The sequence below is a fragment of the Klebsiella sp. V115_8 genome, from assembly GCF_029967715.1.
In the GTDB taxonomy this organism is placed as follows: Bacteria; Pseudomonadota; Gammaproteobacteria; order Enterobacterales; family Enterobacteriaceae; genus Klebsiella; species Klebsiella quasipneumoniae.
In genome coordinates, this window is the sequence record NZ_JASCAR010000025.1 from 1 (window position 1) to 56926 (window position 56926).

The window sequence follows — 56926 nt, forward strand, 5'->3', positions numbered from 1 at the left end:
GGTCGTTAGCTCAGTTGGTAGAGCAGTTGACTTTTAATCAATTGGTCGCAGGTTCGAATCCTGCACGACCCACCAATGTAAAAAGGCGCCCTAAAGGCGCCTTTTTGCTATGCGCGGAACTCAACGATTCGACAAAATTGTCGGGAACAATTTTGAACAACGCGGCGGCGTTGGCCCGCAGGGCGAGTCTCAGGATGAGACGAGTGTCTCTGCAGCAGGTTCGGGTCGAACGCAGTGAGACAACGGAGCCGCTTGCGGCGACGGCCCGAAGGGCGAGGCGAAGCCGAGTCATCCTGCACGACCCACCAATGTAAAAAGGCGCCCTAAAGGCGCCTTTTTGCTATGCGCGGAACGCACGCTCTGGCCACGAGCCTCCCCGTGGCGATAAACCGCTATCAACGCTGATACAGCGGATCTTCAACCCTGGCGGCGGTGAGATTCTCCCCTTCTTCTCGCACGATTTCCCATAACGCCTGAGCGGCGGTCGACAGCGAGCGATTTTTCCGGCATGCCAGCATCAGCTGCCGCTCCATTATCGGAGTGAGTCGCTTCACCGCCAGATGGCTTCCCTGCGGTAACGGCAGCGCCAGCGCCGGCAGTACGCTGATGCCAATTCCCGACTCCACCATCGGAAACAGCGTTGCCGGATGGCCAATCTCCTGCACAATGTTTGCCCGGACAGCCAGCCTGCTGAGAGCCGCATCAATCAGCGGACGGCTGCCGGAGGCATAGTCCTGCAGGATCAGTCTCTCATTCTGTAGCGCCTGCCATGGCACTTCAGTCAGGCTGGCAAAAGGATGATCCTCCCGGCAGAGCAGCAAAAAAGGTTCCGCAAGGACCACTTCACATTGCAGGTCCGCCGCCGGGCTAGGGTCAATCACAATGCCGAAATCCACTTCCCCCTGGCGAATACTCTCCAGCACCCACTGCTGGGGCCGGTCGTGCAGCACGAAATCGATATCAGGATAGCGACGATTGCTGTGGGCAATACACTGGGGAATAAGGTGGGCGGAAATCGTCTGACTGGCGGCAACCTTGACGGTGCCGCTCAGCTGCTGGCCTACCCGACCGGCATCGCGCAGCGTCACCGCCAGCTCATCGAGCAAACGCTCCAGCCTGCCTGCCAGCTGCTGACCCGCCTCGGTGAGGACCACCTCCCGGGTGGTACGGTCGAGGAGACGGACCCCGGTCTGATGCTCCAGCTCCTTGACGCTGTGGCTGACGGCCGACTGGCTTAAGCCAATCATCTCCCCCGCCCGGCTAAAGCTCCTGGCGCGGGCGACGGTAACAAATACTTTTAACTGACGCAGAGAGTAATTCATCTTTTTTATTCATGAATAGATGCAATAAATCAATTTTATTTCTCAAATCAAAAAAAGCACAATAACGCATCTCTTTTCAGGAGCGTTTATGAAACTTTTCCGCATTCTCGATCCGTTTACGGCAACCCTGGTCACCGTTGTCCTGTTGGCCTCATTCTTCCCGGCCCGTGGCGCTTTCGTCCCCTTCTTTGAACATCTGACCACCGCCGCCATCGCCCTGCTGTTCTTTATGCACGGCGCCAAACTCTCCCGTGAGGCAATTATCGCCGGCGGCAGCCACTGGCGTTTGCATCTGTGGGTGATGTGCAGCACCTTTATTCTCTTCCCGGTGCTGGGGGTCCTGTTTGCCTGGTGGGCGCCGGTGAAGGTCGATCCGATGCTCTACAGCGGCTTTATTTATTTGTGCATTCTGCCGGCCACCGTGCAATCCGCCATCGCCTTCACCTCGCTGGCCGGAGGCAACGTCGCGGCGGCGGTCTGCTCAGCCTCGGCCTCCAGCCTGTTGGGCATCTTTGTTTCACCGCTGCTGGTGGGTGCCCTGATGAACCTTCATGGCGCAGGCGGTAGCCTCGAGCAGGTCGGAAAGATCATGCTGCAGCTGCTGTTGCCTTTCGTGCTCGGCCATTTATCGCGGCCGTGGATCGGCAACTGGGTGGCGAAGCATAAGAAGTGGATTGGTAAGACCGACCAGACCTCGATTCTGCTGGTGGTTTACTCCGCCTTTAGCGAGGCGGTGGTGAACGGCATCTGGCATAAAGTGGGTCTGGGATCGCTGCTGTTTATCGTGGTGGTCAGCCTGGTGCTGCTGGCCATCGTCATCGCAGTCAATGTATTCGTCGCCCGCCGCTGCGGCTTTAACAAAGCCGATGAAATTACCATCGTCTTCTGCGGTTCGAAAAAGAGCCTGGCCAACGGCATCCCAATGGCCAATATTCTCTTTCCGACCTCCATCCTCGGCATCATGGTGCTGCCGCTGATGATCTTCCATCAAATCCAGCTGATGGTCTGCGCGGTGCTGGCGCGGCGCTATAAACAGCAAACCGATGCGCGTCTCGCTCAGGAAAAGGCCAACGCCGCCAAAGCTTAACGCGCTTTCTTCAGGGGCTGGACCAGATCGCTCAGCCCCTCGCTTTTAATCAGCAGGGTCAGCGCCATCAGCTCGCCGAGATGGCCGGCAGGGAATTGATCCTTGCGCGCGAACCACAATAAATACTCCTCCGGGACATCGATTAAACGACGCCCCTTGTATTTACCGAACGGCATCTCAGTATTGGCGATCTCCACCAGCTGCGCTTTATCCACGTTATTCTCCCAACAGACGCATCATTTCGGCTTCGTCAATCACCTCGATGCCGAGCTCCTGCGCTTTCGCCAGCTTAGAACCCGCCGCTTCGCCAGCAATCACCAGATCGGTCTTCTTCGATACGCTGCCCGCCACCTTCGCCCCCAGCGCCACCAGACGCGCTTTGGCGTCATCCCGCGACAGCTGACTGAGGCTGCCGGTCAGGACGACGGTTTTGCCTGCAAACGGGCTGTCAATCTCTTCCGCCTTCACCACCACCGGCGCCGGCCAGTGAACCCCTTCCGTCAGCAGCTGCGCGATGACATCGCGGTTGCTCTCTTCGGCAAAGAAGTTGAAGGTATGGGTGGCGACCACAATGCCGACATCAGGGACCTTCTGCAGCTCCTCAATGGAAGCCTGCTCCAGGGCCTCGAGGGTGCCGAAATGCGCCGCCAGGCCCGCCGCCGTCGCTTCTCCTACCTCGCGAATGCCTAAGGCGTAGAGGAAACGCGCAAAGGTTGTCTCTTTGGCTTTCTCGAGAGCGTTGACCACGTTTTGCGCGGACTTCGGCCCCATCCGATCCAGCCCGGTCAGTTTCCCTGCGGTCAGCTGGAACAGATCCGCCGGGGTATGGACGTACTCTTTCTCCACCAGCTGGTCGATGATCTTGTCGCCCATGCCGTCAACGTCCAGCGCGCGACGGGAGACAAAGTGCTTGAGCGACTCTTTACGCTGCGCGCCGCAGATAAGGCCGCCGGTACAGCGGGCTACCGCCTCGCCTTCCACTCGCTCAACGTCGGACTGACAGACCGGGCAGTGGGTCGGGAATTCAACATCCCGGGCATCTGCCGGGCGTTCGGAAAGCACCACGTTGACCACCTGAGGGATCACGTCGCCTGCCCGGCGAATCACCACCTTGTCGCCGATTTTCAAGCCTAAGCGTTCGATCTCATCGGCATTATGCAACGTGGCATTACTCACCAGCACGCCGGCGACATGGACCGGCTCCAGGCGCGCCACCGGCGTAATCGCCCCGGTGCGGCCCACCTGGAACTCCACGTCCCGGACGAAAGTCATCTGCTCCTGGGCGGGGAACTTAAAGGCCACGGCCCAGCGCGGCGCGCGGGCCACGAAACCTAACTGCTCCTGCAGCGCCAGCGAATCGACTTTGATCACCACGCCATCAATGTCAAAGCCCAGATGGGGACGATCTTCCTCGACTTTACGATAGTAAGTGAGCACTTCCTCGGGGGTATGACATAGGGTGACGCGATCGCTCACCGATAATCCCCATGCTTTAAACTGCTGTAAACGGGCCGAGTGGCTGGCCGGCAGCTCACCGCCCTCCAGCACCCCAACGCCGTAGCAGAAGAAAGTAAGCGGTCGCTTCGCGGTGATGCGCGGATCCAGCTGGCGCAACGAGCCCGCCGCCGCATTGCGCGGGTTAGCAAACACTTTTCCGCCGGTGCGTCGAGCTTCTTCATTGATTTTTTCGAACCCGGCCTGCGGGAGGAACACTTCCCCGCGCACTTCCAGGCGTGCGGGAATATTATCGCCATGCAGCCTGAGCGGGATGGTGCGAATGGTTCGCACGTTAGAGGTAATATCCTCGCCGGTGGTGCCGTCGCCGCGGGTCGCCGCCTGCACCAGCACGCCGTTTTCGTAGAGAATGCTCACCGCGAGGCCGTCGAGCTTCAGCTCGCAGCAGTAGATGAGAGGGTCAGTGCTTTTCAGGCGATCCTGCACCCGCTTGTTGAAGGCCAGAAAGCTCTCTTCGTCAAACACGTTGTCCAGCGACAGCATCGGCACTTCATGGCGGATCTGGCTGAAGGCGGTCAGCGGCGCCGCCCCCACGCGCTGAGTCGGTGAATCCGGGGTAATCAGCTCCGGATGCTGTCTCTCCAGCTCGCGCAGCTCGCGCATCAGCCGGTCATACTCCGCATCGGGCACTTCCGGTGCGTCCATAACGTGGTACAGGTATTCATGATGGCGAAGCGTGGTTCGCAGTTCAGTCAGTTGTTGTTCGATCGGTTCCATATCACACCATCAATGATAAAAAACCCCCGACAGGCGGGGGTTGAGAAGGAGTTGAGATAACGCGCGACGTCAGGCGTTCGCGTCTTTCACTTCGCGAATACGATCCTGGTATTCACGCAGTTTTTGCGGCGTCATCATGCGACGCTGATCGTCAAGCACCACGCCGCCCACTTCATCGGCGATATACTGCGCAGACTGCAGCATCAGCTTGAAGTTCTGCAGTTCATCACCGTAGGAAGGGACTTGCATAAAGATAGTCACCCCAGGGGTCATCATATCCGCCATGCTGTCCGGATTGAAGGTCCCCGGCTTCACCATGTTGGCCAGGCTGAACAGTACCGGGCCGCTGCCGTCCGGGCTCAGATGGCGGTGGAAAATATTCATTTCACCAAACTTGAACCCGGCCTGCTGGATGCTATTGATAAGCACCTCGCCGTTAAGCTGCGCGCCATGGTGCGCGGCAACGTTCATCACGATGACCGTCTCTTTACGCTCTTTCGGCTGGGGCGCTGCAGGCTGCTGCTGCTCTGTCGGCTGCGGTTCAGCAACCGCGGGCTGCGGCGCGGCAACAGGCTGGGACGCAGGCTGCTGCGGAGCGGCCGGCTGCGGCTGGGCGACGGTCGGGGTCACCGGCTGCGGCGCGACAGGCTGTTGCACAGCAGGTTGCGGCTGGTGTTGCGGCTGCGCGGGCGGCTGCGCGGGTTGCGGCTGTTGCCAGCCAGGCTGCGGAGCCGCATGCGGCGCAGACGGTTGTCCCTGCGGTTGTGCCGGGGCCTGGCGCGGCGGCGCCTGACGAACCGGTTCCTCAGGACGCACAGGCTGCTGCATCTGGCGCTCGTAAGGCGGCTGGTACTGGTGCTGCGGCGCCTGACGAGGGGCTTCATGCTCCCCATGCGCGCCGTGCGGAGCGTGAGTCACCGGATGAACGCGGACTTCACCTACGCCTTCAACATTATCATCAAAGTCGTCGTTTTCCGACTCATCGTCGCGCGACTTCATACGTTTCAGTGGGCGATCGCGAAACATCGAAGAACGTTCTTTACGGCTGGTCCAGAAACCATGTACCAGTAAAGCGATTATGGCGATCGCGCCAACAATGATTAATATCAGACGCAAATCCTGCATCATTATATTCTCTGTTGTTCTAACACCTTGCCACCACGGCAAACATTTACTCACTAAGAGTATTTGCCGATTACCTCAAGTGCAAGTGCGTCGGTCGCTTTCACCACATAAAGATGAACTAAATCGTGCTTTTTGCTGTTTTTTCGAACATTTCCTAACTGGTTATTGTCTGACGACCCGATAAAATAAGCGAGCATTCACACTGGATGTTCAAAAAGGAGCAATGCCTGGCTATGGTTTCATCATCCGCACCGACCCCGCGTAGCGGCGTATACTACTTTTCGCAGGGCTGGAAACTCATCAGGCTGCCGGGCATACGTCGTTATGTCTTCCTGCCTTTACTGGTTAACGTGCTGCTGATGGGCGGTGCTTTCTGGTGGCTGTTTACCCGTCTCGACAGCTGGATCCCTTCGCTGATGAGCCATGTGCCTGACTGGCTGCAATGGCTAAATTACCTGCTGTGGCCGGTGGTGGTGCTGTCGATCCTGCTGGTGTTTGGCTATTTCTTTTCTACTATTGCCAACTGGATTGCCGCCCCGTTCAGCGGCCTGCTGGCGGAACAGCTGGAAGCGCGTCTGACTGGCGCCACCCCGCCGGACGTCGGCGTCTTTGGCATCATGAAGGATATTCCGCGCATCATGAAGCGTGAGTGGCAGAAGCTGGCCTGGTACCTGCCCCGCGCCATCGTGCTGTTGCTGCTCTACTTTATACCCGGCGTTGGCCAGACGGTGGCCCCGGTACTCTGGTTCCTGTTCAGCGCATGGATGCTGGCGATTCAATACTGCGATTACCCCTTCGATAACCACAAGGTCCCCTTCAGGACCATGCGCGAAGCGCTGCGCAGCCGCAAGGTGATGAATATGCAGTTTGGCGCGCTCACCAGCCTGTTCACCATGATCCCGGTGTTAAACCTGGTGATCCTCCCGGTGGCTATCTGCGGCGCCACCGCCATGTGGGTCGATTGCTATCGCGACAGACACGCCAGCTGGAAGTAACAGCAGCACCTCCCCTGGAGCGGCGAGAGCCGCTCCTTATATCTCACTTATTCCTTCTTGATCATCATTATTTCCCTTCCGCATATAGATATGCTAAATCCTTACTTCCGCATATTCTTTAAGCGGGTATGCTGATGCCGTACCCCCAAATTTCATACAGTTAAGGACGGGCCATGAGTAAGATTTTTGAAGACAACTCCCTGACTATCGGTCATACGCCGCTGGTACGACTGAACCGCATTGGTAACGGCCGTATCCTGGCAAAGGTAGAATCTCGTAACCCGAGCTTTAGCGTAAAATGCCGTATCGGCGCCAATATGATCTGGGATGCTGAAAAGCGCGGCGTGCTGAAACCTGGCGTGGAACTGGTCGAACCGACCAGCGGCAACACCGGTATCGCCCTCGCCTACGTGGCGGCGGCTCGCGGCTACAAGCTAACGCTAACCATGCCGGAAACCATGAGCATCGAGCGTCGTAAGCTTCTGAAAGCGCTGGGCGCCAACCTGGTGCTGACCGAAGGCGCCAAAGGCATGAAAGGCGCCATTCAGAAAGCGGAAGAGATTGTCGCCAGCAACCCGGAAAAATTCCTGTTGCTGCAGCAGTTCAGCAACCCGGCTAACCCGGAAATCCACGAAAAGACCACCGGTCCGGAAATCTGGGAAGACACCGACGGTCAGGTGGATGTCTTCATCTCCGGCGTAGGTACCGGCGGTACGCTGACCGGCGTCAGCCGCTACATTAAAAACACCAAGGGCAAAAAAGATCTGTTCACTGTCGCGGTTGAACCGACCGATTCGCCGGTTATCTCCCAGGCGCTGGCGGGTGAAGAGCTCAAGCCGGGCCCGCACAAAATTCAGGGCATCGGCGCCGGCTTCATTCCTGGTAACCTGGATCTGAAGCTGGTGGACAAAGTGATCGGCATTACCAATGATGAAGCGATCTCCACGGCACGCCGCCTGATGGAAGAAGAAGGCATCCTCGCGGGTATCTCTTCCGGGGCCGCCGTTGCCGCGGCGCTGAAGCTGCAGGAAGATGAAGCCTTTACCAATAAGAATATTGTGGTTATCCTGCCTTCCTCGGGTGAGCGTTATTTAAGCACCGCGCTGTTTGCCGATCTCTTCACCGAGAAAGAACTGCAACAGTAGTGCCAGCTTGTAAATAATGTGTAAAAAAGCACCTTTTCAGGTGCTTTTTTGTGGCATACGTCAAAGTTTTACCCCTCCTGGCATTGATTCACCTCGTAGGGTCTGGTATTTAACCAGCACATTTATTTTGATGCGCGAAATTATTCAGAAGAGGATTTCCGCCAGCTGAATCGATTTTATGATTTGGTTCAAGTCTTCCTTTCGCGGCATAATGTTTAATGACGTGCTAGACGTCAATGGCCCGCAGGTCTTCGCAGCGCCAGGCGCTGCCGACGCCAAGGCCGGAAACGTAACGCCGGCGCTAACAATACAGGCTAAAGTCGAGTCGTTAGACTAGACTTTAGGTCCACAACACTAAACCTATAAGTTGGGGAAATATAATGTTCCAGCAAGAAGTTACCATTACCGCTCCGAACGGTCTGCACACCCGCCCTGCTGCTCAGTTTGTTAAAGAAGCTAAAGGCTTCACTTCTGAGATCACTGTAACCTCCAACGGCAAAAGCGCCAGCGCCAAAAGCCTGTTCAAACTGCAGACTCTGGGCCTGACCCAGGGCACCGTAGTAACCCTCTCCGCGGAAGGCGAAGATGAACAGAAAGCGGTTGAGCATCTGGTTAAACTGATGGCTGAACTCGAGTAAGTTCACGGGTTCTTTTTCATATCAGTCACAAGTAAGGTAGGGTTATGATTTCAGGCATTTTAGCATCCCCGGGTATCGCCTTCGGCAAAGCACTGCTGCTGAAGGAAGATGAAATTGTCATCGACCGGAAGAAAATTTCTGCCGATAAGGTTGATCAGGAAGTCGAACGTTTCCTGAGCGGCCGCGCCAAGGCCTCCGCCCAGCTGGAGGTCATCAAAACCAAAGCTGGTGAAACTTTCGGTGAAGAAAAAGAAGCCATCTTCGAAGGGCATATTATGCTGCTGGAAGATGAGGAGCTTGAGCAGGAAATCATAGCCCTGATTAAAGATAAGCATATGACTGCCGACGCGGCAGCCAATGAGGTTATCGACGGTCAGGCCACTGCCCTGGAAGAGCTGGACGATGAATACCTGAAAGAACGTGCGGCTGACGTACGTGATATCGGTAAGCGCCTGCTGCGCAACATCCTTGGTCTGGCCATCATCGATCTGAGCGCGATTCAGGATGAAGTCATTCTCGTCGCCGCCGATCTGACCCCGTCAGAAACCGCACAGCTGAACCTGAAAAAAGTGCTGGGTTTCATCACCGACGCGGGCGGCCGTACCTCCCACACCTCCATCATGGCGCGTTCCCTCGAACTGCCGGCCATCGTGGGCACCGGCAGCATCACGGCGCAGGTGAAAAACGGCGACTATCTGATTCTCGACGCGGTGAACAACCAGGTTCTGATCAACCCGTCTAACGAGCAAATTGAAGCGCTGCGTAATCTGCAGGCTCAGGTTGCGGAAGAAAAAGCCGAACTGGCGAAACTGAAAGATCTGCCGGCGATTACTCTCGACGGCCATCAGGTTGAAGTGTGCGCCAACATCGGTACCGTTCGCGACGTCGAAGGTGCTGAGCGCAACGGCGCCGAAGGCGTAGGCCTGTATCGTACTGAATTCCTGTTCATGGATCGCGACGCGCTGCCAACCGAAGAAGAGCAGTTTGCGGCTTATAAAGCGGTGGCTGAAGCCTGTGGCTCTCAGGCCGTTATCGTGCGTACCATGGACATCGGCGGCGACAAAGAGCTGCCGTACATGAACTTCCCGAAAGAAGAGAACCCGTTCCTCGGCTGGCGTGCTGTGCGTATCGCGATGGATCGTAAAGAGATCCTCCGCGATCAGGTTCGCGCCATCCTGCGTGCCTCCGCTTTCGGTAAGCTGCGCATTATGTTCCCGATGATCATCTCTGTTGAAGAAGTGCGTGCGCTGAAGAAAGAGATCGAAATCTACAAACAGGAACTGCGTGACGAAGGTAAAGCATTTGACGAATCCATTGAGATCGGCGTGATGGTGGAAACACCGGCTGCGGCGACCATTGCTCGTCATCTGGCCAAAGAAGTTGATTTCTTTAGTATCGGCACCAATGATTTAACGCAATATACTCTGGCAGTTGACCGTGGTAATGATATGATTTCACATCTTTACCAGCCGATGTCACCGTCTGTACTGAATCTGATTAAGCAAGTTATTGATGCTTCTCACGCTGAAGGTAAATGGACTGGCATGTGCGGTGAGCTTGCGGGCGATGAACGTGCTACACTTCTGTTGCTGGGTATGGGGCTGGACGAATTCTCTATGAGCGCCATTTCCATCCCGCGCATCAAGAAGATTATTCGTAACACGAACTTCGAAGATGCGAAAGTATTAGCAGAGCAGGCTCTTGCTCAACCGACAACGGACGAGTTAATGACGCTGGTTAACAAGTTCATTGAAGAAAAAACAATCTGCTAATCCACGAGATGCGCGGCCCAAATTACTGCTTAGGAGAAGATCATGGGTTTGTTTGATAAATTGAAATCTCTGGTTTCTGATGACAAGAAAGACACCGGAACTATTGAGATTGTTGCTCCCCTCTCCGGTGAGATCGTTAACATTGAAGACGTGCCGGATGTGGTTTTTGCGGAAAAAATTGTGGGCGATGGGATTGCCATCAAACCGACCGGCAACAAAATGGTCGCGCCGGTAGACGGTACCATTGGTAAAATTTTCGAAACCAACCATGCGTTCTCTATTGAATCTGATAGCGGCATCGAGCTGTTCGTTCACTTCGGTATTGATACCGTTGAACTGAAAGGCGAAGGCTTCAAGCGTATCGCTGAAGAAGGCCAGCGCGTGAAAGTCGGCGACCCGGTTATCGAATTCGATCTGCCGCTGCTGGAAGAGAAAGCCAAGTCGACCCTGACTCCGGTGGTTATCTCCAACATGGACGAGATCAAAGAGCTGATCAAACTGTCCGGTAGCGTGACCGTGGGTGAAACCCCGGTAATCCGCATCAAGAAGTAATATCTGCTGCATAAAAATGGCGCCTTTCGGCGCCATTTTTTTATATCGCGTGGGTCACCGGCTGATAGCATTTTTCGCGGGATAAGATACGCAATCCTTCCGGAGTGCTCTCCAGAATTCGCCGCTCGCTGTCAGAGACCAGCAGTTCACACTGATATCCACCGGCCAGGCCGAACAGCGACCGCGCCACGCAGGCATCCTCCAGCGCCGCCTCCCCTGAAGTATCAAAATGACCAACAATGCGTCCCTGCTGACGGATCACTAACCGATAGCTTTTCATCTCTGTTTCTCCAGCGGCGGCAGGATCAGTTCGTCACATCCCTGCGCGGCTGTCCAGTTCATCACCTCCAGCACGCGCTGGGCGGCTGCCTCCGTCGCAGCCCCCAGCGCCAGGCCGGAAAGCAACCCGCTCACCAGCTCGGCGCAGAACAGATCGCCGGTACCCTTTAAATCCGTCTCCACCCGCGGGTGAACCACCACCTCCACCGCATCGGCCGTCACCACCAGCACATTGATCGTCGAATCAGCCTCTCCCGGCGCGCTGGTGATCACCACCCATTTGAGGCTGTCCGACAGCAGGCTACGCGCCGCGGCGACCGCCTCCGGCTGATTGCGACAGCGCTGGCCGCTCAGCGTCTCCAGCTCAAACAGATTAGGGGTGATCCCTTGCGCCAGCGGCAGCAGGTGCTGACGATAGGCGTCCGGGATCTCGGCCTTGACGTAGATGCCGCTGTCGACATCGCCAATCACCGGATCCACCAGAATACAGAGATCGGGATGGCGGTCGCGGACCCGCGTCAGCCACTGCGCCAGACGTTCAATTTGCACGGCGTTGCCCATATAACCGGTGGTCACCGCACGCAGTTCGCGCAACGCGTCACGCTCCTCCAGCGCCTGCAGGTACCCGACAAACCACTCCTCCGGGATAATGCCGCCATAGAACGTCTCATAATGGGGCGTATTGCTGAACAGCACCGTCGGCACCGCCAGCACGCGCAGACCGTGCTGTTTAATCGCCGGTACCGCGATGCTGTTCCCGACGCTGCCGTAGACTACCTGCGACTGCACGGCGACGATATCGACTTCCGACGCCCGGCTTTTGTCGTGAAAGAGCACTGATTGTATGTCATCTTGCTGGCCCATCTTTTCTCCCCCCGCTGGACAGCGGGTCACGCACTGATTATGATTCGTCCTATGCTAAATTTCATTTTGTCATAGGTCAATAATGTTTGCCGGAAAAACCGCCAGCGATATCTTCGATCATATCCGCCATCTGGTGCAGAGCGGTGGCTTGCAGCCCGGAGAGGTTCTGCCGCCGGTCCGCGAGCTCGCCAGCCAGCTTTCGGTGAATCGCAATACCGTCGCCGCCGCCTATAAACGGCTGGTCACCTCCGGGCTGGCCGTCAGCCAGGGACGGAACGGCACAGCTATCAAAGCACGGGATCCGCTGCCGGCGCTGGAAGGCGGTGACCCCACGACGCCGCTGAACGATCTTTCCAGCGGCAATCCGGACCCCGCCAGGCTGCCTGATTTACCACGCTATCTGGGCCAAATTGCCCGCACGCCCCGCCTGTATGGCGATGCCCCCATCGAGCCGCGGCTAGGAGAATGGGCTGAGGCATGGTTTGCCAGGGAGATAACCGTTCCCTTTGCCCTGAATCTCGCCAGCGGGGCGATTGACGCGCTGGAGCGTCTGCTGTGCGCCTTGCTGCTCCCCGGCGACGGCGTGGTGGTTGAAGATCCCTGTTTTCTCAGCAGCATCAATATGGTGCGTTACGCTGGCTTTACCCCCTGCCCGGTGGCGGTGGATGCCGAGGGGATGGATCCAGACGGGCTGGAGGAGGCGTTACGCAACGGCGCGCGGGCGGTGATCTTGACCCCGCGCGCGCACAATCCTACCGGCTGTAGCCTGACGGAAACCCGGGCGCATGCCCTGCGGGAGGTGCTGGCCCGCTATCCGCAGGTACTGGCGATCGTCGATGACCATTTTGCCCTGCTGTCGGCCACGCCCTGGTTTTCTCCTCTGCCAGCGAGCACCCAATGCTGGGCGGTGGTGCGTTCGATGTCAAAAACCCTCGGGCCAGACCTGCGGCTGGCTTTTATCGCCAGCGATGTCGACACCTCCTCCGCGCTGCGCCTGCGGCTTAACGCCGGCAGCCAGTGGGTCAGCCATCTGCTGCAGGATCTGACGCTGGCCTGTCTCACCGATAAGGCGTTTATCGCCTCGATGACGGAGACCCGCCGTCACTATCGGCAACAGAATGAGAAACTGGCGGCAGCGCTGGCCCGGCACGGCGACAGTCATGCTGCGCCTGGCGATGGCCTCAATTTCTGGCTGCCGCTGCCAACGGCGAGCCAACCCTACGCCTTACGCCTGGCCCGCGCCGGCTGGCTGGTCCGCGAGGGGGAGGTGTTTGGCATCCGTACGCCCTCCCACGGGCTACGCCTGTCGCTGGGTCGCCTGAGCGATGCTGAAATTGCCCGCCTGGCGGCCGATATAGCCCAGGTGTTAGACGCCCCCTGACGCAGGCAGTGCGCCGAACGCATCGGGGAGGGATGGCAGCTGTCGACAAATTACTGAAAAATTAAACGAAAACAGGCGTAGTCTTACCTGCATGACCGGAACGTCGAGACGGATACAACGCTCTCGGTGGCTGACAAATCGCTCACAATAAGGAGCACCAGAGATGCATCACATTGACCTGACGCTAAAAACAGTCATTGAGGCCTGCGACCGCGCTATCTCGCAGGAAGATTACGATACCCTGATGGGCTATTACGCGGAAGACGCCGCGCTGGTCGTCAAACCGGGCATGGTGGTCAGAGGGAAAGAGAATATCCGCAAAGCGTTTATCGCCATTGCCGACTATTTCCAGCACCGGCTGATCGTGACTCAGGGGAAAATGGAGGTCATCGAGGGCGGCGGCAATGCGCTGGTGATTATGGAGACCCGGCTGGATATCCCGACGGCACAGGGGATAACACAGGTTACGCGACGCGCAACCTATGTCTTTCAGAAGCAGGGCGAGCGCTGGCTGTGCACCGTCGATAACTCCTACGGCACCGACCTGCTCGATGATTAAATACCCGCTCCCTGGCTAAAGTGTTCCTCGCCGAACACGCCGGTGGAGAGGTAGCGATCGCCGCGATCGCAGACGATCGCCACCACCACCGCGCCTGGGTTTTCGCGAGCGATACGTAACGCCCCGGCTACCGCGCCGCCAGAGCTGACGCCGCAGAAAATGCCTTCCTGTACCGCCAGCTGACGCATGGTGTTCTCGGCATCCTGCTGATGAATATCCAGCACCGCATCCACCAGCGAAGCGTTAAAGATCCCCGGCATATACTCTGCCGGCCAGCGGCGTATCCCGGGAATACTGCTGCCCTCCTCCGGCTGCAGGCCGACAATGGTCACCGGTTTACTCTGTTCGCGCAGAAAACGTGACACGCCGGTAATGGTGCCGGTGGTCCCCATACTGGAGACAAAGTGGGTGATACGCCCCGCGGTCTGCTGCCAGATTTCCGGCCCGGTGGTAGTGTAGTGGGCGTAGGGGTTGTCCGGGTTGTTGAACTGATCGAGCAGTTTGCCCTCCCCGCGCTGAGCCATCTCCAGGGCCAGGTCGCGGGCCCCCTCCATCCCCTGCTCTTTGGTGACCAGGATCAGCTCGGCGCCATAGGCGCGCATCGCGGCCCGGCGCTCCTGGCTCATGTTGTCGGGCATCAGCAGCTTCATCCGGTAGCCTTTCAGCGCGGCGATCATCGCCAGCGCGATACCGGTGTTGCCGCTGGTCGCTTCAATTAGCACGTCGCCGGGCTGAATTTCGCCCCGCTTTTCCGCTTCAACGATCATCGACAGCGCAGCGCGATCTTTCACCGAACCGGCTGGATTATTGCCTTCAAGTTTGACCCAGATTTCGCTGCCATTGTCCGGCCCCAGACGCTGAAGCCTGACCAGAGGGGTGTTGCCGATGGTGTGTTCGAGTGTATTCACGATTTTTACTCAATAAAAAAGCCGGGCGGCGCTTCGCTTACCCGGCCTACCAGACGCGTGATAATTCCAGACCGGGTAAGCACAGCGTCACCCGGCAAAAGCACATGGATTTAAGCTATCAGGCCGACTGCGCCAGAGCAAGCTCGCCGCGCGGCTCGATACGCTCGGTACCGTTGTACAGGCGCGCGTTTTGCAGCCCGACGAACAGCCGTTCGCCGCGGGACGGCGCCTCATCGCCCGTTAACACCACGCTCAGCGGTTCGTCATACCACCCCAGAGGCTGGACGACTAATTGGGTGTAGTGACCTTTCGGGCTGGCCTCCAGGACCTGCACCGGCAGCGGCGAATCCAGGCTGGTTCGGCGGCTGATGTCCACTTCCCACGGACGCAGGAACAGATCCACCGGCCCCTGGTATGCCGGGGTATAGCCTAACGGCCAGCGGTGAGCGCCAACGTGGAACTGTCCGCCGCGGATAACCCCCTGCAGGCGATTCACTTCCCCCATGAACTCCAGCACGAAGCGGGTCGACGGCTCACGCCACACGCGTTCAGGCGCATCGGCCTGTTCGATGTTGCCCTGGCTCATCACCACCACCCGGTCGGCAACTTCCATCGCCTCTTCCTGATCGTGGGTGACGAACACGCTGGTAAATTTCAGCTCTTCATGCAGCTGACGCAGCCAGCGGCGCAGCTCTTTACGCACCTGCGCATCCAGCGCGCCGAAAGGTTCATCCAGCAGCAGAATTTGCGGCTCTACCGCCAGGGCGCGCGCCAGCGCCACGCGCTGTTTCTGACCACCGGACAGCTGCGCCGGATAGCGATCCGCCAGGTGAGCCAGTTGCACCATCTCCAGCAGTTTGGTCACTTTGGCTTTAATCGCCGCGGCGTTGGGTCGTTCGCGGCGCGGCAGCACGGTCAGGCCAAAGGCGATGTTATCGAACACGGTCATATGGCGGAACAGCGCATAGTGCTGGAAGACGAAGCCCACTTTACGGTCGCGGGCGTGCATCCGGCTGACGTCGGTACCGTGGAAGCGGATATGACCGCTGGTCTGATGCTCCAGCCCGGCGATAATCCGCAGCAGGGTCGTTTTCCCGGAGCCGGAAGGCCCCAGCAGCGCAACCATTTGTCCGGAAGGGATATCCAGCGAGATATCATTCAGCACCTGGGTGCGACCAAACGATTTCTTAATATTGGCAATCTCAATGCTCATGATTTCCCTCCTGTTGCGCGCGTTTTTCCTGATTGGCCAGACGCCATTGCAACATACTCTTTAAAAACAGGGTCAGAATAGCCATTAACGTCAGCAGGGCCGCGGCGGTAAACGAGCCGACGGTGTTGTAATCCTGCTCCAGTAATTCAATTTGCAGCGGCAGCGACAGCGTTTCTCCGCGGATCGAACCGGAGACCACCGATACCGCGCCGAATTCGCCGATGGCGCGGGCGTTGGTCAACACCACGCCGTACAGCAGCGCCCAGCGAATATTGGGCAGCGTCACCCGGCGGAACATCTGCCAGCCGGAAGCGCCCAGCAAGACCGCCGCCTCATCTTCATGACTGCCCTGACTCATCATCACCGGCACCAGCTCACGCACCACAAACGGACAGGTGACAAAGATCGTCGCCAGCACCATGCCCGGCCAGGCGAACATGATTTGCAGGTTATGCGCATCAAGCCAGCCGCCCAGCGGACCGTTAGAGCCGTAGAACAGCAGATAAACCAGACCGGCTACCACCGGCGAGACAGCGAACGGGATATCCAGCATCGTCAATAGCAGCTGGCGTCCCGGGAACGTAAAGCGCGTGACCAGCCAGGCCAGCAAGGTCCCAAACACCAGGTTCACCGGCACGGTAATCAAGGCGATCATCACCGTCAGCCAGATGGCGTGGAGCATGTCCGGATTGGCCAGGTTTTCCAGCACCGGCATTAACCCTTTGCTGAAGGCCTGGATAAAGATGTAAAGCATCGGCACCACGAGGATGAAGGCGGAGACCAGCATCCCGACGCCAATCAGAAACCATTTTCCCCAGTTGATGCGGGGCGCGTCGTAGCGTTTCAATTGAGTAACTTCCGCCATTAGTGACCTACCACGCGTCGACCAAAGCGACTCTGCAGGGTATTGATGGAAAACAGCAGCAGCAGTGAGGCGGCCAGGATCACCGAGGCGATGGCGCTCGCCGCCGGATAGTCAAACTCCTGCAGTCGAATAAAGATCATCAGCGACGTCACTTCCGTCTTCCACGCGATGTTGCCGGCGATAAAAATCACCGCGCCAAATTCGCCGAGGCTGCGGGTAAACGACAGGGCAATGCCCGCCAGCAGCGCTGGCGACAGCTCCGGCAGCACCACCTTGCGGAAGCTCTGCCAGCGCGTAGCGCCCAGCGTTTCCGCTGCTTCTTCATATTCCGGTCCCAGCTCTTCCAGCACCGGCTGCACGGTACGTACCACGAAGGGGATGCTGGTGAACGCCATCGCCACGGCGATACCGAGCCAGGTATAGGTCACTTTAATATCGAACTTCGCCAGCCATTCCCCGTAAATGCCGTTAACCGAAAACAGCGAAGCCAGGGTCAGGCCGGCCACCGCCGTCGGCAGCGCAAACGGCAGATCCATTAAGGCATCCAGCAGCGTGCGGCCCGGAAAACGATAGCGGGTAAGGATCCACGCCATCAGCAGGCCGAAGACGCCGTTAAAAATCGAGGCCACGAACGCCGACAGCAGCGTCACCTTATAGGCCGCCACCACCTGCGGGTTGGTGATCACATCCCAGTACTGCGCCCAGCTCATCTGCGCCAGCTGCATCACCAGCGCGCTGAGCGGTAATAACAAAATCAGACAGACAAACAGCAGGCTGGTGCCGAGGCTCAGGGTAAAGCCCGGCAGCACGCGCTTGGACGACACAGCAAACATTACTTACGCCCCGCCGCCAGCAGTTTGTCCAGTTCGCCGCCGCTGGCGAAGTGGGTTTTCATCACCTCAGGCCAGGATCCAAACTTTTCCTCCACGCGGAACAGTTCGGTCTGCGGGAATTTATCCTTCAGCGAATCCATCACTTTCGGGTTGTTTACCCGATAGTAGTAGTCGGTAATGATGGTCTGCGCCTGCGGACTGTAGAGCCAGTTCAGGTAGGCCTTCGCCGCCTTTTCCGTGCCGTTGGCTTTGACGTTTTTATCCACCCAGGCCACCGGGAACTCCGCCAGAATGTTGGTTTTCGGGATCACCACTTCAAATCCCTGCGCCTCATACTGCTTGCGAATATTGTTCACTTCCGACTCGAAGCTGATCAGCACATCGCCCAGGCCGCGCTCGGCGAAGGTGGTGGTCGCCCCGCGTCCGCCGGTGTCGAAGACTTCGACGTTCTTCAGGAACTGGGTCATAAACTGTTCGGTTTTGGCTTTATCGCCGCCGTCGGCTTTATCCGCCGCGCCCCAGGCCGCCAGGTAGGTATACCGCGCGTTGCCCGAGGTTTTCGGGTTCGGGAAGATCAGCTTAACGTCAGAGCGGACCAGGTCATTCCAGTCATGAATGTTTTTCGGGTTGCCTTTGCGCACCAGGAAGCCCATCGTCGAATAGAACGGCGAGCTGTTGTTCGGCAGGCGGCTTTGCCAGTCGGCCGGGATCAGGTTGCCTTTGTCATGCAGGATCTGCACGTCCGTCACCTGGTTGTAGGTCACCACGTCCGCCTTCAGGCCCTGCAGGATCGCCAGCGCCTGCTTGGACGAGCCAGCATGCGACTGCTTGATGGTCAGCTTGTCCCCGCCATTGTCCTTCGCCCACTGCTGCTCAAAAGGCGGGTTAAGGGCGGCAAACAGCTCGCGGGAGACATCATAGGAGCTGTTCAGCAGCTCCGTCGCCTGCGCCTGCGCCACCAGCAGCATGGAAGCCGCCAGCGCCAGATATCCTTTTTTCAGTGATTTAACGGCCATTGCGCACCCTTATCAAAAATGATCATTTACTGATGATCATCATATTTATAACGGGTGCGAAAGGAGTAACGGTTTTATATACCGTTTGGCGATTTGGAAGTCGAAAAGGGAATAAGCACCTGGCAAAGCTTAGCTGAAAGCGGCTGGCAAATAAGGTGATGAAATCGGACGAGGGGCGAACAGCGTGGCACACTTTGTTAATGGAAAACAGCACAAATGACGCCCGGCAGTTGCGCCGCCACCTGACGCCGCAGGAGCGCCGCCTGTGGCACCAGCTGCGCGATCGCCGTTTTGCCAGCTACAAGTTTCGCCGCCAGCATCCCGCTGGACCCTATATTCAAGATTTTGCCTGGTGATTGAGCTCGCCGGCGGCCAGCATGACAGCCGGACTGAATACGATGCCCGGCGCACAACATGGCTTAAGCAGCAGGGCTGGACCGTTTTACGCTTCTGGAATAACAAGTATGACCGGAACGAAACCGGCGTGCTGCAGGTGATCCTGCGCACGCTCGAGGAACTCTCCCCCTCACCCCGGCGCTCTCCCTCAGGGAGAGGGTTAGGGTGAGGGGAAAGCATTACAGCGCCTGAATACGCTCCAGGGACGGCGCGAAGTAATAGCCGCCGGTCACCGGTTTGGTGAAGCGCAGCATCGCGTCGCGTTTGCCGTCGGTATCGCCGAACATGCTCAGCAGCTGCTGCTCGATGTTGTACAGACGCGCGCAGTAGGCGCAAAAATAGAGGCCATGGGTACCGCTGGCGGTGCCATACGGCAGGCTCTGGCGGACGATTTTCAGCCCTTTGCCATCTTCTTTTAAGTCAACGCGGCTCAGGTGAGACGTGACCGGACGTGCGTCGCCATCGATCTCTTCGTTGGCATTCTTGGTGCGGCCAATCATCATCTCCTGATCCGGCACGCTCATGCGGTTCAGCTGTTTGAGATTATGCTCCCAGCGCTGGACGAATACGTAGCTGCCGCCCGCGTCCACGCCGTCTTTGATCACCGCCACTTCACGACGGGTTTCTTCCCCCGCCGGGTTTTCGGTGCCGTCGACGAAGCCGCTGAGGTCACGCTCTTCCACCCAGCGGAAGCCGTGGATCTCTTCTTTCACCTCGATAGCGTCGCCAAAGGCGGCCAGCGCGGCCTGCGCCACCGAGAAGTTCACTTCATGGCGGGCGGATAAAATATGAATCAGCAGGTCATACTGGGTGGATGGCGCCAGCCCTTTGCCGTAGACCGGAAAATCTTTTAACTCCTCCGCCCCTTCGCCGCCGCTCAGCTGACGCCAGACGGTATTGCCGAACGCCACCACCGCACCGAGTTTAGCGTCGGGGAATTTAGCCTGGAAGGTGGCCACGTTATCGACAAAATTTTTGCTCGCTTCGCGCAGGGCGTTAACGTCCCCTTTGATATTGGCTTCAATCCAAATCGCCGCGCGGCAATGTTCCGGCAAAATGCCGCTCTGAACCTGAGACATCGCTCCTCCTGAAATGATGCAACTACAACGCTGTCGCGTTGCTAACGCGCCATTGTAACCGTTTTTCAGGGCCATCGTGTCTCTTCAGATCAATTTAGCGACGCCAGATAATTTTGCTGACCTTCCAGTTTTTCAGCGTATCGTCGGAGGGCATCAGCTCGTCCGGGCCGCTCCAGTGACCGGTGAAGGCGTAACTGATATGCTGGCTCCCCTCGGCCTGACACTCGACGACCACGCCATTGTCATTGCTGCCTTTCTGGCAGTTGCCGAAGGCTTTGCTGTACAGGTCGCTGAACGGTGTGCCGATTTTCACGCCGCTGGCGGTTTTGATTTCGGCATCGCGGACGTCAATCCGGCTGATGGCGCCGTTGTCGCCATTGATGGTCAGCGCCACGCTGTTGTCTTTCAGCGCTTCAAAGTAGTGGACGATATTCCCCTTATCGGTCTTCATTCCGCTGCGCAAACGGTAGTCGCTCCCCAGCGCATCGCTAATGGCCTGTTCGTTGAGCGGCGTGGACGCCGTCAGTTTCCCCACCCCCTGCTCGGTCACCTCGGTGGAAGAACCAAACCAGTTCCACGGATAGGCCGCCGACCAGTTGACCGCGCTCATCGTTGAGCAGCCGGTCAGCGCCAGCGGAAGCGCGCAGAGCATTACACGTAGCGATTTCATATCACAATCCTTTCTGAGTCATTCAACGCATGTTGGAGTTCACGATCGGCAAAAAGTGCCATTAAAAGGTGGTCTGGCGAAAACAGGCGCCGAGGCGACGGCTGGTCGCCAGCCACCACAGGGCATAACCATCCGCCGCCAGCAGTCCGATGGTCAGCGAGGAGGGAGATTCGCCGCTCAGCCATAGCATCGGCTGCCACAGCAACAGCAGCACTTGCGATAACACCAACAGCCAGCGCATCGCCCGCCAAAGGCGCGGTAGGCGCTGACGATAGCCGCTAAGCAGAAAGGCCAGCACCGCCGGCACGCCGGGGAGTAGACCGAGCCAGAAGCGGTCGTGATCGGGATAGAACAGATTAAGAATCGCGTCGCCCTGCTGACGCGACGCGCCGGCCATCAAGAACAGCACCCAGGTGCGGGCCTGTAACAACAGCACGCACCAGAAAAGGAAAGGCAGACGCAGACGGCCATGGGCATCAAAATCGGCGGGGATAAACTCAGTATTCTTCATCTTCAATCAGGCGTTTGCCCAGGGTCAGGACATCGGCGTACTCATAGCCCAGCCGCTCGTACATCCCCTGCACCACGTCGTTGTCCTCGCGGACCATAATATTGATTTTCGGGCAGCCGCGAGCAATCAGCTTTTTCTCCAGACGGTTGAGCAGCGCGTTCGCGATCCCCCGACCGCGATATTCAGGATGGACGCCCAGATAGTAGGCCGACCCGCGATGGCCGTCATATCCGCCCATCACCGTACCGACGACTTCGCCGTTCACTTCCGCCACCAGAAACAGGCTGACATCGTGATTCAGCTTGCGCTCAATATCCATCTCCGGATCGTTCCAGGGACGCAGCAGATCGCAACGCTCCCACAGCGTCACAACCTCTTCGAAATCCTGCTGGCGAAAAACGCGAATCTCCATGGTATTCCCCACCATTGACGGTTAAAAACAGTGATTATGGCGCGAATATGACTGATAGCCAATATCAGGCGAAATCAGCGACAAAAAATGGCATAATATGACTTTGTCATGTATTGAAATGAAAAGTAAAACAATTCTTATTTTGAATGGTCGTAACGGCAAACGCGATACGATATAACATTGGACATCACTTGTTTACAATTCAGGCCGAATGAGCACTTTTAAACCCTTAAAAATACTTGCTTCGCGCCGTCAGGTGCTGAAAGCCGGGCTGGCTGCCATGACGCTGAGCGGCGTCACTGCACAGGTCAGCGCAAAAGAGCAGCCACTGAAAACATCAAATGGACACAGCAAACCCGCCGCCAAAAAGGCCGGCGCACGCCGCATTGTGATGCTCGACCCGGGCCACGGCGGCATCGACACCGGGGCTATCGGCCATAATGGCTCGAAAGAGAAGCATGTGGTGCTGGCGATCGCTAAGAACGTGCGCAGCATCTTGCGCAGCAACGGCATTGACGCCCGCCTGACCCGCACCGGCGATACCTTTATCCCGCTGTATGACCGCGTGGAGATTGCCCATCAGCACGGCGCCGATCTGTTTATGTCGATCCACGCCGATGGCTTCACCAACCCGAGCGCTGCCGGCGCCTCGGTGTTCGCTCTGTCAAACCGCGGCGCCAGTAGCGCCATGGCGAAATACCTCTCCGATCGCGAAAACCGCGCCGACGAGGTCGCCGGTAAGAAAGCGACGGATAAAGACCATCTGCTGCAGCAGGTGCTGTTCGATCTGGTACAGACCGACACCATTAAAAACAGCCTGACGCTGGGCTCGCATATCCTGAAAAAGATCAAGCCGGTGCATAAGCTGCACAGCCGCAATACCGAACAGGCGGCGTTCGTGGTGCTGAAGTCGCCGTCTATACCGTCCGTGCTGGTGGAAACCTCGTTCATTACGAACCCGAACGAGGAAAAACTGCTCGGCACCACCGCCTTCCGGCAGAAAATCGCCACCGCGATTGCCAACGGCATTATCAGCTATTTCCACTGGTTCGATAACCAGAAAGCCCATTCGAAGAGACGTTAATGAAACCCGATGCCGCGCAGGTTAAAACTTTTCTGCTCCAGCTGCAGGACAGCCTCTGTCAGCAGCTAAGCGCCGTGGATGGCGCGCCGTTTATTGAAGACGCCTGGCAGCGGGAAGGCGGCGGCGGCGGACGCAGCCGGGTGCTGCGCGACGGCAATGTGTTCGAGCAGGCGGGGGTCAACTTTTCCCATGTCCACGGCGACGCCATGCCAGCCTCCGCCACCGCCCACCGCCCGGAGCTGGCCGGACGCAGCTTTGAAGCCATGGGCGTCTCGCTGGTGGTCCATCCGCTGAACCCCTATGTGCCCACCAGCCACGCCAACGTGCGGTTCTTTATTGCCGAAAAGCCTGGCGCCGAGCCGGTGTGGTGGTTCGGCGGCGGCTTTGATTTAACCCCTTACTACGGCTTTGAAGAGGATGCCGTCCACTGGCATCGTACCGCCCGCGATCTGTGTCTGCCGTTCGGCGAAGCCGTCTATCCGCGCTATAAAAAATGGTGCGATGATTATTTCTATCTGAAGCACCGCCAGGAACAGCGCGGGATTGGCGGTCTGTTCTTTGACGACCTGAACACCCCGGATTTTGACCACTGCTTCGCCTTTATGCAGGCAGTGGGTAACGGTTACGCTGACGCCTATTTACCCATCGTCGAACGCCGAAAAGCCACGCCGTACGGCGAGCGTGAGCGCCATTTTCAGCTCTATCGCCGCGGCCGCTACGTCGAATTCAATCTGGTCTGGGACCGTGGCACCCTGTTCGGTCTGCAGACCGGCGGTAGGACGGAATCTATTCTGATGTCGATGCCGCCGCTGGTACGCTGGGAATATGATTACCAGCCGGAGGCCGGCAGCCCTGAGGCGGCGCTGAACGAGTTTATTAAAGTGAAAGCCTGGATCTGAGCGACGCCAAATCAGAGCAAAAAGCCCCGGAGTACCGGGGCTTTTTTATGACGTTTACAGCGGTTCGGTTTGCGCTTCGACAACCGCCAGCGCCACCATATTCACGATGCGACGCACAGAGGCGATCGGCGTCAGGATATGCACCGGCTTCGCTACCCCCATCAGCACCGGCCCGACGGTGACCCCTTCCGAACTGGAGACGCGCAGCAGGTTATAGCTGATCCGTGCGGCTTCCATATTCGGCATCACCAGAATATTGGCCGACCCCTTCAGCGGGCTGTCCGGCATGCGATCGTTGCGAATGCTTTCCACCAGCGCGGCGTCGCCATGCATTTCGCCATCGATCATCAGCTCCGGCGCGCGCGCCTTCACCAGCTCAAGGGTTCTGCGCATCTTGCTGGCGGACGGGCAGTCGGCAGAGCCAAAGTTGGAATGCGACAGCAACGCCACCCGCGGTTCGATACCAAAGCGACGCACGCTTTCCGCCGCCATCAGGGTGATCTCCGCCAGCTCTTCCGGCGATGGATCGTGATTGACATAGGTGTCAGCGATAAAGGTGTTGCCGCTCGGCAGCAGCAGCGCGTTCATCGCCCCGGCGGTGCTGACGCCGTCGCGATAGCCGAACAGCGGCTGCACCACGCGGTAGTGGTCGTGGTACTCGCCAATGGTGCCGCAGATCATCGCATCCGCTTCGCCACGGTGAACCATGATGGCGCCAATCACCGTGGTGTTGCTAATCACCGCCCGCTGCGCCTGCTCCTGGGTAATGCCGCGGCGTTTCATCAGCTGGTAGTACTCGCTCCAGTACTCTTTAAACCGCGGGTCGGATTCATTATTGACGATCTCGAAGTCAACGCCGGCCTTGATCTGCAGGCCCAGCTTCTGGATGCGCATTTCAATCACGCTCGGGCGCCCCACCAGAATCGGTTTGGCCAGCCCCAGCGACACCAGCTCCTGGGTGGCGTGCAGCACCCGGGTCTCCTCCCCTTCCGCCAGCACCACGCGCTTCGGCTCTTTGCGCGCCTGAGAGAAGATAGGCTTCATAAACAGGTTGGTCTTATAGACGAACTCGCTCAGCTTCTCGATATAGGCGTCAAAATCGGCGATCGGGCGCGTCGCCACGCCGGAGTCCATCGCCGCCTTCGCCACCGCGGGGGCGATCTTGACGATCAGCCGCGGATCGAACGGTTTCGGAATAATGTAGTCCGGGCCAAAGCTTAAATCCTGATCGCCGTAGGCGGAGGCCACCACTTCGCTCTGCTCGGCGTGGGCCAGCTCGGCAATGGCATGCACCGCCGCCAGCTTCATCTCTTCGTTGATCGCCGTCGCGCCGACGTCCAGCGCGCCGCGGAAGATGAACGGGAAGCAGAGGACGTTGTTGACCTGGTTAGGGTAGTCGGAGCGGCCGGTGCAGATGATGGCGTCATCGCGGACCTGCTTCGCCAGCGGCGGCAGAATTTCCGGCTCCGGGTTGGCCAGGGCGAGGATCAGCGGCGCGCGCGCCATCTTCTTCACCATCTCCGGGGTCAGCACTTTCGGACCAGAGCAGCCGAGGAAAATGTCCGCGCCGTCGATCACGTCATCGAGGGTGCGTTTGCCGTCGTCTTCCACCGCGTAGGCCGCTTTGGTTTCCGCCATGTTCGGCTCACGATCCTTGTAGATAACGCCTTTCGAATCGCAGACCACGATGTTGTGCTTTTGCATCCCCAGCGCCACCAGCAGGTTCATGCAGGCGATAGCCGCCGCACCCGCGCCGGAGACCACCATCCGCACGTCGGACAGATTCTTCTCAACGACGCGCAGGCCGTTGAGGATCGCCGCGGTGCTGATGATCGCCGTGCCGTGCTGATCGTCATGGAACACCGGAATATTCATCCGCTCGCGCAGCTGCTGCTCAATGTAGAAACACTCCGGCGCTTTAATATCTTCGAGGTTAATGCCGCCGAAGGTCGGCTCGAGGGCGGCGACGACGTTAATGAATTTGTCCGGGTCCAGCTCATCGACTTCGATATCAAACACATCGATGCCGGCAAATTTCTTAAACAGGACGCCTTTGCCCTCCATTACCGGTTTGCCGGCCAGGGCGCCGATGTTGCCAAGCCCCAGCACCGCGGTGCCGTTGGAGACGACCGCCACCAGGTTGCCGCGGGCGGTATATTTGTAGGCCGCCAGCGGATCTTTTTCGATTTCCAGACAGGGGGCCGCGACGCCCGGCGAGTAGGCCAGCGCCAGATCGCGCTGGGTGGCGAGAGGTTTGGTCGGCGAGACCTGGATTTTTCCGGGAACCGGAAATTCGTGGAAGTCGAGGGCGCTCTGTTTTAACTGCTCATCCATTTTATATTCCTTTCTTTCACGTATCGTTCGTAGGGAAAAAGCGTGATGACCATCCTGTCGTTCACCTTTCAGTGGCAGACAGTATCCCTCCTGGCGGGGCGATAAACTTTGAACACCGCCAAACTCTGGCCATCGCTATGATCTGGTTGTTATCAATTTATAGCGGTTATGTTACCCGGATTCGCCGCCAATAATAGCCCCGTCTGCTATGCTTTTTGGTTATGTACCTCATCAATATTTATACCGCATACCGGCAAGCACTCATGTAACACCTTGTTCCAGGAGGACTTATCCATGAATCAGCTAGACAGTATTAAGCAGTTCACCACCGTGGTCGCCGACAGCGGCGACATCGAATCCATCCGCCACTACCATCCGGAAGATGCCACCACCAACCCCTCCCTGCTGCTGAAGGCCGCCGGGCTGGCGTCCTATAGCGGACTCATCGACGACGCGATCGCCTGGGCCAAAAAGCAAGGAGGCAGCCGCGAAGCGCAGGTAACTCACGCCTGCGATAAGCTGGCGGTCAATTTTGGCGCGGAGATCCTCAAAAGCATTCCTGGCCGTGTCTCCACCGAGGTGGACGCCCGGATCTCCTTCAACCGGGAGAAGAGTATCGAGAAGGCACGCCATCTGGTGGCGCTGTATCAGGAGATGGGCATTGATAAGTCACGGATCCTGATCAAGCTGGCCTCCACCTGGGAGGGGATCCGCGCCGCCGAAACGCTGGAAAAAGAGGGGATCCACTGCAACCTGACGCTGCTGTTTTCCTTCGCCCAGGCCCGGGCCTGCGCCGAAGCCGGGGTCTATCTGATCTCCCCTTTCGTCGGGCGTATTTATGACTGGTATCAGGCGCGCAAACCGCTGGATCCTTACGTGGTTGAGGAAGATCCAGGAGTGAAATCCGTGCGCAATATCTATGACTACTTCAAACAGCATAAATACAACACCATCGTGATGGGCGCCAGCTTCCGCCGCACCGAGCAGATCCTCGCCCTGGTCGGCTGCGACCGCCTGACCATCGCCCCGCCTTTATTAAAAGAGCTGCAGGCCAGCGACGCCCCGGTGGTGCGCAAACTGATCCCTGCCAGCCAGATCCTGCCGCGCCCGGTGCCGCTCAGCGAGGCGGAGTTCCGCTGGGAACATAATCAGGATCCTATGGCGGTCGAAAAGCTGGCAGAGGGTATCCGCCTGTTCGCCGTCGATCAACGCAAACTGGAAGATCTGCTTGCCGCCAAACTGTCACTTTAGTCTCACGGAGAAAACTATGTCCCGAAGAGAGCTTGCCAACGCCATCCGCGCCCTGAGTATGGACGCGGTGCAGAAAGCCAATTCCGGCCACCCCGGTGCGCCAATGGGGATGGCAGATATTGCCGAAGTGCTGTGGAACGATTTTCTTAAGCACAATCCGCAGAACCCTGGCTGGGTGGACCGCGACCGCTTTATTCTGTCCAACGGCCACGCGTCGATGCTGCTCTACAGTCTGCTGCACCTGACCGGCTACGATCTGCCGCTGTCAGAGCTGAAGCAGTTCCGCCAGCTGCACTCTAAAACGCCGGGTCACCCGGAGCATGGCTATACCCCCGGGGTGGAGACCACCACAGGCCCGCTGGGCCAGGGGCTGGCGAACGCCGTCGGTATGGCCATTGCCGAACGCACCCTGGCGGCGCAGTTTAACCGCCCCGGTCATGAGATTATCGACCATCACACCTGGGTTTTCATGGGCGATGGCTGTCTGATGGAGGGGATCTCCCATGAGGCCTGTTCGCTGGCAGGCACGCTCGGACTGGGCAAGCTGATCGGTTTTTACGATCACAACGGCATCTCCATCGACGGCAAAACCGAAGGCTGGTTTTCCGACGATACAGCGGAACGCTTCCGCGCCTACCACTGGCATGTGATCGGCGATATCGACGGCCACGATCCGCAGGCCATCAAACAAGCCATTACGGAAGCGCAGGCGGTGAAAGATAAGCCGTCGCTGATCATCTGTCGGACCATCATCGGCTTCGGTTCGCCCAACAAAGCCGGCTCAGAGGAGTCGCACGGCGCGGCGCTGGGTGAAAAAGAGGTGGCCCTGGCCCGCCAGCAGCTGGGCTGGAAATATCCGCCCTTTGAGATCCCGAAAGAGATCTATCAGGGCTGGGATGCGCGGCCACGCGGCGAAAAAGCCGAGCACGCCTGGAACGAGAAATTCGCCGCCTACCAGCAGCAGTTCCCCAAACTGGCCGCTGAGCTGACCCGTCGCATGGCAGGCGCCCTGCCGGAAGATTTTGCCGCGACGGCGCGTGACTACGTGGCGAAGCTGCAGGCCGAGCCGGCGAAGATCGCCAGCCGTAAAGCCTCGCAGAATGCGCTGAACGCGTACGGCCCCCACCTCCCGGAGCTGCTGGGCGGTTCGGCGGATCTCGCGCCGAGTAACCTGACCATCTGGTCTGGCTCGACATCGATTAAAGAGGATGCCGCCGGCAACTATATTCACTACGGCGTGCGCGAATTCGGCATGACCGCGGTGGCCAACGGCATCGCCCTGCACGGGGGCTTCATTCCCTATACCTCGACCTTTCTGATGTTTGTGGAATACGCCCGCAACGCCGCGCGCATGGCGGCCCTGATGAAGGCCCGGCAGATCATGGTCTATACCCATGACTCCATCGGTCTTGGGGAAGACGGTCCGACCCACCAGGCGGTGGAACAGCTGGCCAGTCTGCGACTGACGCCCAACTTCAGCACCTGGCGCCCTTGCGACCAGGTGGAGACCGCCGTCGCCTGGCAGGCGGCCATTGCGCGTCAGGGCGGACCGACGGCGCTGATCCTGTCGCGACAAAACCTGGCGCAGATGCCGCGTACCCCGCAACAGGTTCAGGATATCGCCCGGGGCGGCTACGTGCTGAAGGATGCCGGCGGCAAACCCGACCTGATCCTCATCGCCACCGGCTCGGAAGTGGAAATAACCGTCCTGGCGGCGGAAAAACTGTTGGCCAATGGAGTGAATGTGCGGGTGGTTTCGCTCCCCTCCACCGACGTGTTTGACGCTCAGGACGAGGCCTGGCGCGAGTCGGTGCTGCCGTCGGACGTCAGCGCCCGGGTGGCCGTCGAGGCCGGGATAGCGGACTACTGGTATAAATATGTCGGCTTAAAAGGCAAGATCGTCGGCATGACCGGCTACGGTGAATCCGCCCCGGCGGAGCAGCTGTTCCCGTTCTTTGGCTTTACGGTCGACCATATCGTCGCCACCGCCGAACAGGTGCTTAACGGGTGATCCACAGCGTGGGCCAGGCATCTGGCCCCTGCCAGTTGTCGCACGTCGGCTGCTGTGCGTAACGGGAGAGGCTGAACCGCTGGCCGTCAAAACGCCAGCGGGTCTGGATCCCGCAATCGCCAGACGCGCGCCCCTTGTCCAGGGTCACCAGCTCATGACGACGGTCATCATAGCTGGCGTTAATCAGCTCAATCTCCCGCGGCGCCTCGCCGGGCGGCTGAAATGGCAGCGTCAGCCGCACCTGACGGGCGACATACGGGCGCTGGCGGGAGACCAGCCAGGCCAGCCAGACGGTGTTGTACGCCCCGGATTCGCAGCTGGTCATCAGCAGCACTTTGTCATCCGTCAGCGCAGTGACGCGAATTTCGCGGCGGAACGGATCGAGGGAGCAGTTGCTGTTGCTCATCCGCTCATTGCCGTAGTCCATCAGATCGTTGAGTTCATCACGTCCCAGCGGCGACTGCGCCGTGACCGCGCTCGCCACCGCGCGCAGCGCCGGCGCCGGCGGTACGCTGAGCGGCGGCTCCTCCCCTTTGCCGACCCAGGCCGTTTCGCTGCCCACCCGCTTTTGCCGGGCGTCGATAAATAACAGGGCCGCTTTCAGCCCCTGCAGGGAGATGGTCTGCAGGCCGTTGGCCAGCGAGAGGGTTTTTCCCTCCTGGACCCGCTGAAGGAAGGCATCGATCGTCACGCTGTCGTCGGTTTTAATGAGTTTATCTTCAATGCGCCAGCGCTTGTCGGTCAGGGACAGCGGTTTACCATCCAGCAGCAGGCGCGGCGCTATCGGCGCGAGCGTCGCCACCGGATTGCCGGTGCCGCCCAGTTCGATACGCAGGCTGGCGTCAGTAGCCGCCCCGGCGCTGCGGCTGAGGGTCATCACCAGACCATAATGCAGCCCCACGTTGCGGGTGACGCAGAAATTTTGGTTATTACAGGTGACCTGCCAGTCGTTGAAGCGCTGCTGCGCCGGTGCCGACCATGCCTGTGAGCAAGGCAGCACCGCCAGAAAGAGGAAAAAAATGATGCGAAAAAGCATGAACCGCCCGACCCCAGATAAACCCGACCACGGCGCCTATCCTGGACAACGGCAGCCGCTGACTCAATCGGATTTGTCAGAGTTCCCCAACATCAGGCCGGAGGTTTGCAGATACTGCAGCAGAATGACCGCTTTCCCGTCGCGGATCTCCCCATCAGCGACCATCTGTAGCGCCTGGTTAAAGGGCAGCTCCAGCACCTCGATGGCTTCGTCATCCACCCCGCCGCCGCTGGTGGTTCGCTGGGCGTCGCTGTACTCGGCGATAAAGAAATGCACCACTTCGGTGACGCCGCCTGGCGACATAAACAGCTCAAACAGCTTTCGCACCTCGCCCACTTCATAGCCGGTCTCTTCCACCGCCTCTTTCCGAATGCAGGCCTCCGGCTCGTCGTTGTCCAGCAGCCCGGCGCAGGTTTCAATCAGCATGCCGTCATGATTGCCATTGACCCAGGTGGCGACCCGGAACTGACGCACCAGGACCACCGTCTGCTTATGGCGATTATACAGCAGCACGGTGGCGCCATTGCCGCGATCGTAGACCTCGCGTTTGTGGCGCACGACGCTGCCGTCCGCCCGCGTCAGCTCATAGGTCATGTTGCGTAGTACGAACCAGTTCTCAGAGAGGATTTTATCTTTAATGACGTGAATATTGAGTGACATACCGACCCCACAGCGTAAAAGGACGCCCTCATACTACGCTGCGGAGCCGGGTTTGTCGTCAGTGAAGCGGCGTCGTTTTCAGCCCCAGATAGTCAAGGATCCCCTGCGCCGCATGACGGCCTTCCGCCATCGCCGTTACCACCAGGTCGGCGCCGCGCACGGCATCGCCGCCGGCAAAGATCTTCTCCTGACTGGTCTGATAACGGTAACGGCTCTCCACTCCGGCTTTAATCCGCCCCTGGCTGTCCAGCGCCACCCCGGCCGCTTCCAGCCAGGGCATGCGGTGCGGGTGGAAGCCAAAGGCCATGATCACCGCCTCTGCCGGCATAACAAACTCGCTGCCGGGGATCGGCGTCGGGCGGCGTCTTCCGCCGGCGTCCGGCGCGCCAAGCTCGGTGCGCAAAAAGCGAACCCCGTTCACCCGTCCGTTCTCGTCCAGCTCAAGCGTCACCGGCTGGACGTTAAACTCAAAGAGCGCCCCCTCTTCGCGGGCGTTTTTGACCTCTTTTTTCGAGCCCGGCATGTTGGCTTCATCCCGCCGATAGGCGCAAGTCACCTGGCGGGCGCCATGGCGCAGCGCGGTGCGCACGCAGTCCATCGCCGTATCGCCGCCCCCCAGCACCACCACGTTCAGCCCGGCGGTGTTGACATAAGGCTCCTGCGCCGATTCCGCCAGCCCCATCACCTGTTTGGTGTTGGCGATAAGAAACGGCAGCGCATCGTAGACCCCGGGCGCCTCTTCATTCGGCAGGCCGGCCTTCATGGAGCGATAGGTTCCGGCGCCGACGAACACCGCGTCATACTCAGCCAGCAGCGTCGCCAGGGGGATATCTTTCCCCACCTCGCAGTTGAGCTCAAAGCGGACGCCCATCTCGCAGAAAATCGCCCGCCGCCGGGTCAGCAGTGACTTATCCAGCTTGAACGCCGGAATGCCGAAGGTCAGCAGGCCGCCGATCTCCGGATGACGGTCAAAGACCACCGGCTGTACGCCGTGGCGCACCAGCGCATCGGCGCAGGCCAGCCCGGCCGGTCCGGCGCCGATAATCGCCACCCGTTTGCCGCTCGGCTTAACCTGCGAGAGGTCCGGACGCCAGCCGCTGGCCAGCGCCTGGTCGGATATAAATCGCTCAATATTGCCGATGGTGACCGCGCCGCTTTCATCGCGCAGGGTGCAGGCGCCCTCACACAGCCGGTCCTGAGGGCAGACGCGGCCGGTGATCTCCGGCAGACAGTTGGTCTGATGGGACAGGGCGACCGCGGCGGCGATATCCCCTGCCTTCACCAGCTCGACCCACTGCGGAATGTGGTTATGCAGTGGACAGGTCCATTCACAGATGCTGTGTTCTCCACATTTCAGGCAGCGGGCGGCCTGCTGCCGTGCCTGCGTCGGGGTGAACGGCTGATAGATCTCCTCAAAGTGGCTCTTACGCGCCTCCGCCGCCAGCTTATCCGGCTCTCCGCGCGGCGGCGTCATCGCCATTTGCCTGGCCTTCTCGCCGGCGTCGGGCTGCCTGGCGGGGGCCGCGCCGCGCTGCCACGGCTGCGCCTCCTGGCAGGCCGATCGCAGACGCCGCTGCCTGGCCAGCGTGGTCAATGTCTCATCGTCGGCGAGGGTCAGCGCCTGCGCCGGACAGTTTTCCACACAGGCCGGTCCCGCCTCGCGGCCCGCGCACAGATCGCATTTTTGCGCGCTGGCTTTCACCTGGCCTGCGGCTTCCGGCGTGACCACGACCTGCATCACCCCGAACGGGCAGGCCACCATGCAGGATTTACAGCCAATGCATTTCTCCTGACAGACCTGAACGCTGTCGCCAGTCTGGGCGATGGCGCCGTTGGGGCAGCTGCGGAGGCAGGGGGCGTCTTCGCAGTGGCGGCAGGTGATGGCGTTACGCTGCCCTTCTGCTTTAATCACGGTGATACGGGGCAAAAAGCGCTGCGGGGTCAGCGCATGTTGCTCCTCGTTATGCGCCATTACGCAGGCCACTTCGCAGGCCTGGCAACCGATACATTTTCGGCTATCGCTCAATATAAAGTGGTTCATGGCTTCCTTTTGTCTTATTGGTGAATAACCCCTTAATGCGCATGACTATTTATTACCCGACAAGACGAGGCCGGAACAATGTTCATTTGCCCAGGATACCCTTTTTCTGGAAAGAATCCGTTTTGGATCAATTTTTTTGACTTAAATGAAATCAGGTTTCACACCGGCAAGGAATAATGCGTCCCCGGGTGCTGCGGGCGAAGCGGAGTGGCTGACCCGGCGGCAGGAAAGTTCGATGTTTCTTTACGATACGGCAAAAGCAACATGATAAATTACACTATCTCCTTAATTTCTCCACGATTGCCGGAGGCGCTGGGGCTAAAGTGGCACAGGCTGTGCAATAACAAGAACATGTGCATATGAGGTTTTTATTCTGATGGCGAATTTCTTTATCGATCGCCCCATTTTTGCGTGGGTGCTGGCAATCCTGTTATGCCTGACGGGCACCCTTGCCATTTTGTCGCTGCCGGTTGAACAGTATCCCGATCTGGCCCCGCCGAATGTGCGGGTCACGGCCAACTACCCCGGCGCCTCCGCGCAAACCCTGGAGAATACCGTCACCCAGGTTATCGAACAGAATATGACCGGCCTCGATAACCTGATGTATATGTCATCCCAGAGCAGCGCCACCGGCCAGGCGACCATCACCCTCAGTTTTACCGCCGGTACCGACCCGGATGAAGCCGTGCAGCAGGTGCAAAACCAGCTGCAGTCGGCGATGCGTAAACTGCCGCAAGCGGTGCAAAACCAGGGGGTAACGGTGCGCAAGACTGGCGATACCAATATCCTGACCCTCGCCTTCGTCTCCACCGACGGCAGTATGGATAAACAGGATATCGCCGACTACGTCGCCAGTAACATTCAGGACCCGCTCAGCCGCGTCAACGGCGTAGGGGATATCGACGCCTACGGCTCGCAATACTCAATGCGCATCTGGCTCGATCCGGCAAAGCTCAATAGCTTCCAGCTGACCACCAAGGATGTTACCGACGCCATCAGTTCGCAGAACGCCCAGATTGCCGTCGGCCAGCTCGGCGGCACGCCTTCCGTCGATAAGCAGGCGCTGAACGCCACCATCAACTCGCAATCTCTGCTGCAAACCCCGGAGCAGTTTCGCAATATCACCCTGCGCGTCAATCAGGATGGTTCAGAAGTGACCCTCGGCGATGTCGCTACCGTGGAGATGGGGGCGGAGAAGTACGACTATCTTAGCCGCTATAACCGCCAGGCCGCCTCTGGCCTGGGAATTAAGCTCGCCTCCGGCGCCAACGAAATGGCCACCGCGGAGCGCGTGATCGCTCGCCTCAATGAGCTGTCGCAGTATTTCCCGCACGGGCTGGAATATAAAGTCGCCTATGAGACCACCTCCTTCGTGAAGGCTTCCATTACCGACGTGATGAAAACCCTGCTGGAGGCGATCCTGCTGGTTTTCCTCGTGATGTATCTGTTCCTGCAGAACTTCCGCGCCACCCTGATCCCGACCATCGCCGTGCCGGTGGTGCTGATGGGCACCTTCGCGGTGCTTTATGCCTGTGGCTACAGCATCAACACCCTGACGATGTTCGCGATGGTGCTGGCTATCGGCCTGCTGGTGGATGACGCCATCGTGGTGGTGGAAAACGTTGAGCGCATCATGAGCGAGGAAGGCCTGTCGCCGCGGGAAGCCACCCGCAAATCGATGGGACAAATTCAGGGCGCGCTGGTGGGGATCGCGATGGTGCTGTCGGCGGTGTTTGTGCCGATGGCCTTCTTCGGCGGCACCACCGGCGCTATCTATCGCCAGTTCTCAATTACTATCGTCGCGGCGATGGTCCTCTCGGTGCTGGTGGCCATGATTCTCACCCCGGCCCTTTGCGCCACCCTGCTCAAACCGGTTAAGCCAGGTGAATCTCATGAGAGAAAAGGCTTCTTCGGCTGGTTCAACCGCACCTTTAACCGCAGCGCCAGCCGCTATGAAACCTTCGTCGGCAAAATTCTTCATCGCTCGCTGCGCTGGATGCTGATCTACGTCGTTCTGCTCGGCGGGATGGTGTTCCTGTTCCTGCATCTGCCCACCTCATTCCTGCCGCTGGAGGATCGGGGGATGTTCACCACCTCGGTACAGTTGCCGAGCGGCAGCACCCAACAGCAGACGCTGAAAGTGGTGCAGAAAGCGGAAGATTACTTCCTCAATAACGAGAAGCAAAACGTGGAGTCGGTGTTCGCTACCGTTGGCTCCGGCCCCGGCGGCAACGGGCAGAACGTAGCCCGTATGTTCGTGCGCCTCAAAGACTGGGACCAGCGCGATCCGCAAACCGGCTCCTCCTTTGCCATTATTGAACGCGCCACCAAAGCGTTTAATCAGATCAACGAAGCCCGGGTCATCGCCAGCAGCCCGCCGGCGATCAGCGGCCTCGGCAGTTCGGCAGGCTTCGATATGGAGCTGGAAGATCACGCCGGTAAGGGGCACGATGCGCTGATGGCGGCGCGCGATACGCTGCTTGAGCTGGCGGGTAAAAACCCGCTGTTGACCCGCGTCCGGCATAACGGGCTCGACGACAGCCCGCAGCTGCAGGTCGATATCGATCAGCGTAAAGCTCAGGCGCTGGGCGTCTCCATTGACGACATCAACGATACGCTGCAAACCGCGTGGGGGTCGAGCTACGTCAACGACTTTATGGATCGCGGGAGGGTGAAGAAAGTCTACGTCCAGGCGGCGGCGAAATATCGAATGCTGCCTGACGATATCAATCTCTGGTACGTCCGCAACAGCAGCGGCACGATGGTGCCGTTCTCGGCCTTCGCCACCTCGCGCTGGGAAACCGGCTCGCCGCGTCTGGAGCGCTACAATGGCTATTCGGCGGTGGAGATCGTCGGTGAGGCGGCGCCGGGCATCAGTACCGGTACCGCGATGGACATGATGGAGAAACTGGCCGCGCAGCTGCCAACCGGCTTTGGCCTCGAATGGACCGCCATGTCCTATCAGGAACGCCTCTCCGGCGCTCAGGCGCCGGCCCTGTACGCGATTTCTCTGCTGGTGGTGTTCCTGTGCCTGGCGGCGCTGTACGAGAGCTGGTCGGTGCCGTTCTCGGTGATGCTGGTGGTCCCGCTCGGGGTGATTGGCGCCCTGCTTGCGACCTGGATGCGCGGCCTGGAGAATGACGTTTACTTCCAGGTGGGCCTGTTGACGGTGATCGGCCTGTCGGCGAAAAACGCCATTCTGATCGTCGAGTTCGCCAATGAGCTCAACGAGAAAGGCCAGGATCTGCTCAGCGCCACGCTGTCGGCCTGCCGTCAGCGCCTGCGCCCCATTCTGATGACCTCGCTGGCGTTTATCTTCGGCGTCCTGCCGATGGCCACCAGCACCGGAGCCGGCTCCGGCAGCCAGCATGCGGTCGGTACCGGGGTGATGGGCGGGATGATCTCCGCCACCGTGCTGGCCATCTTTTTCGTACCGCTGTTCTTTGTGCTGGTGCGCCGCCGCTTTCCGCTGAAGGAGCGTCCGCAATAAACCGTCGGGCGTCGGCGGCGAGCCGGAATAACAGAAAAGGCGACCTGATGGTCGCCTTCTTTATGTGTTCAGAACCATGACGCGCTTATTTACGTCGCGTTATTCCCCTGCTCACATTGCGGAAATTTATTTACGAAGCATGCCTTCAATAAAATCTTTCCAGTTCCCCAGTTCATGTTCAATCATAATAGCCTCTCTTATTATTATGGTCGATTCTATATAACTTCATTGCTGATGGGAAGTTGTGCTTCCCTATTGCTCTGATTGTCTTGTGGACCGCTGACAGAGATAAATCCTCTGGTTGCCGCCACTATGCCGTCTCGTATGTAAAAATTATGTGACGCAGAGCACCATCAGGCAACATTTTCGTAATATTGTTAGTGCCCTCACATCATGCCCGCGACTGGGCGAATTTTAATCACCCGAAAACATGGCATAAGATACCCGGTAAAAAGTTATATTTATTCATCTGAATCACGTATTATTTCAATAAGGCTTATATATTCGGAAATATCTGAGTTAACCGCTTAATTGAATGTTAAAGGTTTATCTATGCTCACCATGTACGGAATTAAAAACTGCGATACCATTAAAAAAGCCCGCCGCTGGCTGGAAGCGCATCAGATTGACTATCGCTTCCATGACTACCGCGCCGATGGCCTCGACCGCGCGCAACTGGATACCTTTATTGCCGAACTGGGCTGGCAGGCGCTGCTGAATACCCGCGGCACCACCTGGCGCAAGCTGGACGAATCGCTGCGCAACAGCATCGATAATGCCGATGCCGCCGCCGCATTGATGCTGGAAATGCCGGCGATTATCAAACGCCCATTGCTCTGCGCGCCCGGTCGTCCTATGCTGCTGGGTTTTAGTGAAGCAAGTTATCAGCAGTTTAACGAGGTATAGTCTATGTCTTGCCCGGTCATTGAGCTGGCTCAGCAGCTTATTCGCCGCCCTTCCCTTAGCCCCGATGATGCGGGATGCCAGGCGTTAATGATTGAACGCCTGCGTGCGATCGGCTTTACCGTTGAACCGATGGATTTCGGCGATACGCAGAACTTCTGGGCCTGGCGCGGCCACGGCGAGACGCTGGCCTTCGCCGGCCACACCGACGTGGTCCCGGCAGGCGACGCCGACCGCTGGATCAATCCGCCGTTCGAACCCACCATCCGCGACGGGATGCTGTTTGGCCGCGGAGCGGCGGATATGAAAGGCTCGCTGGCGGCGATGGTGGTTGCCGCTGAGCGTTTTGTCGCACAGTACCCGAACCACCGGGGCCGGCTGGCGTTTTTGATTACCTCTGATGAAGAGGCCAGCGCCAAAAACGGCACCGTCAAAGTGGTGGAGACGCTGATGGCGCGTAACGAGCGTCTGGACTACTGTCTGGTCGGCGAACCCTCCAGTACCGAAGTGGTCGGCGATGTGGTGAAAAACGGCCGCCGCGGCTCGCTGACCTGCAATCTGACCATTCACGGCGTACAGGGCCATGTCGCCTATCCGCACCTTGCCGATAACCCCGTCCATCGCGCGGCGCCGATGCTGGCGGAGCTGGTCACTATCGAGTGGGATAAAGGCAATGAATACTTCCCGCCGACCAGCATGCAGATTGCCAACGTGCAGTCCGGCACCGGCAGCAACAACGTGATCCCTGGCGATATGTTCGTTCAGTTCAACTTCCGCTTCAGTACGGAACTGACGGACGAGATGATCAAAGCCCGGGTGGTCGCCCTGCTGGAAAAATACCAGCTGCGTTACAGCGTGGAGTGGTGGCTCTCCGGCCAGCCGTTCCTCACCGGACGGGGCAAGCTGGTGGATGCGGTCGTCAACGCGATTGAGCACTATAATGAGATCAAACCGCAGCTGTTAACCAACGGCGGCACCTCAGACGGACGGTTTATCGCGCGCATGGGGGCGCAGGTGGTAGAGCTGGGCCCCGTGAACGCCACGATTCACAAAATTAATGAATGTGTGAACGCCGCCGACCTGCAGCTGCTGGCGCGGATGTATCAACGCGTAATGGAACAGCTGGTCGCCTGACGTACTGACGTAAAGAGGAAGCGCGCATGGAATGGCTTATTAAACACTGGTGGATTCTGGTGCTGGTCTTTTTGGTGGGGGTAATTATCAACGTGATTAAAGATCTGAACCGCGTTGACCACAAAAAATTCCTTAACAACAAACCCGATCTGCCGCCGCACCGTGATTTTAACGATAAATGGGATGATGACGACGACTGGCCGAAGCACGACCAGTCGAAGAAACCGTAAGTTTGCCTTTATCGCGGTACCGCCCGCCTGTAACCCCGCCCGCCGGGGTTACAGCATTTCGATGATATCGTCCCCTTTCGGCGTACTGCCGCTCAGCGCCTCATCAAAATAGTGCTTCGGCACGGTATAGCGCAGTCGCTCAATCGCGAACTGCATGCTGCGATCGTCAATGGCATGCCCCAGATCGTCAACAATATCTAAGGTCACGTCGCCCCCCGCCTGCAACAACGCCTCCTGAGCCGACACCGCCCACGCCAGATCGATAACCCGATCGTCACCACCGTGGATCAGGTGAATGGTGGTGGCCGTCGTTGTGGTGACCGGCAGCGTCGCGTAGCGGCCATTAAAGGCGATCACCCGCGAAGCCAGATCCGGCGCCGCTTTGATGCTCTCCAGCGACATGATCGCCCCCTGAGAGAAGCCGATCAGCGCGGTGGCCAGCGGGCTGACGCCGCTCTTTTCCTGCCAGTAGCGCACAATGTCAATAAAGGTCGGCATAATGGCGTCGATACGCTGCTGACGATTCTCTTCCGTCACTCCCTGCACCGAAAACCACTGCCGGCCGTTGGGACCGCAAGGCTCCACCCCGCCAATGCTAACGATCAGCGCATCAGGAAACTGCGGCGCGAACCAGCTGCCAATTTGCCCCATGGAGACCGGGTTATCCCCCACGCCATGAAACAGCAGCAACAGCTGTTGCGCAGGCGTCGCAGGGCTTTGAACAATAAAATGATCGTGTTTCATGGCTGTCTCCTTTGTGTATGCGGGCAGTGTACGCCGCTCGCCAGATATGACCATGCCATTTAACTGAATGAGTTAGTTAAAAAAATTGCAGGTGCGCTACCTGCTGACGCAGCGCCTCAGCGCGCGCTGCATCGAGGAAGCGCAAGGCGTCCGCGGCCTCCTGACGCCATCTCGCCAGCAGCGCTTTACGCCCTGTTAGCTGCAGCGCGGCGCAGAGTTCGGCCTCTTCTTCCCCCTGCAGGCGCCCGCGCAGCGCCGGCAACGGCATGTCGACCTGCATCAGCAGACGATTGAGGCAACCCAGCGCCGCAGCCAGCGGGCGATGGGCGAAGGCAAAGCTGGCCGCTTCCAGCCAGTCCTCCTCACTAAGCATAGCCCCTGAAACGGCCGGCAGCGGCGCGGGCGCGTCCCGCCACGGGCGCAGCCAGTATTCATCGCGTTGTAGCCGCTGTGCCTCCCGCTGCGCGAGCTGATGCCCCGCTGCAGTCAGCGGGAACAGAGCCATCGCGGTATAGCATCCGCTGCTGGCCTCGCGATGAGTGCCCAGCCGCACGAGGATAAACCCGCAGCGTTGCCAGAAGCGCCACAGCTCAGGGGTATAGCCAAAGCTGACGGAGAGATAGTCATAACCTGCGGCATCGGCGGCGATATCCGCAATCATCTGCTGTCCCAGCCCTTCGCGCTGGCGGGCGGGGTGGACGGCGATCCGACTGACCCGCAGCCCGCGCAGCGTCGCCGCCAGGGGACTGCCGCCATGCGCCGCCAGCGACTGGGCGACCAGGTTCCCTCGCGGCCGGCGAAAACCCGCCCACACCGCCCGGCTGAGTTCAGGAGAAAGTCCCCCCTCGGCCACCAGCCACAGCGCGCCCACCACCGCGCCGCCGGCGCGTGCACAGCGGAAAGCCTGGCCCGGCGCGTCCATCATGCGCCGCAGATCGAGAGGAGAAGTGCGGTAATGCGCCCCGGACAACAGCTGGTACATCGCCTCCGGCAGCGCCGGCCGCGTTTGCCAGCTGGACTGATCGACCTCTTCCACGGCAACCTCCCCCGTCGGCGCATCGCGAAATGCCTCATCGCTGAAGATCAGCAGCTGACTGATGGCTGACTCCAGCGGACAGCCCGCGGCCCAGCGGATCGGCGCGCTCAGGCTAAACGACTGCAGATGGGGCAGGCTGGCGCAAAATTTCAGCAGGAACCCGCGCCCGGTGCCTTCATAACCCTGCACCGTCGTGGTGAGTAGCGTGCGGGGAAAACGGCTTACCAGCTGCCGGAGAAGCGGAGCCGGAATGGCCGCGGCCTCATCGACAATCAGCCAGGACGCCGTTTCTTTCGACGACAGCAGCGCATCAGGCGCCATAAAGCGAAACGCCTCGCCGGCAAAGCTCGCCAGCACATCGACGGCGCTGCGGGTCGGGGCGGTAACGATGGCCTCGCCCGCGAGCTGGCGCAGCAACATGCCCGCGAGGGCGGATTTGCCACGCCCTCGTTCAGCCGTCACCGCCGCGATACCGGGCGGTAGACGCAACAATTGCGCAAGGATCGCCGCCTGTTCGGCCAGCGGGTGACCCTCGGCGGGATGCCAGTCAGGGCGCGGGACGGCCAGCGGGAGCCGCGGCGAGTCCGACTGCCGCCAGAGCAGCACATCGGGGTCGGCGATAAACTGCCGACAGCAGCGGAGAACAAAGTGGGGGGTAGAGATCGGGTCGGGCGTATCGCTCCAGCGCAGGGAGTCCTCATCCACCCGGGACGGCCAGTCGGCGAAGGGGGGCGTCAGCAGCACCAGCCAGCTTCCCGCCCGCAGGGTACCGCTCAGGGCCGCCAGGGCGGCTACATCAAATCCGCGCCGGGCATCGAAAAAGGCGTGCATGACTTCCCGCCCCAGCAGCGTCTTCAGGGCGCCAGGCGCCACACCGGGCGCGAAAACCGGCTCGGGGCCCACCCACAGGCCATCGCCGGCGAGCCTCTCCCGCAGCGCCTGCGCCTGCTGCAGCGTCCAGGCCTCGTCGCCGCTGAGTACCAGCAGGCGGCGAATTCCCTCCCGCGCCATCTGCGCGGTGAGGTCAAGCAGCGCGTCCATCATCGGTGGCGATTACAGGGCGCTGCCGAAGGTGTTGCACTGCGCCGGGTCGCCGCTGTCGAAACCGCGTTTGAACCAGGTGTAGCGCTGTTTTGACGTGCCGTGGGTAAAGCTGTCCGGTACCACCCGACCCTGGCTCTGCTGCTGCAGACGGTCGTCGCCGATGGCCTCGGCGGCGTTCAGCGCCTCCTGCAGATCGCCGGTTTCCAGAATATCCTGCTGCTGCATATTATGGCCCCAGACGCCGGCGAAGCAGTCTGCCTGCAGCTCCATCTTAACCGACAGCCGGTTGGCTTCGGCCTCGGTGGCATGCTGCTGTTGCTGGCGGACTTTCGGCTCAATGCCCAGCAGTTTTTGTACGTGATGACCCACTTCATGGGCAATGACGTACCCCTGGGCAAAGTCGCCGTCGGCGCCCAGTTTATTTTTCATCTCATCGTAGAATGACAGGTCGATATAGACCGTGCTGTCGGCAGGACAGTAGAACGGCCCCATCACCGACTGGCCGGTACCGCAGCCGGTACGGGTCGCGCCGCGGTAGAGCACCAGCTTTGGCTGGGGGTACTGGCGGCCCATCTTTTCAAAGATCGGTCCCCAGGTATCTTCGGTGGTGGCCAGGATCACCGAAGTAAACTTCGCCGCTTCATCGTCTTTCGGACTGATGGAGCGCTGCGTGGAGGTCTGCTGCTGCGGCATCGGTTCGCCGGTCAGCATGCCGGTCAAATCCACGCCGTAATAGCCTGCCACCAGCACAATAATCAGCAGCACAATGCCGCCCTTCCCGCTCGGCAGCCGGAAGCCGCCGCCCCCGCCGCCAAACGGCGAGCCCGATTGACCGCGTCGATCTTCAACATTGTCGCTTTCGCGACGCCCTTGCCAGCGCATAAGCACCTCATTCCCTGTTATGTATCAATAGCAGAGATCGTAGGCGGTTCAGCGCAGGATTACCACAGGAAACAGCAAGAGACGCCAGAAGATGAGACCATCTTCTGGCGGCGGGCGGGTTAGTCGAGCTTAACGCCCAGGCGGTGAGCCACTTCTTCGTAGGCTTCGATCAGGCCGCCAAGGCTCTGGCGGAAGCGGTCTTTGTCCATTTTATCAAGGGTGTTTTTGTCCCACAGGCGGCTGCCGTCCGGCGAAAACTCATCGCCCAGCACCACTTCGCCTTTAAACAGACCAAACTCCAGCTTAAAGTCCACCAGAATCAGACCGGCGTCATCGAACAATTTTTTCAGCACGTCGTTAGCTTTGTAGGTCAGCTCGCGCATCCGCGCCAGATTCTCTTTGCTCACCCAGCCGAAGGTTTCGCAGTAGGAGTCGTTGACCATCGGATCGTGCATGGCATCGTTTTTCAGGAACAGATCGAACAGCGGCGGATTCAGCTCGATACCTTCTTCAATGCCTAAACGTTTTACCAGCGAGCCTGCCGCACGGTTACGCACCACACACTCCACCGGCACCATATCCAGTTTTTTCACCAGGCATTCGGTATCGGAGAGCAGCGCTTCCATCTGGGTAGGGATGCCCGCTTCTGCCAGTTTGCTCATAATGAAGTGGTTGAACTTGTTATTCACCATGCCTTTACGATCGAACTGCTCGATGCGCGCGCCATCACCTGCTGACGTATCGTTACGGAATTCCAGTACCAGCAGGTCCGGATTATCGGTGCTGTATACTGTCTTCGCCTTACCACGATACAACTCAGCTTGCTTTTTCATCTTTCACTACTCCAGTGATATTGAGCCTAAAAATACGTTTCCACCTATACACAAAATCATTCAAAGTGCATCGAGGCGGCAACTGAGCGAATCCCCAGGAGCTTACAAAAGTAAGTGACTGGGTTGAACGAAGGCGGCCAACAAAGAGGCAATTTGAAGGATGATGTGTATACGCACACGTTTGCGTCACTATATATTAAAAGGGCCGGATTGCTCCAGCCCTTTTGATTACTTGTTAAATGCGGCCTGGAATACGGCTACCAGAGCGTCATTTTGCGACTGCGTCAGGGTATGGCCTTTCGGGTCGATGAACTGCAGGCTACTGCGGTTATCGAGGTCGCCGACCTGAAGTTTGTAGTCACCGGAGACCAGCTGCGGGTCGCGTGCGCCCAGCTCCTGCCAGCTGCTGTCAGACAGCGGCTTGTAGGTCAGCGCCATGCTGCCCTGAGAGCGCGTGCTGTCGGTCACTTTCATTCCCACTTTCTCGAGGGCGCCCGGCAGACGCTGCCACACCATGTTAAACGGCGCGCGAACGACGAGCATTGGCAGGCCAGTATCGTCGGCAGCGCTCTGCACGTCGAAGGTGGCGCCCGCGCTGCGCTGAGCGGCGTTCTGGGCGCTGGTGGCGTTCATGTCCAGGCCTTCCGAAATGACGTTCAGCATGGCGGTGCTGTAGCGCTGCAGTGACGCCGGATCGGCAACCGGTTTACCCACCTGCTCCAGATTCACCAGCTTGACCACAACCGCTTGCTGATAGCCCTGCGGTTTGACGGAGATTTGATAACGACCGCGATACTGCTGATCTTCATCAAGACGGTTCCACTCAACCCAGTCGGTGTTCAGCGTCTGGCTCGCATCATCGCGCTTGGCGATAACGTAGTTCTTCGACTGAAGAATGCTGGTAACCTGCGCCCACAGCGAACCACTGCGGCCGTTTTCGACCATCAGCGTCGCGGTATCGCCGTTGAACTGGGTGCGGGCGCCGCTAACCAATGCCAGCGGCTGCGCCGGCGGGCGAATGTCCAGCGCCTTGCCGACCGCGCCGGTGCTGTTGGCCACCGGAATGTTGTAATCACCCACCTGAATCGGCAGGATCATCCCCGCCGGCGCGTGAAGTTCGCTCAACGGTGACGCCTGTAAATAGGCCTCATCACCGCTCACCTGACGCTTATAGCGCGAGTCGGAACTACAGGCCGCGAGGAGTAGAACCAGCGAAACACCCGCAACCTTCGCCAGGCGCGACTTCTGTACTGAGTAAGCCATCAAATCTCCCTAAACTTTACAGCAAACCGGCATGCTTCAGCGCGGCGGTAACGGCTTCACGACCCTGGTCGGTGATAGGCGTCATCGGCAAGCGCAGCGTATCGGTCGCCACAAGACCCAACGCCTTGCATCCCCATTTCACCGGGATAGGATTGGGTTCGACAAATAATTTTGTATGCAATGGCATCAGACGCTGGTTAATCGCCCGGGCTTCGGCAAATTGACCCGCCAGCGCCAGACGGCACATGTCGGCCATTTCGCGCGCCGCCACGTTGGCGGTAACGGAAATCACGCCCACGCCGCCGAGCTGCATAAAGTCCATACCGGTCGCATCGTCACCGCTCAGCAGAATAAAGTCGTCTGAAACCAGCTCTTTGATCTGGTGAACACGACTTAAGTTCCCTGTTGCTTCCTTAATACCGACAATATTTTTAATTTGCGCCAGACGGCCAACGGTTTCCGGCAGCATATCGCAACCGGTACGGGACGGCACATTATACAGAATTTGCGGCAGGTCAGTATGTTCGGCGATAGCTTTAAAGTGCTGGAACAGGCCTTCCTGGGTCGGACGGTTATAATAAGGAGTGACCGTCAGGCAGCCGACTACGCCGCTGTCGTTAAAACGTTTGGTCAGGCTAATCGCCTCTGCGGTTGCATTGGCTCCCGTTCCCGCGATAACCGGGATACGCCCGTCAGCCAGTTCCAGCGTCATCATCACCACGTCGCCATGCTCTTCATGGCTCAGCGTTGCGGATTCACCGGTAGTCCCTACCGAAACGATCGCCGAGGTTCCGTTGGCGACATGGTAATCAATCAGTTTTTTCAGGCTTGTCCGGCAGACATTACCGTTTTCATCCATCGGCGTGACAAGCGCTACAATACTTCCCGTGAACATGGGCCATCCTCAGAGCAGAAGTGCGACAAGATTCTCAATGTTACGTTTGGAGCTGCAATAAAAGCAAGAGACCCGACGCCATCAGGGATGTTGTATGGCGGTTTTTTTTATGCTTTCCTAATGTTACCTCACCTTTTTAAAGGAAGAACAGGTTTGACAGCCTCATTACAACACTATCTGGTTATTACCGCCCTGGGGGCTGACCGTCCCGGCATCGTGAATACGATCACTCGCCACGTCAGCAGCTGCGGTTGTAATATCGAAGACAGCCGGCTGGCCATGCTCGGTGATGAGTTTACGTTTATCATGCTGCTTTCCGGTTCGTGGAATGCGATTAACCTGATCGAATCAACCCTGCCGCTGAAAGGCGCGGAGCTGGAGCTGTTGATCGTGATGAAACGCACCACCGCGCGCCCGCCGCAGGCCATGCCAAACACCGTCTGGGTCCAGGTTGAGGTGCCGGACTCACCGCATATCATCGAGCGCTTCACTGCCCTGTGCGATACATGGAATATGAATATCGCGGAACTGGTGTCCCGCACGCAGCCGGGAGACGGCGATTCCGCGCAGCTTTTTATCCAGATAACGGCTCACAGCCCTGCGACGCAAAATGCAGCAAATATCGAACAAGCGTTCAAAGCCCTATGTACAGAACTCAACGCACAAGGCAGTATTAACATCGTTAATTATTCACAGCATGATGAACAGGATGGAGTTTAACCCATGACCCCACTGAAAGCCGGTGATCTTGCACCGAAATTTAGCTTACCGGACCAGGACGGCGAGGAAGTAAATTTAACCGACTTCCAGGGACAGCGTGTCCTGGTTTATTTTTACCCGAAAGCCATGACCCCGGGCTGCACCGTCCAGGCGTGCGGCTTGCGCGATAATATGGACGACCTGAAAAAAGCCGGTGTGGAAGTGCTGGGCATCAGCACCGATAAACCGGAAAAGCTCTCCCGTTTCGCCGAAAAAGAGCTGCTGAACTTTACGCTGCTGTCTGATGAAAACCATCAGGTTTGCGAGCAGTTTGGCGTCTGGGGCGAAAAATCCTTTATGGGGAAAACCTACGACGGGATCCACCGTATCAGCTTCCTCGTTGATGCCGATGGCAAAATCGAACACGTCTTTGATGACTTCAAAACCAGCAATCACCACGACGTGGTGTTGAACTGGCTGAAAGAAAACGCCTGATGCAAAGCAAGACGCCGGGGGAGAAAACCTCGCCCGGCGTCTTTTTTTATCCTCAATGCCTTAGTCGTCGTCGACGACCAGGCCATCCGGCCAGGCATGCACCACCGCTTTAATTAACGTGGCCAGCGGAATGGCGAAGAAGACGCCCCAGAATCCCCACAAACCGCCAAAGATCACCACCGACAGGATAATCACCAGCGGGTGCAGATTCACCGCTTCCGAGAACAGCACCGGTACCAGCAAGTTACCGTCCAGTCCCTGAATAATCAGATAGACCGCGAACAGACTCCAGAACTCGGTGCCTGCGCCAAACTGAAACAGCGCCACCCCTACCACCGGAATGGTCACCACAAACGCGCCGATATAGGGGATCAGCACCGAGAAGCCCACCAGCACCGCCAACAGCAGCGAGTAGTTGAGGCCGAAAAGGATAAAGCCTATCCAGGTGGCGACGCTGACGACAATCATCTCCAGCACCTTACCGCGAATGTAGTTGGTGATTTGCTGGTTCATCTCCTTCCATACCTGCCCGGCCAGACCGCGGTTTCGCGGCAGCACGCGGCGTACCGCGTTGAGCATCTGCTCTTTATCCTTCAGCAGGAAGAAGACCATCAGAGGCACCAGCACCAGATAGACCGCCAGCGTGAGCAGCCCCACCAGCGAGGCGAGAGAATACTTGACCACCGAGTCGCCCACCGTCAGCATCCGGGTGCGCATATTTTCCGCCATCGCATCGATGATGCCGGCATCCATCAACGCCGGATAGCGCCGCGGCAGCGTGGCGGCGAAATCAGAGAGCTTGTTAAGCATGCCCGGCATATCGCGGATAAGGTAGATCCCCTGCTGCCAGGCCACCGGCAGCACCACAAAGGCCAGCAAGAGCAGAATACCCACAAAGAGGATTAGCACCAGCGAGGTCGCCCAGGTGCGCGACAGGCCGATGCGCTCCAGGCGAACGGTCGGCCACTCCAGCAGATAGGCCAGCACGATAGCCACCAGTAACGGAGCCAGCAGGCCGCTGAAAAAGAACATGATGCCGAAACCGGCAAGCAAAATAACCAGCAGCGCTATCGCCTCAGGGTCGCTGAATCGACGGCGGTACCACTGCATTAACATCTCGAGCATAAAACCTTCCCTGAAGCGCAACGCGGCGACAAACGGGGGAATTGTATCGAAATGTCACAAAAAAGACTTCGCTTTTTGATGCGCAGCAGACAAACCCGTCTCCACCGTGAAGAACCTATTTTCAATGCGTCTAACGCCAGCTAAACTCGCTGGGATGCGGCCAGGGAACATTGCGTCGCACAATCGGTCAAACTGGCACACCCACATTACAGGACAGAGGTTATGTTCAGGCAGTTGAAGAAAACGCTGGTGGCGACCGTGATCGCGTCGCTGACGCTGGGTTCGTTAGGCCCTGCTTTTGCTGACTCCGCAGATACCCTGCCGGACATGGGGACCTCCGCAGGAAGCACGTTATCGATTGGTCAGGAAATGCAGATGGGGGATTACTACGTCCGCCAGCTGCGCGGCAGCGCGCCGCTGATCAACGACCCTCTGCTGGTGCAATATATCAACGGGCTGGGCATGCGTCTGGTCTCGCATGCGAATTCGGTGCGCACCCCGTTCCACTTCTATTTGATTAATAACGACCAAATTAACGCCTTCGCCTTCTTCGGCGGCAATGTGGTCCTCCACTCCGCCCTGTTCCGCTACTCCGATAACGAGAGCGAACTGGCCTCTGTCATGGCGCACGAAATTTCCCACGTTACGCAGCGGCATCTCGCCCGCGCAATGGAAGATCAGAAACGCAATGCGCCGCTGACCTGGGTCGGCGCGCTGGGTTCAATTCTGCTGGCGATGGCCAGCCCGCAGGCCGGGATGGCGGCGCTGACCGGGACGCTGGCCGGCACCCAACAGGGCATGATCAGCTTCACCCGTCAGAACGAAGAAGAGGCCGACCGGATCGGTATCCAGGTTCTGCAACGCTCAGGATTCGACCCGCAGGCCATGCCGATGTTTATGGGTAAACTGCTTGATGAGTCGCGCTACTCAACGCGGCCGCCGGAAATGCTGCTCACCCACCCCCTGCCGGAAAGCCGGCTTGCCGATGCCCGTAACCGCGCCAACCAGATGCGCCCGGTTGTCGTACAGTCCTCAGCGGACTTCTATCTGGCGAAGGCGCGTACCCTCGGAATGTACACCAACGGCGACAATAAGCTAGGCACCGATCTGCTCAACGCCTGGGATAAAGGCAATATCCGCCAGCAGCATGCCGCGCAGTATGGCCGCGCCCTGCTGGCGATGGAAAGCAACAACTTTGACCAAGCGCGCAAAACGCTGCAGCCGCTGCTCAGCGCCGATCCGCAAAATCCCTGGTATCTCGATCTGGCCACCGATATCGACCTCGGGCAGAAGAAAACCGGCGACGCCATCAACCGTCTTAAAAACGCTCGTGAACTGCGCACCAATCCGGTGCTGCAGTTGAACCTGGCCAACGCCCTCCTGCAGGGCGGACAGCCCGGGGAAGCGGCGACCATCCTGAATCGTTATACTTTTACCTATAAAGAGGATGGCAACGGCTGGGACCTGCTGGCGCAGGCGGAAGGCGCCCTGGGCAATCGCGACCAGGAGCTGGCGGCGCGGGCAGAAAGCATGGCGCTGGTCGGCCAGCTGGAACAGGCGATTTCCCTGCTCAGCAGCGCCAGCTCGCAAGTGAAACTCGGTAGTCTGCAGCAGGCCCGCTACGATGCCCGCATCGACCAGCTACGTGAGCTACAGGCCCGCTTCCGCCCCTACCAAAAAATGTAAGGAGACCCCATGACCGACGCGGTAAAAATTTACCATAACCCACGCTGCTCGAAGAGCCGCGAAACGCTGAGCCTGTTGAAGAGCCACGGCATCGATCCTGAGGTGGTGCTTTATCTTGAGACGCCACCGGATGCCGGGACGCTGCGTCAACTGCTGCAGCTGCTGGGTATGGAGAGCCCCCGCGAGCTCATGCGCCAGAAAGAGGATCTGTATAAATCGCTCAATCTTGCCGACCCGGCGCTCAGCGACGCCGCGCTGATACAGGCGATGGTCGACAACCCTAAGCTCATCGAACGCCCAATTGTCGTCAGCCGCGGCCAGGCGCGTATTGGCCGACCACCGGAGCAGGTCCTTGAGATCGTGAGCTAAGCTACCCGCGCCGCGCTACGCGGCGCTTTTTTTACGTAGCTGATTCCAGATCTTCCACGCCAATCCCTCCCGCCCGTCTTGCAGTGCTACTGTTCATCTAACGCTCAATCCACTGGACGGATGAACATGAAAAAACCAACCTCAACGCCTCACGATGCCGTATTTAAGACCTATCTCTCCCACCCTGATACCGCCCGCGATTTTCTGCGGCTGTACCTGCCCGAGACGCTGCTTAAAATGTGCGATCTGCGTACGCTGCATCTCGAGTCCGGGCATTTTGTCGAAGACGATCTGCGTCCCTTTTACGCCGACATTCTGTATTCCCTGAAAACCACGGCGGGAGACGGCTATATTTATGCGCTTATCGAACACCAGAGCACGCCCGACCGGCATATGGCCTTTCGTCTGATGCGCTACGCCATCGCCGCCATGCAGCGCCACCTTGATGCCGGCCACGATCGGCTGCCGCTGGTGATCCCTGTTCTCTTCTACCACGGTCTGGTAAGCCCCTACCCGTTCTCACTGCGCTGGCTCGATGAATTCGTCGCTCCGGAGCTGGCCGGCCACCTTTATCACGAGGCGTTTCCGCTGGCGGACATTACCGTCATTCCGGATGACGACATTGCCACCCACCAGCGCATGGCGACGCTGGAGTTACTGCAAAAACATATTCGACAACGCGATCTGGCGCAGCTCCTCGACAAACTGAGCGAATTATTATTGACTGGTCTGGCGACGGAATCGCAGGTACAAGCCCTGATGCACTATCTGGTGCAGGCAGGCAACGCGCGAGAGCCGATCAAGTTCATTCGCGAACTGGCGTTACGTACGCCGCAGCACAAGGAGACGTTGATGACAATTGCGGAATATCTGGAACAGCAGGGTCTGGAGCGGGGCCTGGCGCAGGGCCGTCAGGAAGGCCGGAAAGAAGAGGCGCAGCGTATCGCCGCCGCTATGCTACACAGTGGCCTGGCGCGCGACCTGGTCGCCCGGTTGACCGGGCTGACGGAGGAGGAACTGACTCCGCAGGCGGACTAGAGTTTAAGGATCTCTTTCACGAAGGGGATCGTCAGCTTGCGCTGAGCGGTAATCGAGGCATGATCCAGCTGATCGAGGGTCATAAATAGCGAGCGCATCTCGCGATCCAGCCGCTTCAGCAGGAAGCGGCACACGTCCTCCGGCATCTCGAAGCCGCGCAGTCTGGCGCGCAGCTGCAGGGCCTGCAGCTTGTCTTCATCCGACAGCGGCTGCAGCTTATAGATCTGACCCCAGTCAAGCCGCGAGGCAAGATCCGGCAGACCAAGATTCAGTTGCCGCGGCGGCCGGTCGCCGGTGATCAGCAACCGGGTTTTACCTGATTCCAGGATCCGGTTGTAGAGATTAAAGATGGCCATTTCCCAGGGCTCATCCCCGGCGACGCACTCGATGTTATCGATGCAGACCAGGGCCAGCTGTTCCATCCCCTCCAGCACCTCCGGCACAAACCAGGTGCGTTTATCCAGCGGCACGTAGCCCACGGCATCCCCGCGCTGGGAAAGCTCGGCGCAGGCGGCGTGTAACAGGTGGCTGCGACCCGCCCCTTCACGTGACCAGATATAAATATACCCGCTGTGTTCCTGGCGCAGTACGTTCTGGAGGGCAGCAAGTAGGGAAGGATTATCACCCGGCCAGAAACTCGCGAAGGTTTCGTCGTCAGGAAGATACAGTGGCAAAGAGAGCTGTGCCGGTGCGTTCAGATGGACCTCAACATAGGCTTACAGAAAAACGCGAAGAGTTTATCACAGATTTAGGTCAGGAGAGAACCGGGCGGGATCGCCGCCCGGTCAGGCGATCGTTATTTAACCTCTTCGCTATCCACGGCGTCGAGAACCACCTCTTCCGGACGCAGGACGCTGATAAGCTTGAAAATCAGGCTGAGCGCGATACCGACGATGGTGGCCAGCGCCATCCCTTTCAGCTCAGCGGCGCCGATGTGCACTTTGGCACCGCTGACGCCGATGATCAGGATCACGGAGGTGAGGATCAGATTCTGCGCTTTGCTGTAATCCACCTTCGATTCAATCAGTACGCGGATCCCCGAGGCGCCGATCACCCCGTACAGCAGCAGCGACACGCCGCCCATCACCGGCACCGGGATGATCTGGATCGCCGCCGCCAGTTTGCCGACGCAGGAGAGCAGAATCGCAATGATCGCCGCGCCGCCGATAACCCAGGTGCTGTAGACGCGGGTAATCGCCATCACGCCGATATTTTCCCCGTAGGTGGTGTTAGGCGTCGAGCCGAAAAAGCCGGAAATGATCGTCGACAGGCCATTGGCAAACATCGAACGATGCAGGCCCGGGTCGCGGATCAGATCGCGTTTGACGATATTGGCCGTCACCACCAGGTGACCGACGTGCTCGGCAATCACCACCAGCGCAGCGGGCAGAATGGTGAAGATGGCGAACCATTCAAAACGCGGCGTGTAGAAGGTTGGCAGCGCGAACCAGTGCGCTTCGGCGATCGGGGCGGTATCAACCACGCCCATCAGAAACGACAGCGCATAGCCCACCAGAACGCCAATCAGGATCGGGATAATCGCCAGGAAGCCGCGGAACAGGACCGAACCAAACACCGTCACCGCCAGGGTTACCATTGAGATAATAATGGTTTTGCTGTCCGGTGACTGGCCGTCGGCTGGCAGCAGCCCGGCCATATTGGCCGCCACGCCTGCCAGCTCCAGACCGATAACCGCCACGATGGCCCCCATCGCCGCCGGGGGGAACATCACATCCAGCCAGCCGGTACCGGCTTTTTTGACAATAAAGGAGACGAGGCAGAATAGCACGCCGCACATAATGAAACCGCCCAGCGCCACTTCATAGCCCAGCGGCAGCAGGAGCAGCACCGGAGAGATAAAGGCGAAACTCGATCCCAGATACGCCGGGATTTTGCCTTTACAGATAAAGAGGTACAGCAGCGTACCAATACCGTTGAACAGCAGCACGGTGGCCGGGTTGATGTGGAACAGGATTGGCACCAGCACCGTTGCGCCGAACATGGCAAACAGGTGCTGCAAACTAAGCGGGATAGTCTGTAAAAGCGGCGGTCTTTCACTCACCCCGATAGCACGGCGCGTCATAGTGTTTTCCTCTGAGATGGTTAGTTATGTGTGTTTTATTCAAAAAAAAGCCGACTCTCAAAGTCGGCTTATTTATCGTTATTCGATTATTTCGTACCAAAGATCTTGTCGCCGGCATCGCCGAGACCGGGAATGATGTACCCATGCTCGTTCAGTCCCTTATCGACAGAGGCGGTATACAGCTCAACGTCCGGGTGCGCTTTCTCCAGCGCGGCAATCCCTTCCGGCGCCGCCACCAGCACCAGCACCTTGATGCTGGTGCAGCCGGCGTTTTTCAGCAGATCGATAGTGGCGATCATCGACCCACCGGTGGCCAGCATCGGGTCAACCACCAGCGCCATACGCTCATCGATGTTGGACACCAGCTTCTGGAAGTAAGGTACCGGCTCGAGGGTTTCTTCATTGCGATAAATACCCACCACGCTGATACGCGCGCTTGGCACGTGCTCAAGCACCCCTTCCATCATGCCGAGGCCTGCGCGCAGGATAGGCACGACGGTAATTTTCTTGCCCTTGATCTGCTCAACTTCCACCGGGCCGTTCCAGCCTTCGATGGTCACTTTCTCGGTTGCCAGATCGGCGGTGGCTTCATAAGTCAGTAAGCTGCCCACTTCTGAGGCGAGTTCACGGAAGCGTTTGGTGCTGATGTCGTGCTCGCGCATCAGGCCCAGCTTGTGTTTGACGAGTGGGTGTTTGACTTCCACAATCTTCATTCTCTTTCTCCTCTGAGGGGCAGCCACAAAAAAAATCGCGGGATTATACCGCTTTTTTCGGATTAGGCCATACCCATCTTGCTTGACGTATATCAAGCAAAGTGATTTAGAGACAAAAAAACCGGAGACGAGGCTCCGGTTTTAGCGCGGGGTTCTGCCGGGCGGCGCTAACGCTTACCCGGACTGGAAACCACGCAGGCTCGATAAGCGCAGCGCCATCGGGAAATTATAGCTGCTCCCCGTTGCTGGCAATCACCTTCTTATACCAGTCGAACGACTTCTTCTTACTGCGGTCCAGCGTGCCGTTGCCTTCATTATCTTTATCCACGTAGATAAAGCCGTAGCGTTTTTTCATCTCCCCCGTGCCGGCGGAAACCAGATCGATACAGCCCCACGGGGTATAGCCCATCAGGTCAACACCATCTTCGACCACCGCCTTTTTCATCTCCGCGATATGGGCGGAGAGATAATCGATACGGTACTGGTCATCCACGCTGCCGTCCGCTTCACGAACATCGATCGCGCCAAAACCGTTTTCGACAATAAACAGCGGTAGCTGATAGTGATCCCAGAACCAGTTCAGCGAATAGCGCAGGCCGACCGGATCTATCTGCCAGCCCCAGTCCGACTTTTTCACGTACGGGTTGGAGACCAGGCTGGTGGTTTCATCATAATCGAGCAAAGGGTTGTCTTCGGTGGCTTTGGTGGCGAAGGACATATAGTAGCTAAAGCCGATGTAGTCGACACAGCCTTCGGTTAACGCCTGACGATCGGCTTCGGTCATGTCCAGGCTAAAGCCGCGGCGGGCAAAATAGTTGAGCAGATGCTGCGGATAGCGGCCGCGCACGTGGACGTCGGTGAACCAGTACCGGCGGTGCATGGCGTTCATCGCCATCATCATATCGTCCGGCGCGCAGGTCAGCGGATAGATGGGACACATGGCGATCATGCAGCCTATCTGCAGAGCAGGGTTGATCTCGCGCGCCGCTTTCACCGCCAGGGCGCTGGCCACCAGCTCATAATGTGCGGCCTGGTACATCACCGGTTCCCGATCTTCACCCGGCACATACTTCAGACCGGAGTTGGTGAAGGGGGCAAAGTCCTCATGGTAGTTGGCCTGGTTGTTGATCTCGTTGAAGGTCATCCAGTACTTCACTTTATGCTGGTAGCGGGTGAAGACGACCCTGGCGAAGCGCACGAAAAAGTCGATCAGCTTGCGGTTACGCCAGCCGCCGTACTCGGTGACCAGGTGATAGGGCATTTCAAAATGCGACAGCGTAATGACCGGTTCAATACCGTGTTTCAGACATTCGTCGAACAGATCGTCATAAAACTGCAGGCCAGCCTCGTTCGGCTCCTGTTCATCGCCCTGCGGGAAAATACGCGTCCAGGCAATCGAGGTGCGGAAACATTTAAAGCCCATTTCGGCAAACAGCGCCAGGTCCTGCGGGTAGCGATGATAAAAATCGATCGCCTCATGGTTCGGGTAGTTTTTCCCCGCTACCACGCCATCGGTGATTTCCCGCGGCACCCCGTGGGCGCCGGCGGTCATGACATCCGCCACGCTGACCCCCTTGCCCCCCTCCTGCCAGCCGCCCTCTAACTGATGCGCCGCCACCGCGCCGCCCCACAGAAAACCTTCTTTAAATCCGGACATAATCTCTCCCTAAGGTCGATCGTCGCCAGGCGAACGATAGTGCTGATTGAAATGGTAAACCGCGCCAATCAGGCCGGCATCATTGCCGTGACTGACGGTATCGAGATAGTCGGCAATGCCGAACCAGGCCAGATGCTGGCGCAGCAGCGTCAGAAATCCAGGGCGTTCCACAATGCCGCCGCCGATAAAAATAGTCTGCGGATCGAAGATATTGACGAGGTTATAAAGGCCATGGCCCAGGCCATTGAAGAACTCGGCGACCAGACGCTGGCAAACCGGGTCGCCGGCGTCGTAGCGGTCAAAAATCATTTCGCCAGTGACGCTATCCAGCGGCGCGCCAATATGTTCCGCATAGCGATGGCGAAGCACCCGCAGGGTGCAGTTTTCATTCATCGAGTAGCGACGGGGATCGCGTCCGCCAGGACGATCGGTAAGCATATAGCCGAACTCACCGGCGCGAAAACGCGCCCCGTGGATCAACTGATGTTGGCAAAAAATCGCTCCACCGATGCCAGTGCCGATAGTGAGCACCAGAAAATTGGCCATTTCCGCCGCTTTGCCCTGCCAGCGCTCAGCCAGCAGCACACAGTTGGCGTCGTTTTCCACCGAGACCGGCAGCCCGGTTCGCGTCTCGAGCCACGATTTCATGGCGAAGTTGTCAAATCGACGGATAGCGCCGCCCATGGTGATAAAGCCGCTGTGCGGATCGACATAGCCCGGCGCGCTGATGGCTATACCTTCGCACGACGGGTGGGCCGCCAGCCACGACAGGATGGTCTGTAAGATATGATCGCCATCGCTGTCATTGATTGACTGCTTCGCGGTTTCCAGCAGCCTGCCGTCGCGGGTCATGACGCCCATCTTTAGCGCGGTGCCGCCGATATCAAATGCCGCAATCTTCATTCATCCCTCCCCTGTCGAGCATAATGCACCGGTGATCCACACGGCGGCCAACCACAGAAACCGGTTTCAGTCATATGATGAGGATTCCCTGGCACTGAAGCAAGCACAAGGCTGTACCCGGTTTCATTTTCGTGAGCAGTATCAAATTTGACCATCCGCCAACGGTTTTACGCCGACTGTAAAGCAGGCTCGCAAACGTTTGCTTTCCCTGTTAGAATTGCGCCGATTTTTCTTGCTTACCGCAAACGCGTGGAGACTTCGCAGTGACCGACAAAACCTCTCTCAGCTATAAAGATGCCGGCGTGGATATTGATGCAGGCAACGCTCTCGTCGACCGTATTAAGGGCGTGGTGAAGAAAACCCGTCGCCCGGAAGTGATGGGTGGACTGGGCGGATTCGGCGCGCTGTGCGCACTGCCGCAGAAATACCGCGAGCCGGTACTGGTCTCCGGCACCGACGGCGTCGGTACCAAGCTGCGTCTGGCAATGGATCTGAAGCGTCACGACACCATCGGCATCGACCTGGTCGCCATGT

The 56926-nt window shown here is 58.6% G+C and carries 55 protein-coding genes, 1 other RNA gene and 1 pseudogene (1 of these 57 cut by a window edge); 24 read left to right on the forward strand and 33 right to left on the reverse strand.

Annotated elements, in window-relative coordinates:
- Positions 1–170 precede the first annotated feature (170 nt).
- Positions 171–308: non-coding RNA, RtT sRNA (locus QLG03_RS09590), on the forward strand.
- A gap of 87 nt (positions 309–395) precedes the next feature.
- Here the strand turns inward: QLG03_RS09590 and QLG03_RS09595 are convergent.
- Positions 396–1322, reverse strand: a complete 927-nt coding sequence (locus QLG03_RS09595; protein WP_255988967.1) for a LysR family transcriptional regulator — start codon at positions 1320–1322, stop codon at positions 396–398.
- 88 nt (positions 1323–1410) lie between these two features.
- Between QLG03_RS09595 and QLG03_RS09600 the strand changes: the two genes are divergently transcribed.
- The gene (locus tag QLG03_RS09600) at positions 1411–2409 is read left to right on the forward strand and encodes a bile acid:sodium symporter family protein (protein ID WP_023290588.1); all 999 of its coding nucleotides are present in this window, start codon (positions 1411–1413) and stop codon (positions 2407–2409) included.
- Here the strand turns inward: QLG03_RS09600 and QLG03_RS09605 are convergent.
- The 3 genes from QLG03_RS09605 to zipA all read right to left on the reverse strand — a co-directional run bounded on the left by QLG03_RS09605 (position 2406) and on the right by zipA (position 5769).
- A complete protein-coding gene (locus QLG03_RS09605) occupies positions 2406–2624 on the reverse strand; it encodes a DUF3820 family protein (protein ID WP_004202007.1) in 219 nt (72 codons plus the stop codon). The two genes, QLG03_RS09600 and QLG03_RS09605, sit on opposite strands and share 4 nt — an antisense overlap.
- Position 2625: 1 nt before the next feature.
- Positions 2626–4641, reverse strand: a complete 2016-nt coding sequence (ligA, locus tag QLG03_RS09610) for an NAD-dependent DNA ligase LigA (RefSeq protein WP_255988965.1) — start codon at positions 4639–4641, stop codon at positions 2626–2628.
- A gap of 69 nt (positions 4642–4710) precedes the next feature.
- The gene (gene zipA, locus QLG03_RS09615; protein WP_072422359.1) at positions 4711–5769 is read right to left on the reverse strand and encodes a cell division protein ZipA; all 1059 of its coding nucleotides are present in this window, start codon (positions 5767–5769) and stop codon (positions 4711–4713) included.
- A gap of 230 nt (positions 5770–5999) precedes the next feature.
- Here zipA and cysZ point away from each other — a divergent pair, with 230 nt between their 5' ends.
- The 5 genes from cysZ (at position 6000) to crr (ending at position 10868) form a co-directional block, all read left to right on the forward strand.
- A complete protein-coding gene (cysZ, locus tag QLG03_RS09620) occupies positions 6000–6761 on the forward strand; it encodes a sulfate transporter CysZ (RefSeq protein WP_023290591.1) in 762 nt (253 codons plus the stop codon).
- A gap of 173 nt (positions 6762–6934) precedes the next feature.
- Positions 6935–7906 (forward strand): cysteine synthase A, encoded by a 972-nt coding sequence (gene cysK, locus QLG03_RS09625; protein WP_023290592.1) that lies wholly within the window; start codon positions 6935–6937, stop codon positions 7904–7906.
- A 380-nt stretch (positions 7907–8286) separates the two neighbouring features.
- Positions 8287–8544, forward strand: coding sequence for a phosphocarrier protein Hpr (gene ptsH / locus QLG03_RS09630; RefSeq protein WP_002913505.1), 258 nt, complete (start codon positions 8287–8289; stop codon positions 8542–8544).
- Positions 8545–8588: 44 nt separating this feature from the next.
- Positions 8589–10316, forward strand: a complete 1728-nt coding sequence (gene ptsI / locus QLG03_RS09635) for a phosphoenolpyruvate-protein phosphotransferase PtsI (protein WP_004201998.1) — start codon at positions 8589–8591, stop codon at positions 10314–10316.
- A 42-nt stretch (positions 10317–10358) separates the two neighbouring features.
- Positions 10359–10868 carry a PTS glucose transporter subunit IIA gene (crr, locus tag QLG03_RS09640; RefSeq protein ID WP_000522253.1) on the forward strand — a complete coding sequence of 170 codons (510 nt, stop codon included), beginning with the start codon at positions 10359–10361 and terminating at the stop codon, positions 10866–10868.
- Positions 10869–10908: 40 nt separating this feature from the next.
- On the opposite strand, the gene QLG03_RS09645 is transcribed toward crr, so the two are convergent.
- Positions 10909–11148 carry a hypothetical protein gene (locus tag QLG03_RS09645; RefSeq protein ID WP_044524307.1) on the reverse strand — a complete coding sequence of 80 codons (240 nt, stop codon included), beginning with the start codon at positions 11146–11148 and terminating at the stop codon, positions 10909–10911.
- Complete coding sequence (gene pdxK, locus QLG03_RS09650) at positions 11145–12011, reverse strand: pyridoxine/pyridoxal/pyridoxamine kinase (protein WP_023290594.1); 867 nt, start codon at positions 12009–12011, stop codon at positions 11145–11147. The genes QLG03_RS09645 and pdxK overlap by 4 nt, the downstream gene beginning before the upstream one ends.
- Before the next feature lie 82 nt (positions 12012–12093).
- Here pdxK and ptsJ point away from each other — a divergent pair, with 82 nt between their 5' ends.
- Positions 12094–13392, forward strand: a complete 1299-nt coding sequence (gene ptsJ / locus QLG03_RS09655) for a transcriptional regulator PtsJ (RefSeq protein WP_255988964.1) — start codon at positions 12094–12096, stop codon at positions 13390–13392.
- A gap of 163 nt (positions 13393–13555) precedes the next feature.
- Positions 13556–13951, forward strand: coding sequence for a nuclear transport factor 2 family protein (locus QLG03_RS09660; RefSeq protein WP_023290596.1), 396 nt, complete (start codon positions 13556–13558; stop codon positions 13949–13951).
- Here the strand turns inward: QLG03_RS09660 and cysM are convergent.
- The 5 genes from cysM to cysP form a co-directional block, all read right to left on the reverse strand.
- Positions 13948–14859 (reverse strand): cysteine synthase CysM, encoded by a 912-nt coding sequence (cysM, locus tag QLG03_RS09665; protein WP_044524311.1) that lies wholly within the window; start codon positions 14857–14859, stop codon positions 13948–13950. The two genes, QLG03_RS09660 and cysM, sit on opposite strands and share 4 nt — an antisense overlap.
- Positions 14860–14977: 118 nt before the next feature.
- Positions 14978–16072, reverse strand: a complete 1095-nt coding sequence (cysA, locus tag QLG03_RS09670) for a sulfate/thiosulfate ABC transporter ATP-binding protein CysA (protein WP_004201991.1) — start codon at positions 16070–16072, stop codon at positions 14978–14980.
- Positions 16062–16937, reverse strand: coding sequence for a sulfate/thiosulfate ABC transporter permease CysW (gene cysW, locus QLG03_RS09675; RefSeq protein ID WP_004201990.1), 876 nt, complete (start codon positions 16935–16937; stop codon positions 16062–16064). Before cysW ends, cysA begins: the two co-directional genes overlap by 11 nt.
- Positions 16937–17770 (reverse strand): sulfate/thiosulfate ABC transporter permease CysT, encoded by an 834-nt coding sequence (cysT, locus tag QLG03_RS09680; protein ID WP_002913626.1) that lies wholly within the window; start codon positions 17768–17770, stop codon positions 16937–16939. The genes cysW and cysT overlap by 1 nt, the downstream gene beginning before the upstream one ends.
- Positions 17770–18786: a thiosulfate/sulfate ABC transporter substrate-binding protein CysP gene (gene cysP / locus QLG03_RS09685; protein ID WP_060590128.1), complete on the reverse strand. Its 1017-nt coding sequence runs from the start codon at positions 18784–18786 to the stop codon at positions 17770–17772. Before cysP ends, cysT begins: the two co-directional genes overlap by 1 nt.
- A gap of 200 nt (positions 18787–18986) precedes the next feature.
- Here cysP and QLG03_RS09690 point away from each other — a divergent pair.
- Positions 18987–19351: pseudogene (locus QLG03_RS09690) on the forward strand (DUF559 domain-containing protein).
- A 10-nt stretch (positions 19352–19361) separates the two neighbouring features.
- On the opposite strand, the gene QLG03_RS09695 reads toward QLG03_RS09690, so the two are convergent.
- From QLG03_RS09695 to QLG03_RS09710, 4 genes are all read right to left on the reverse strand, one after another.
- Positions 19362–20261, reverse strand: a complete 900-nt coding sequence (locus QLG03_RS09695) for a Dyp-type peroxidase (protein ID WP_117129425.1) — start codon at positions 20259–20261, stop codon at positions 19362–19364.
- Positions 20262–20355: 94 nt separating this feature from the next.
- On the reverse strand, positions 20356–20931 hold the full coding sequence (locus tag QLG03_RS09700) for an RpoE-regulated lipoprotein (protein WP_049013911.1): 576 nt from the start codon (positions 20929–20931) through the stop codon (positions 20356–20358).
- 61 nt (positions 20932–20992) lie between these two features.
- A complete protein-coding gene (locus QLG03_RS09705; protein ID WP_032453690.1) occupies positions 20993–21442 on the reverse strand; it encodes a DUF2919 domain-containing protein in 450 nt (149 codons plus the stop codon).
- Positions 21429–21854, reverse strand: a complete 426-nt coding sequence (locus QLG03_RS09710) for a GNAT family acetyltransferase (protein ID WP_002913637.1) — start codon at positions 21852–21854, stop codon at positions 21429–21431. Before QLG03_RS09710 ends, QLG03_RS09705 begins: the two co-directional genes overlap by 14 nt.
- Before the next feature lie 211 nt (positions 21855–22065).
- Between QLG03_RS09710 and amiA the strand changes: the two genes are divergently transcribed.
- Complete coding sequence (gene amiA, locus QLG03_RS09715) at positions 22066–22938, forward strand: N-acetylmuramoyl-L-alanine amidase AmiA (protein WP_004201984.1); 873 nt, start codon at positions 22066–22068, stop codon at positions 22936–22938.
- A complete protein-coding gene (hemF, locus tag QLG03_RS09720) occupies positions 22938–23837 on the forward strand; it encodes an oxygen-dependent coproporphyrinogen oxidase (protein ID WP_032453691.1) in 900 nt (299 codons plus the stop codon). Before amiA ends, hemF begins: the two co-directional genes overlap by 1 nt.
- A gap of 54 nt (positions 23838–23891) precedes the next feature.
- Here the strand turns inward: hemF and maeB are convergent, their stop codons facing one another.
- Complete coding sequence (gene maeB, locus QLG03_RS09725; RefSeq protein WP_023290604.1) at positions 23892–26171, reverse strand: NADP-dependent oxaloacetate-decarboxylating malate dehydrogenase; 2280 nt, start codon at positions 26169–26171, stop codon at positions 23892–23894.
- Positions 26172–26465: 294 nt separating this feature from the next.
- On the opposite strand from maeB, the gene tal reads away from it, so the two are divergent.
- Both tal and tkt read left to right on the forward strand, forming a co-directional pair.
- Positions 26466–27422 (forward strand): transaldolase, encoded by a 957-nt coding sequence (gene tal / locus QLG03_RS09730; RefSeq protein WP_255988962.1) that lies wholly within the window; start codon positions 26466–26468, stop codon positions 27420–27422.
- A 16-nt stretch (positions 27423–27438) separates the two neighbouring features.
- Positions 27439–29433, forward strand: coding sequence for a transketolase (tkt, locus tag QLG03_RS09735; RefSeq protein WP_049013909.1), 1995 nt, complete (start codon positions 27439–27441; stop codon positions 29431–29433).
- On the opposite strand, the gene QLG03_RS09740 is transcribed toward tkt, so the two are convergent.
- The 3 genes from QLG03_RS09740 to aegA form a co-directional block, all read right to left on the reverse strand.
- Positions 29423–30469 carry a DUF1176 domain-containing protein gene (locus tag QLG03_RS09740; protein WP_023290607.1) on the reverse strand — a complete coding sequence of 349 codons (1047 nt, stop codon included), beginning with the start codon at positions 30467–30469 and terminating at the stop codon, positions 29423–29425. The genes tkt and QLG03_RS09740 overlap by 11 nt on opposite strands.
- A gap of 63 nt (positions 30470–30532) precedes the next feature.
- Positions 30533–31129: a GDP-mannose pyrophosphatase NudK gene (gene nudK / locus QLG03_RS09745; protein WP_102004351.1), complete on the reverse strand. Its 597-nt coding sequence runs from the start codon at positions 31127–31129 to the stop codon at positions 30533–30535.
- A 58-nt stretch (positions 31130–31187) separates the two neighbouring features.
- Positions 31188–33170 carry a formate-dependent uric acid utilization protein AegA gene (aegA, locus tag QLG03_RS09750; protein WP_117136867.1) on the reverse strand — a complete coding sequence of 661 codons (1983 nt, stop codon included), beginning with the start codon at positions 33168–33170 and terminating at the stop codon, positions 31188–31190.
- Positions 33171–33546: 376 nt separating this feature from the next.
- Here aegA and acrD point away from each other — a divergent pair, with 376 nt between their 5' ends.
- Complete coding sequence (gene acrD / locus QLG03_RS09755; protein ID WP_282473623.1) at positions 33547–36660, forward strand: multidrug efflux RND transporter permease AcrD; 3114 nt, start codon at positions 33547–33549, stop codon at positions 36658–36660.
- A 126-nt stretch (positions 36661–36786) separates the two neighbouring features.
- Here acrD and ypfM read toward each other — a convergent pair whose 3' ends face one another.
- A complete protein-coding gene (gene ypfM / locus QLG03_RS09760) occupies positions 36787–36846 on the reverse strand; it encodes a protein YpfM (protein ID WP_100181659.1) in 60 nt (19 codons plus the stop codon).
- 366 nt (positions 36847–37212) lie between these two features.
- On the opposite strand from ypfM, the gene QLG03_RS09765 reads away from it, so the two are divergent.
- The 3 genes from QLG03_RS09765 to QLG03_RS09775 are packed head-to-tail and all read left to right on the forward strand — an operon-like array spanning position 37213 to position 38927.
- A complete protein-coding gene (locus QLG03_RS09765; protein ID WP_023290610.1) occupies positions 37213–37566 on the forward strand; it encodes an ArsC family reductase in 354 nt (117 codons plus the stop codon).
- 3 nt (positions 37567–37569) lie between these two features.
- Positions 37570–38697: a succinyl-diaminopimelate desuccinylase gene (dapE, locus tag QLG03_RS09770; RefSeq protein ID WP_023290611.1), complete on the forward strand. Its 1128-nt coding sequence runs from the start codon at positions 37570–37572 to the stop codon at positions 38695–38697.
- A 26-nt stretch (positions 38698–38723) separates the two neighbouring features.
- Positions 38724–38927 (forward strand): YpfN family protein, encoded by a 204-nt coding sequence (locus QLG03_RS09775; RefSeq protein ID WP_002913768.1) that lies wholly within the window; start codon positions 38724–38726, stop codon positions 38925–38927.
- A 48-nt stretch (positions 38928–38975) separates the two neighbouring features.
- Here the strand turns inward: QLG03_RS09775 and ypfH are convergent, their stop codons facing one another.
- The 6 genes from ypfH to dapA all read right to left on the reverse strand — a co-directional run bounded on the left by ypfH (position 38976) and on the right by dapA (position 45624).
- Positions 38976–39671 (reverse strand): esterase, encoded by a 696-nt coding sequence (ypfH, locus tag QLG03_RS09780; RefSeq protein WP_255988955.1) that lies wholly within the window; start codon positions 39669–39671, stop codon positions 38976–38978.
- Positions 39672–39747: 76 nt separating this feature from the next.
- Positions 39748–41751, reverse strand: a complete 2004-nt coding sequence (locus QLG03_RS09785; RefSeq protein ID WP_217259527.1) for a GNAT family N-acetyltransferase — start codon at positions 41749–41751, stop codon at positions 39748–39750.
- A gap of 9 nt (positions 41752–41760) precedes the next feature.
- On the reverse strand, positions 41761–42633 hold the full coding sequence (locus QLG03_RS09790) for a neutral zinc metallopeptidase (protein ID WP_023290614.1): 873 nt from the start codon (positions 42631–42633) through the stop codon (positions 41761–41763).
- Positions 42634–42752: 119 nt separating this feature from the next.
- Positions 42753–43466, reverse strand: coding sequence for a phosphoribosylaminoimidazolesuccinocarboxamide synthase (purC, locus tag QLG03_RS09795; protein ID WP_002913801.1), 714 nt, complete (start codon positions 43464–43466; stop codon positions 42753–42755).
- 228 nt (positions 43467–43694) lie between these two features.
- A complete protein-coding gene (gene bamC, locus QLG03_RS09800) occupies positions 43695–44729 on the reverse strand; it encodes an outer membrane protein assembly factor BamC (RefSeq protein WP_255988951.1) in 1035 nt (344 codons plus the stop codon).
- A gap of 16 nt (positions 44730–44745) precedes the next feature.
- Positions 44746–45624, reverse strand: coding sequence for a 4-hydroxy-tetrahydrodipicolinate synthase (dapA, locus tag QLG03_RS09805; protein ID WP_023290616.1), 879 nt, complete (start codon positions 45622–45624; stop codon positions 44746–44748).
- A gap of 153 nt (positions 45625–45777) precedes the next feature.
- Here dapA and QLG03_RS09810 point away from each other — a divergent pair, with 153 nt between their 5' ends.
- Entirely contained in the window at positions 45778–46344 is a 567-nt protein-coding gene (locus QLG03_RS09810) for a glycine cleavage system transcriptional repressor (RefSeq protein ID WP_002913804.1), read from the forward strand.
- A 3-nt stretch (positions 46345–46347) separates the two neighbouring features.
- Positions 46348–46818 carry a thioredoxin-dependent thiol peroxidase gene (gene bcp / locus QLG03_RS09815; RefSeq protein ID WP_004201935.1) on the forward strand — a complete coding sequence of 157 codons (471 nt, stop codon included), beginning with the start codon at positions 46348–46350 and terminating at the stop codon, positions 46816–46818.
- A gap of 60 nt (positions 46819–46878) precedes the next feature.
- Here bcp and QLG03_RS09820 read toward each other — a convergent pair whose 3' ends face one another.
- Both QLG03_RS09820 and QLG03_RS09825 read right to left on the reverse strand, forming a co-directional pair.
- The gene (locus tag QLG03_RS09820; RefSeq protein WP_004201933.1) at positions 46879–47943 is read right to left on the reverse strand and encodes an AI-2E family transporter; all 1065 of its coding nucleotides are present in this window, start codon (positions 47941–47943) and stop codon (positions 46879–46881) included.
- 54 nt (positions 47944–47997) lie between these two features.
- A complete protein-coding gene (locus QLG03_RS09825; protein ID WP_048298700.1) occupies positions 47998–48114 on the reverse strand; it encodes a hypothetical protein in 117 nt (38 codons plus the stop codon).
- A 51-nt stretch (positions 48115–48165) separates the two neighbouring features.
- Between QLG03_RS09825 and bepA the strand changes: the two genes are divergently transcribed.
- The 3 genes from bepA to QLG03_RS09840 all read left to right on the forward strand — a co-directional run bounded on the left by bepA (position 48166) and on the right by QLG03_RS09840 (position 51036).
- Entirely contained in the window at positions 48166–49629 is a 1464-nt protein-coding gene (gene bepA, locus QLG03_RS09830; RefSeq protein ID WP_004201932.1) for a beta-barrel assembly-enhancing protease, read from the forward strand.
- A gap of 9 nt (positions 49630–49638) precedes the next feature.
- Entirely contained in the window at positions 49639–49998 is a 360-nt protein-coding gene (arsC, locus tag QLG03_RS09835) for an arsenate reductase (glutaredoxin) (protein WP_048297992.1), read from the forward strand.
- Between the two features lie 126 nt (positions 49999–50124).
- Positions 50125–51036, forward strand: a complete 912-nt coding sequence (locus QLG03_RS09840) for an Rpn family recombination-promoting nuclease/putative transposase (RefSeq protein WP_255988948.1) — start codon at positions 50125–50127, stop codon at positions 51034–51036.
- Here QLG03_RS09840 and QLG03_RS09845 read toward each other — a convergent pair.
- The 5 genes from QLG03_RS09845 to bglK all read right to left on the reverse strand — a co-directional run bounded on the left by QLG03_RS09845 (position 51033) and on the right by bglK (position 56392).
- The gene (locus QLG03_RS09845) at positions 51033–51734 is read right to left on the reverse strand and encodes a DnaA inactivator Hda (protein WP_020947395.1); all 702 of its coding nucleotides are present in this window, start codon (positions 51732–51734) and stop codon (positions 51033–51035) included. The genes QLG03_RS09840 and QLG03_RS09845 overlap by 4 nt on opposite strands.
- 98 nt (positions 51735–51832) lie before the next feature.
- Positions 51833–53119: a uracil permease gene (gene uraA, locus QLG03_RS09850; protein ID WP_255988946.1), complete on the reverse strand. Its 1287-nt coding sequence runs from the start codon at positions 53117–53119 to the stop codon at positions 51833–51835.
- An 86-nt stretch (positions 53120–53205) separates the two neighbouring features.
- Positions 53206–53832 carry a uracil phosphoribosyltransferase gene (gene upp / locus QLG03_RS09855; RefSeq protein WP_004201927.1) on the reverse strand — a complete coding sequence of 209 codons (627 nt, stop codon included), beginning with the start codon at positions 53830–53832 and terminating at the stop codon, positions 53206–53208.
- A 226-nt stretch (positions 53833–54058) separates the two neighbouring features.
- Complete coding sequence (locus QLG03_RS09860) at positions 54059–55489, reverse strand: 6-phospho-beta-glucosidase (RefSeq protein WP_023290622.1); 1431 nt, start codon at positions 55487–55489, stop codon at positions 54059–54061.
- 9 nt (positions 55490–55498) lie between these two features.
- A complete protein-coding gene (bglK, locus tag QLG03_RS09865; protein ID WP_023290623.1) occupies positions 55499–56392 on the reverse strand; it encodes a beta-glucoside kinase BglK in 894 nt (297 codons plus the stop codon).
- 263 nt (positions 56393–56655) lie between these two features.
- On the opposite strand from bglK, the gene purM reads away from it, so the two are divergent.
- Positions 56656–56926, forward strand: partial view of a phosphoribosylformylglycinamidine cyclo-ligase gene (gene purM, locus QLG03_RS09870; protein WP_004201922.1) — the beginning only. Its footprint extends 767 nt past the window's final position; 271 of the gene's 1038 nt are visible here — the first part of the coding sequence; its start codon is at positions 56656–56658; the stop codon falls past the right edge of the window.

Bases quoted from the DNA above. Each gene is read 5' to 3' on its own strand.
- QLG03_RS09595 (WP_255988967.1), bottom strand. From the start codon at position 1,322: ATGAATTACTCTCTGCGTCAGTTAAAAGTATTTGTTACCGTCGCCCGC.
- QLG03_RS09600 (WP_023290588.1), top strand. From the start codon at position 1,411: ATGAAACTTTTCCGCATTCTCGATCCGTTTACGGCAACCCTGGTCACC.
- ligA (WP_255988965.1), bottom strand. From the start codon at position 4,641: ATGGAACCGATCGAACAACAACTGACTGAACTGCGAACCACGCTTCGC.
- zipA (WP_072422359.1), bottom strand. From the start codon at position 5,769: ATGATGCAGGATTTGCGTCTGATATTAATCATTGTTGGCGCGATCGCC.
- cysZ (WP_023290591.1), top strand. From the start codon at position 6,000: ATGGTTTCATCATCCGCACCGACCCCGCGTAGCGGCGTATACTACTTT.
- cysK (WP_023290592.1), top strand. From the start codon at position 6,935: ATGAGTAAGATTTTTGAAGACAACTCCCTGACTATCGGTCATACGCCG.
- ptsH (WP_002913505.1), top strand. From the start codon at position 8,287: ATGTTCCAGCAAGAAGTTACCATTACCGCTCCGAACGGTCTGCACACC.
- ptsI (WP_004201998.1), top strand. From the start codon at position 8,589: ATGATTTCAGGCATTTTAGCATCCCCGGGTATCGCCTTCGGCAAAGCA.
- crr (WP_000522253.1), top strand. From the start codon at position 10,359: ATGGGTTTGTTTGATAAATTGAAATCTCTGGTTTCTGATGACAAGAAA.
- QLG03_RS09645 (WP_044524307.1), bottom strand. From the start codon at position 11,148: ATGAAAAGCTATCGGTTAGTGATCCGTCAGCAGGGACGCATTGTTGGT.
- pdxK (WP_023290594.1), bottom strand. From the start codon at position 12,011: ATGGGCCAGCAAGATGACATACAATCAGTGCTCTTTCACGACAAAAGC.
- ptsJ (WP_255988964.1), top strand. From the start codon at position 12,094: ATGTTTGCCGGAAAAACCGCCAGCGATATCTTCGATCATATCCGCCAT.
- QLG03_RS09660 (WP_023290596.1), top strand. From the start codon at position 13,556: ATGCATCACATTGACCTGACGCTAAAAACAGTCATTGAGGCCTGCGAC.
- cysA (WP_004201991.1), bottom strand. From the start codon at position 16,072: ATGAGCATTGAGATTGCCAATATTAAGAAATCGTTTGGTCGCACCCAG.
- cysW (WP_004201990.1), bottom strand. From the start codon at position 16,937: ATGGCGGAAGTTACTCAATTGAAACGCTACGACGCGCCCCGCATCAAC.
- cysT (WP_002913626.1), bottom strand. From the start codon at position 17,770: ATGTTTGCTGTGTCGTCCAAGCGCGTGCTGCCGGGCTTTACCCTGAGC.
- cysP (WP_060590128.1), bottom strand. From the start codon at position 18,786: ATGGCCGTTAAATCACTGAAAAAAGGATATCTGGCGCTGGCGGCTTCC.
- QLG03_RS09695 (WP_117129425.1), bottom strand. From the start codon at position 20,261: ATGTCTCAGGTTCAGAGCGGCATTTTGCCGGAACATTGCCGCGCGGCG.
- QLG03_RS09700 (WP_049013911.1), bottom strand. From the start codon at position 20,931: ATGAAATCGCTACGTGTAATGCTCTGCGCGCTTCCGCTGGCGCTGACC.
- QLG03_RS09705 (WP_032453690.1), bottom strand. From the start codon at position 21,442: ATGAAGAATACTGAGTTTATCCCCGCCGATTTTGATGCCCATGGCCGT.
- QLG03_RS09710 (WP_002913637.1), bottom strand. From the start codon at position 21,854: ATGGAGATTCGCGTTTTTCGCCAGCAGGATTTCGAAGAGGTTGTGACG.
- amiA (WP_004201984.1), top strand. From the start codon at position 22,066: ATGAGCACTTTTAAACCCTTAAAAATACTTGCTTCGCGCCGTCAGGTG.
- hemF (WP_032453691.1), top strand. From the start codon at position 22,938: ATGAAACCCGATGCCGCGCAGGTTAAAACTTTTCTGCTCCAGCTGCAG.
- maeB (WP_023290604.1), bottom strand. From the start codon at position 26,171: ATGGATGAGCAGTTAAAACAGAGCGCCCTCGACTTCCACGAATTTCCG.
- tal (WP_255988962.1), top strand. From the start codon at position 26,466: ATGAATCAGCTAGACAGTATTAAGCAGTTCACCACCGTGGTCGCCGAC.
- tkt (WP_049013909.1), top strand. From the start codon at position 27,439: ATGTCCCGAAGAGAGCTTGCCAACGCCATCCGCGCCCTGAGTATGGAC.
- QLG03_RS09740 (WP_023290607.1), bottom strand. From the start codon at position 30,469: ATGCTTTTTCGCATCATTTTTTTCCTCTTTCTGGCGGTGCTGCCTTGC.
- nudK (WP_102004351.1), bottom strand. From the start codon at position 31,129: ATGTCACTCAATATTCACGTCATTAAAGATAAAATCCTCTCTGAGAAC.
- aegA (WP_117136867.1), bottom strand. From the start codon at position 33,170: ATGAACCACTTTATATTGAGCGATAGCCGAAAATGTATCGGTTGCCAG.
- acrD (WP_282473623.1), top strand. From the start codon at position 33,547: ATGGCGAATTTCTTTATCGATCGCCCCATTTTTGCGTGGGTGCTGGCA.
- QLG03_RS09765 (WP_023290610.1), top strand. From the start codon at position 37,213: ATGCTCACCATGTACGGAATTAAAAACTGCGATACCATTAAAAAAGCC.
- dapE (WP_023290611.1), top strand. From the start codon at position 37,570: ATGTCTTGCCCGGTCATTGAGCTGGCTCAGCAGCTTATTCGCCGCCCT.
- QLG03_RS09775 (WP_002913768.1), top strand. From the start codon at position 38,724: ATGGAATGGCTTATTAAACACTGGTGGATTCTGGTGCTGGTCTTTTTG.
- ypfH (WP_255988955.1), bottom strand. From the start codon at position 39,671: ATGAAACACGATCATTTTATTGTTCAAAGCCCTGCGACGCCTGCGCAA.
- QLG03_RS09785 (WP_217259527.1), bottom strand. From the start codon at position 41,751: ATGATGGACGCGCTGCTTGACCTCACCGCGCAGATGGCGCGGGAGGGA.
- QLG03_RS09790 (WP_023290614.1), bottom strand. From the start codon at position 42,633: ATGCGCTGGCAAGGGCGTCGCGAAAGCGACAATGTTGAAGATCGACGC.
- purC (WP_002913801.1), bottom strand. From the start codon at position 43,466: ATGAAAAAGCAAGCTGAGTTGTATCGTGGTAAGGCGAAGACAGTATAC.
- bamC (WP_255988951.1), bottom strand. From the start codon at position 44,729: ATGGCTTACTCAGTACAGAAGTCGCGCCTGGCGAAGGTTGCGGGTGTT.
- dapA (WP_023290616.1), bottom strand. From the start codon at position 45,624: ATGTTCACGGGAAGTATTGTAGCGCTTGTCACGCCGATGGATGAAAAC.
- bcp (WP_004201935.1), top strand. From the start codon at position 46,348: ATGACCCCACTGAAAGCCGGTGATCTTGCACCGAAATTTAGCTTACCG.
- QLG03_RS09820 (WP_004201933.1), bottom strand. From the start codon at position 47,943: ATGCTCGAGATGTTAATGCAGTGGTACCGCCGTCGATTCAGCGACCCT.
- QLG03_RS09825 (WP_048298700.1), bottom strand. From the start codon at position 48,114: ATGTTCCCTGGCCGCATCCCAGCGAGTTTAGCTGGCGTTAGACGCATT.
- bepA (WP_004201932.1), top strand. From the start codon at position 48,166: ATGTTCAGGCAGTTGAAGAAAACGCTGGTGGCGACCGTGATCGCGTCG.
- arsC (WP_048297992.1), top strand. From the start codon at position 49,639: ATGACCGACGCGGTAAAAATTTACCATAACCCACGCTGCTCGAAGAGC.
- QLG03_RS09840 (WP_255988948.1), top strand. From the start codon at position 50,125: ATGAAAAAACCAACCTCAACGCCTCACGATGCCGTATTTAAGACCTAT.
- uraA (WP_255988946.1), bottom strand. From the start codon at position 53,119: ATGACGCGCCGTGCTATCGGGGTGAGTGAAAGACCGCCGCTTTTACAG.
- upp (WP_004201927.1), bottom strand. From the start codon at position 53,832: ATGAAGATTGTGGAAGTCAAACACCCACTCGTCAAACACAAGCTGGGC.
- QLG03_RS09860 (WP_023290622.1), bottom strand. From the start codon at position 55,489: ATGTCCGGATTTAAAGAAGGTTTTCTGTGGGGCGGCGCGGTGGCGGCG.
- bglK (WP_023290623.1), bottom strand. From the start codon at position 56,392: ATGAAGATTGCGGCATTTGATATCGGCGGCACCGCGCTAAAGATGGGC.